This is a genomic window from Streptomyces cyaneochromogenes, from assembly GCF_003963535.1.
GTDB lineage: Bacteria > Actinomycetota > Actinomycetes > Streptomycetales > Streptomycetaceae > Streptomyces > Streptomyces shaanxiensis.
Window position 1 is genome coordinate 9,702,336 of the sequence record NZ_CP034539.1, and the last position, 56,967, is coordinate 9,759,302.

Genomic DNA, 56,967 nt, shown 5'->3' on the forward strand with positions numbered 1-56,967 from the left:
CAGCGACGGATCCACCAGCTTGGTCTTCGTCCTGGTGCCGTCGAGCGGGATACGGATGATCTGAGTGCCGCGCAGGGCCACCAACTTGCCGTAGTCGCCGTCCTTGACCGCGTCGACGGCGTGCAGGCCGAAGCGTGTGGCCAGCCACCGGTCGAAGGCGCTCGGCGTGCCGCCGCGCTGCACGTGGCCGAGGACGGTGGTACGGGCATCCGTGCCCGTGCGCTCCTCGATCTCCTGGGCGAGCCATTCGCCGATGCCCGACAGCCGTACGTGGCCGAACTCGTCCACTGTCCGGTCCTTGAGGACCATCTGCCCCTCAATGGGGACGGCTCCCTCGGCGGCGACGACGATCGGCGCATAGTGGATCTTGAACCGGTTCTTTACCCACGCGCAGACCTGATCGATGTCGAACGGCCGCTCCGGGATGAGGATCACGTTGGCGCCGCCCGCTACCCCCGCGTGCAGGGCGATCCACCCGGAGTGCCTCCCCATCACCTCCACCACCAGGGTGCGCATGTGCGACTCGGCGGTGGTGTGGAGGCGGTCGATGGCCTCCGTCGCGATACCTACGGCTGTGTCGAAGCCGAAGGTGTAGTCGGTGCCGGACACGTCGTTGTCGATGGTCTTCGGCACGCCGACCAGATCGACGCCCTGACGGCTCAGCTCGGTGGCCACACCGAGCGTGTCCTCGCCGCCGATCACGACGAGCGCGTCCACCTGATGTGCGGCAAGTGTGTCCCGGATGCGCTGCACTCCGTCCTCATGCTTGAACGGGTTGGTGCGGGATGAACCGAGGATGGTCCCGCCGCGTGGAAGGATGCCCCGCACGCTCGAGATGTCCAGCGGCACCACATTGCCCTGAAGCGCGCCGAGCCAGCCGTCCCGCAGACCGACGAACTCGAAGCCGTACTCCTGGACACCCTTGCGGACGACGCTGCGGATCACGGCGTTGAGGCCGGGGCAGTCGCCGCCACCGGTCAGCACTCCGACCTTCATGGCTTCCTCCCTTCCCTGCACGCACGTCATCGGCCTTCGCGTCGGCGGGCAGCAGCGAGCGGCCCAGGCCGGGAGGAGGCCCGCCCCAGCAGGCCTTGCAGCCTGTGCCGGACGTGCGGAGTCGTTCGGCTCACCTCCGCGGATGTGAACTCGAAGAGCCGTGTGACTCTCCTTCCAGCATGAGCGACAGCGGCCCCGTCGGCGACCCGCCTTGCCTGCCCCGCCGCCGATGTCCGACGTGACAACCATTGACCGGTACGAGGCCACGAGGGCGAAGCCGCACCGGTTCCGAAAGCGTTACCGGCCCTCGATCGCCACCGCGGCCTCACGCTCCGGTGGGCGAAGTCCGGGAGGCATCGATCCGGTACCCGATGTGGGCGGAGACCGAGACCACGCCGTCGACATTCCTGCACAGCCGTTCGATGATGGGGATCAGGCTGCTCACCTCGACGGATCCTCCGAGGGTCACCTGTCCCTCGTGCACCTCGACGGTCACACCCGAGGGTGCGAGACCCAAAGTCCGCCCCAACACGTCCCGGGTGATCTCATCGCGGATGGCGTCGTCCCCGCGCAGGAAGATCCGCAGCAGGTCACCGCGGCTGACGATGCCCCGGAGCCGGCCCGCCTCGTCCACGACGGGCAGCCGCTTGACGTTCTGGGCTGCCATGCTGCGGGCCGCCTCGACCACGCTCCACTCCGGACGCGCGCAGACGGCGGGCGCCGACATCAACTCCTCGGCCCTGACACCGGCCGCCTTGGCCCGCTCCCATGCCTCCGGATGAGGAAGTGGTGCGTGCCCGGACGGGTCGGCCTGGGCGGAGCACTTGCGCAGCAGGTCGGCCTCGGACACGACGCCCAGGGGGCGGTCCAGCTCGTCCACCACCGGTACGGCGGTGACGTCGTTCCGCGCCAGCAGCTCGACGATCTCCTTGAAGGGCGTGTCGCGCCGGGCCCGGACGACATCGCGGGTCATCAGGTCGGCGACGGTACGGTGCTGCATGTCGCTCCTCCCTTCCCCGGGTGACAGCCGACAGCCACCACATGTCCAGCGTGGCAGGGGGAAGTCCTCCGCAGGAGAGCCGTCCAGGACCTGTTCAGCACCGGACGGCCCTGAAACTGGGCCATCCGGTCCCCGCGGATCGGGTTGTCGAGCGCGCGCGGCGGGGCGCCTCGCGTGCCCAGGCTCACCCCGTCTTGTTCTGCCCCCACCGGGGCCCCACCAGGTCCCACTCCCGGCCCCACTGGTCGATGCGCCGCCGGTCGAGCCTCCACCGGACGAGGGCCCCGGCGCCGAACGCCGTTCCGGCCAGTCCGAGCGCGGCGGCCGTGCCCAGGATGCCGGCCTCGATGGCAGCCTCCGTGGGACTCGGCGGCTCGGTGGCGAGGTTGCCCCGGCCGTCCAGCCAGGCCACGACCTCGGCGCCGGCCTTCTGCCCTGTGTCCACCAGGGTCTTGTCGGTATGCGTCGTGCCGTCGGGCGCCGTCCAGCTGATCCGCGCCAGGGCACGTGTCCCACCTGTCTTGGTGGACGAGGCAGGGACGTCGTCGAGGACCACGGCCGGCACGGAGTGCCGTTCGGCCCGCTGCTGGGCGAACACCTCGTCGGCGGCGTGGGCCGTCACCAGGCCGACGAGCGTGCCACCGACCAGGACGACCGTCCAGACGGCCAGTACGATCCAGGCCTCCAGGATGTCGTCGCGACGTCGCAGCGGGTTGCCGCGCCACCGCCACAACCGCTTCTTCGTGTATGTGCCGTCGCTCATCGGTCCGCACCTCCTTGACGTCCTCGTTGCCCTGACCGTGCCACCCGACGTCCCGCGCCGACATGGGCCGGTCAGGCCGACTCCGGAGCCCGACCGGGACCAACTCGCGCCCTGGGGCGGGACGTTCAGCCCTGGTCAGTCCGAGGTCTCCGCGGAGGATGCATGGCCCGCCAGGTCCCCAGGAGGGACCATCGGCCCCTCACCGCCTCGCGGCCGGGGTTCGCACGCTCGAAGACAGCACCAGTCCGGCGAGAGGGGAGGACCCCATGCGCAGCACATCCTTCGATGTCGCGGTACTGGAGACATGCGTCTCGGCCGCGGTCGCCGCGCCCTCGATCCACAACTCGCAGCCGTGGCGCTTCCGGCTGGATCCGGAGACGGTCACTTTCGATGTGCGAGCCGCTCCCGGAGGCGGATTGCGGCACACAGACGCGGAAGGCCGGGCCCTGCACCTGTCGGTGGGCGCCTGCGTGCTCAACCTCCGCGTCGCGATGGTCCACTTCGGATGGGACCCGGTCACCCACCTGCTGCCCCGCCCCGAGGAACCGGACCTGCTCGCATCCGTCCGGCCGACAGCGCCTGGCCCCGGCGACCCACGCGGAGGCGACATCGACCTGTACGAGGCCGTCTGGCGTCGGCACAGCAGCCGCTTCCCGTTCTCCGACCGGCCGATCCCGTCGAGTCTGCGGTTCGAACTCGCCGCTGCGGCGGCTGCGGAGGGCGCATCGCTCTGCTTCCCCGAGCACGGCGAGACCGCACGCCTGCTGGCGCTCACCGCGGACGGCGAGCAGCGCAACCGGTTGGACGCCGACCGCAGCGCCGAGAGCCGCAGGTGGGTGCGCGGGGACCCGTACGCGGCGTCCGACACCGGCCTGCCTGGGGCGGCACTCGGCCCGCAGGACACCCGGGAGCGGCTCCCCATGCGCGACTTCACCGCCCAACGCCGTCCCGACCGGCTCCCCGCACGCGTCTACGAGACGACCCCCGTCATCGCCGTGCTCAGCACCGAGCACGACCGCCGCGCCGACTGGCTGCGCGCCGGGCAGGCCCTCGAACACGTCCTCTTGGTTGCCACGGCTCGTGGCCTGCGCGCGTCCCTCCTGCACCAGGCGATGGAGTGGTCCGACCTGCGTGACTCCGTGACCCCGGGGTCCGGCCACGCTCACATGCTCGTACGGCTTGGTTACGGCCCTGAGGGTCTCGCGACTCCGCGGCGCACGGCACATACGGTGCTCGACGCCGGGGCGGCGAGCAGGTAAGCGGTCGGGCCCGTCAGCCTGCCGGGACGGTGACCGGGTTCGCCTCCAGCGGTGCGGGCAGGTCGGGGTTGATCTCGAACGCGCCCGCCAGTCCGGTGATGCGCAGTACGCGCAGGAAGTACGCGTTGCGGCTGACCAGACGGAGTCGGCCCTGCCGGTCCAGGACGCGGTTGCGTGCGCGGCACAGGACGCCGAGCCCCGCGCAGTCGATGAAGGACACGGCACGCAGGTCGAGCACCAGGTCGGGGCACGTCCCGGCCGTCAGCGCGTCCAGCCGTACCGTCAGGGACGGTGTCGTGAGGAGGTCGATCTCGCCGCGCAGCTCCACCACGGTCGTACCATCGACGACGCGCGCCGGGAGGGACAGCGAGGACCAGGTGGGGTTCTCGTACATGGTCCAAGCGAATCCTGTGCGGCGGGGCGGGCGGAAGGGCCGGTCGGCCCTGCCTGTCCGTACCCGTGGGGCCGACCGGACCAACGGCGTGCGCCACCCCCTTCAGCCGGGCGATCGGGGCCGACCGGCCCAAGCCTGAGCGCACGGGCGCGGGACAAGCTGGACCTGCGGGGCATCACAGGCACCACCGTGGCCCGTTGCCCAGCCCCGGGGCAACCCACCAGGGGCGACCGAGGAAGGAAGGATCGTCATGAAGGGCTTCGTCTTCCACGGTCCCGGACACTCTTCCTGGGAGGACGTCCCGGACCCCGGCCTCAAGGATCCAACCGACGCCGTCGTGCGCGTCGACACCGTCACCATCTGCGGCACCGACCTGCACATCCTCAAGGGCGACGTGCCAGAGGTGCGCCCCGGCACGGTGCTCGGGCACGAGGCGGTCGGCGAGGTCGTGGAGACCGGAGCCGACGTGCGCACCGTACGGCCCGGCGACCGGGTCCTGATCTCCTGCATCACTGCCTGCGGTCGCTGCGCGTACTGCCGCAAGGCCATGTACGGCCAGTGCCGGGGCGGCGGAGGCTGGATCCTCGGCCATCTGATCGACGGCACCCAGGCCGAGTACGTGCGCGTGCCGCACGCCGACCTCTCCGTCCACGCGCTTTCCGGCACCCTGGGCGGCAAGGACGCCGTCCTGCTCGCCGACATCTTCCCGACCGCCTACGAAGTGGGCGTGCTCAACGGGCGCGTGCGGCCCGGCGACACCGTCGCCGTCGTCGGTGTCGGCCCCATCGGGCTCGCGGCCATCGCCACGGCCCGGCTGCTCGCGCCCGAGCGGATCGTCGCCGTGGACCTGGCCGCCGCCCGGCTGGAGGCGGCCAGGCAGCTCGGCGCCGATGCGGTGGCCGACGCCCGCGAGGCCCCCGAGCAGCTGATCGCCGACCTCACCGACGGAATGGGGGCCGACGTGGTCATCGAGGCCGTCGGCGTGCCCGAGAGCTTCGAGATGTGCACGCGCATGGTTCGGCCCGGCGGGCACGTCGCCAACGTCGGCGTGCACGGCAGGCCTGCGACCCTGCACCTCGAAGAGCTGTGGATCAAGAATGTGACCATCACCACCGGTCTCGTCGACACCCACTCGACACCGACCCTGCTGCGGATGGCGGCGGCCGGCCGCCTGTCCACCTCGCAGCTGGTCACCCACACCTTCCCGCTCGACCTCATGGAAGAGGCGTACGACGTCTTCGGCCAGGCCGCCGACACCGGCGCGCTCAAGGTCGTCCTCGGTGGGGAGCAGCACGATGTGGTCGCCCTCCCGGCGGCCTGAGGCTTCCGGACCGCCCCGGCACGACACCGTCGCAGGCTGCGGGCTGCCAGGTCGCCTTCGAGGTCGACCGCATCGACGATGGGTTCGGCCAGGGCCGGAGCGTGGTCGTACGGGGACACGCGCGCGGGGAGGGAGAGCAGTGGGTGCTTGGGTGCTTATCGATCCCCGCGGCCGACTGGGCAGCGGATTGTGACGTAATGGGGACTGTTGTCCGACACGTCCGGGACCGAATGGCCCTCGCCCGTGCCCGCTCACAGGGCGAACGATGGACTTGCCGACAGTGCACCGCCGCACCGTATGCCCCAGGCGAAAGACGGACTGACTCATGTACCGCAACGACGGATTCCGCGAACTCGAACGGCAGGAGTGCCTGCGCCTGCTGGCGAAGGTGCCGGTCGGCCGGATCGTGCACACGCGCCAGGCCCTGCCCGCGGTACTGCCCGTCAACTTCTGTCTGGACGCCGACGGCGCCGTGCTGCTGCGCACCGCGGCCGGCTCCGAACTCGTGCGAGCGGTCGACGGCACGGTGGTCGCCTTCGAGGCCGACGAGGTCGACGCGGCCACGCACTCGGGCTGGAGTGTCGTCGTCACCGGCTCCGCCACGGTGGTCACCGACCCGGCCGAGCATGAACGTCTGGTCCGCACCGGCCCGCGCTCCTGGGTTCCTTCGCCCCGTGAAGTCTTCATCCGTGTCGCCCCCGAGCTGGTGACCGGCCGCGAACTCGTCGGTGGACGCAGCATGTACGGGCTGGACCTCTCTTCCTGACACGGGGTGCGCCCACTCGCGCTCCGCCGGTCTTGGGCCGAACGGCCCCGCGGCGGGGGCCGTACGGCGTCCCACCGGGTTCGCGTGGCCCCTGCTCGTGGCGTTGCGGAAGGACGAGCATCGGGAGCACGGAGCCGAGCAGAAGGGAGAGGGAGATGACTCTCGACCATGTGGTCGTCGGAGTGGACGGTTCCCTGAACGCCGTACGCGCGTTGGACTGGGCCGCGGACGAGGCCGCGCGCCGCGACGCCGAGCTGCGCGTTGTGTACGCGGTGCCCGATCGCGACGAGGCCGAACCCGTTCTCGCGTCGGCCGCCGCACGTGTCCGGGAACGTCATCCGGCCTTGTCCGTGGTGACCAAGGCCGCGGCGGGCGGCGCCGTACGGGCCCTCGTACGCGAGAGCGAGGGGGCAGGCCTGACCGTAGTCGGCACCCGCGGCCTGGGCGGCGTCGCGGGGCTGCTGGTCGGCTCGGTGAGTCTGCGGCTGGCCGCGCATGTGCACGGCCCCCTGCTCGTCGTACGCGGTGACCACCCGTGCGACGGCGAGCGCAGCGTGCTGCTCGGCCTGGAGGACGATGCCGACGCCGGCGCGGCCTCCTACGCCTTCCACGAGGCGGAGCGGCGAGGTGTCCGGCTGCAGGTCCTGCACTCGATCCACCGGTACGTCACTCCCGAAATGCCCTCGCTGATCCCCGCGACGAGCCCCGGGCAACGGCGGCGCGCCCAGAACGACCTGGCCGAGGAGGCCGTGCCGCGCTTCACCGTGGCCGAGCTGCGAGAAGAGCATCCCAAGGTCGGCGTCGAGACCCACACGGTCCGCAGGGGGCCGGCCCCGGCCCTGCTGGACGCGACGCGGGAGGCCGCCGTGGTCGTCATCGGCACACACCGCCGTACGAGCGGGCCCGGACCACGACTCGGCCCTGTCGCGCACACACTCCTGCACCGCTCCCACTGCCCAGTGGTGCTGGTACCGGCCACCGGCTGACCGGCGAACACCCTGACGTTCGGGGACCGCCGGCTCCTCAGGCAGGTCCACGCCCGTCAGGACGGCCGCCACACGGGACCATCGGCTGCACTCAGGGACCTGTGGTCCCTCCTGCCGCGGGGCTCGGGACACAAGGGTGGGGTCACACACCGAAGGAGGCCCGCTCATGTCCCGTACCGTCACCGTCGGCCTCGACGGCTCCCCGGAGAGCCTCGCCGCTGCCGACTTGGCAGCCATCGAGGCACACCTGCGGGCGGTCCCGTTGCGTGTCGTGCATGCCGGGGAACAACAGCCGTACGCCTACGCGCCGTTCGCGGCCGAGGCCGTGGCGCTGCCGGGAGAGGACCGTTCCGCCCGCATGCTGCACGACGTCGAGGTATCCCTGACGCACCGTCACCCAGGTCTGAAGATCACCACGGAACAGCTCTCCGGACATCCCGTGACGGTCTTGTCGGTGGCCGCGCGCGAGGCCGAGGTGCTGGTGCTGGGGTCGCGCGGGCTCGGGCGGGCCGCCGGGCGGCTCTTCGGCTCCGTGGCACCCGCCGTGGTGGGCCGCGCCGAGGGGCCTGTACTCCTCGTCCGCGCCGGAGCCTGCGTCGCCGGCGAACACCGGGCGGACACCCGCGGCCCGGCCTCCTGGGCCAGGCCGTACCGCGATGTCGTACTCGGCCTGCGACTGCCGGGGGAGTGCGCCGAAGCGGTTCTTGAGTTCGCGTTCGACGCGGCCGCGCGTCGTGCCACTGGCCTGCGGGTCGTGCACGGGTGGAAGGCGATGCCCTCCCCATGGGTGGGGGAGGGGGACGAGTCGGCCATGCAGCCGGAAAGCATTCTGACCGAGACACTGCGGCCGTGGCGGGAGAAGTTTCCCGGAGTCGAGGTGACCGAGGAAGCCGTCATCGGCAGGCCGGGCTCGCATCTGGCGGATGCCTCCCGGGACGCCTTGCTGGTCGTCCTCGGACGCAGGCGCCACCACGTGTCGGTCGGTCCGCATCTCGGTCCCGTGACACACGAGGTGCTCCAAAGCGCGAGCGCGCCTGTCGCGGTGGTGCCACACGGCTGACCGGACAGACGGATCAGGCCTCGACGGGGATGAGCCGGATTCCGGTGACCAGGTCGGGGCGGATTCGGACCGCGTAGTCCATGGCCCGGCCCACCCAGGGCTGGAGCATGTCCTGATAGCGGGCCAGATCGCGGGCGTCGGTCACGAGGTGGGCGTAGCCGGTGACGACCACGCTCCAGCCGATGTGCGTGCCCGGGTCGATGGCGTCTGCCTCGTACGCCACTACCACCCCCGGTGCGCCCGCCTGCCGGGCCCGTGACGTCAGGGCCGCTCCCTCGTGGGTGCGGATGACGATGTCACCCTCGTCGAGGACATGGTTCACGGGGCGGACCGTCGGCAGAGCGTGCTGGGTGAAGACGATCCGCCCGAAGGACACGCTGCCCAGGAGCCGCAGCGCTTCGGCACTGTCGAGCTCGATGCTCCGGCGTGCTCCAGGGGTGATCGGCAGGGCGTTGTCGCAGGCCATGGCGGGATTCCGTAGCTGTTCGTCTCTCACTGCTTCATATCTCCGACCGGCTTACCGATTCCGTCACGCGGCGCGGGACTGTGGTGGCCGCAGGGCGGGTGGGGCGGCTTCGTGTGCGGCACTTCTCCGATCGGATCATTCGAACCACGGCGGCCCGGCCGGCGCTAGGGCCGTTCGGCCCTCACCGGTGACCGGACAGCCTGTTTGGGGGGAACACGGATGATGCGGGGCGGGCGCCAAGCGGGGGCGGGAGAATGCGATCGGGCCTGAGCAGCCTTTCCGGGGTCGACCACTCAGCCCGGCGAGCCTTACCCGTCCCAAAGGCGGTCCTGGAAGCGGTCGGCGAGTGCGTGGGCCGCCGCCTCACGGGCATACGCGACCAAGTCGTCAGCGGCACCCCCCGGCGTGGACCGCTTCCAACAGCAGGGCCGGTGAAAGGCAGTGCGACGGGGGCGGAATGGGGCCGGACGTCCCGTACCTCACCCCCGTACGGCCCCTCCCGCACCGGATCGGCGGATCGGAGGGTGGCAGCACCGGACATCACCTCGCACCCCGATCGGGAGGACGACGGACATGAGCGTGCGTGTGGGCATCAACGGATTCGGCCGGATCGGCCGCAACTACCTGCGCTGCGTACTGGAGCGGGCGGAGACCGCTGCAGCCACCCCGGTGGAGGTCGTGGCGGTCAACGACATCACCTCGCCGGCGGCGCTGGCCCATCTCCTGGCGTTCGACTCGACGTACGGACGAATCGGCCGTCCCGTCGAGCACGACGACGAGTCGATCACCGTGGACGGCCGCCGTGTCGCCGTCACCGCCGAGCGCGACCCGGCCGCCCTGGCCTGGGGCGAACTCGGCGTCGACATCGTCATCGAGTCGACCGGCCGCTTCCGCACCCGGGAACAGGCCGGAGCGCACCTCGGGGCGGGCGCACGCAAAGTGCTGCTCTCGGTGCCGGGCAAGGGCGTCGACGCCACCGTGGTGATGGGCGTCAACGAGGGAACGTACGACCCGGAGAGCGACCACGTCGTCTCCAACGCCTCCTGCACCACCAACTGCGTGGCCCCCATGGTGAAGGTCCTCGACGAACACTTCGGGCTCGTCAAGGGGCTCATGACCACCATCCACGGCTACACCAACGACCAGGTCGTCCTGGACGGCCCGCACAAGGACCTGCGGCGCGGCCGCAGCGCAGCCGTCAACATCATCCCCACCTCCACCGGAGCCGCCCGGGCCGTCGGCCTGGTCCTGCCGAAACTGGCCGGCACCCTGGACGGCATCGCCGTACGTGTTCCCGTCGAGGACGGTTCGCTGACCGACCTGAGCGTGGTCCTGGACCGCCCGGTGACCGTGGAGGAGATCAACGCAGCCTTCCGCGAGGCCGCCGACGGGCCGCTGAAGGGCGTACTGCGGGTGTCCGAGGCCCCGATCGTCTCCCGTGACGTCGTCGGCGACCCCGCTTCCTGCATCCTGGACGCGCCGCTGACCCAGGCGCACGGTGAGCTGGTCAAGGTCTTCGGCTGGTACGACAACGAGTGGGGCTACACCAACCGGCTGCTCGATCTCACCGAGTACGTTGCCGCACGGTTGCCCCGCCGCTGACCAGGGGTTCTGTCACGTTAATCGGGTGCGATTCCCGTACCGGCCCCTGCCCGGGACCGATACCGTGGCCCTTGACCGCAGCAATCGGCTTCGGGCGGGTCGAGGGGACGTGGAGGAGCACCGGTGGAAAGCCATGAGCAGGCTGGTCAGGCCCGCGTACGGCTGCCGCAGCTGAAGCTGGACGAACTGCTGGAGGAGCTGCAGGCCCGCCTCGACGCGGCCCGCGGCACGCGCGACCGGGTGCACAGCCTCCTGGAGGCGGTGCTCTCGGTCGGCAGGGAACTGGATCTGGAGCAGGCACTGCACAGCATCGTGGAGGCCGCCGCGGTGCTCGTGGACGCCGAGTACGCGGCCCTGGGCGTGATCGGGCCGGACGGCATGCGGCTGTCCGCCTTCCACACCGTCGGCGTCTCCGAGGAACGGATCGCCCGCATCGGCCCCTTTCCGGAGGGCCACGGCATCCTCGGCGAACTGATCCACCACCCCGAGCCGCTTCGGCTGACGAAGATCTCCGAACATTCCGCCTCGTACGGCTTCCCGGCGCACCATCCGCCGATGAACACGTTCCTCGGTGTCCCGATCCGCGTCCGCGACCAGGTCTTCGGCAACCTGTACCTGACCGAGAAGAGGGGCGGGGTCCAGTTCGACGAGGAGGACGAGTCCGTCCTGTCGACCCTGGCCGTCGCGGCGGGCGTCGCCATCGACAACGCCCGCCTGTACGAGGAGACCCGGCTGCGGGAGCGCTGGCTGCAGGCCAACGCCGAACTCACCCGCAGCTTGATGTCGGGTGGCGAGCGCGGCGAGGCCCTCCGCCTGATCGCCGAGTGCTCCAGGCAGATCACCGGCGCCGCCCTCGCCATGGTCGCCATGCCCCTGGAGGACACCGAAGCGCTGGAGGTGGAGCTGGCCGTCGGGCAGGGCTCCGAGGCCCATCGCGGGCTCGTCCTGCCCGTGAACGAGAGCCTGATCGGCCAGGCCTTCTCCACCGCCACCCCCGTCACCAGCCCGGACGTCACCCGTGACGAGCGGGTGTCGTCCGCCTCGCCCCGGTTCGACGGGCTCGGGGCGGCCGTGGCCGTGCCCATCGGGTCGGGCGACGGCGTACGCGGCGTCGTGCTGCTGGTACGCGAGGAAGGACGCGCGGTGTTCACCGAGAAGGAAATCGCGCCGCTCCAAGGATTCGCCGCACAGGCCGCGATCGCGATGGAGCTGGCCGAGCGGCGCGAGGACGCGGAGCAGATCGCTCTGCTCCAAGACCGCGACCGGATCGCCCGGGACCTGCACGACCTCGCGATCCAGCGGCTCTTCGCGACGGGCATGACGTTGCAGAGCGCCGGCCGTTTCATCGAGCACAAGGAGGCCTCGGAGCGCGTCGCGCGGGCGGTGGAGGACCTGGACGAGACCATCAAGATCATCCGGTCGACGATCTTCGGTCTGCGCGCCCGTGAGGGCGCCTCCGGGAGCGGGCTGCGGGCCCGCGTGGTCCGCGTGGCCGGCGAGGCGGCTCCCGTGCTGGGCTTCGCGCCGAGCGTGCGCATGGAGGGCCTGGTGGACACCGACGTGCCCCGGGAGGTCGCCGACCATGTGGAGGCCGTGCTGTCCGAGGCCCTGACCAACGTCGGCCGGCACGCTCGCGCCGACCGCGCCGAGGTCGCGCTGGAGACCGACGGGCGTGAGGTGCGGCTGACCGTGTCCGACGACGGCGTGGGCATCCCGGCCGAGGGGCGCCGCAGCGGCCTGGCCAACATGGCCGAGCGGGCTCAGCAGTTGGGCGGCGAGCTGACAGTGATCACTCCCGAGGGCGGCGGCAGCACACTGGTGTGGCGGGTGCCGCTGACGGCGGAAGAGCGGTAGGCGGCACGGGAGTTCGGGCCGGTCGGCCCATTTTTGTGGGCCCTTCGGTTCTGTCCTGCAGTGGTGTGCGGCGTCAGGCTGAGAAGCGGCTCACGAGGTGACATCGGCGGATGGGAACGCCTCGTGCGGCCTCTCGGGAAGGGCAGGGCGGGTCACCCTGCCCGTGCCGGGCCCGCGTCCGGCCGATGGCGGTCGCGCCGGGGACGCGCGAGCCGCGTCGTCGGAGCGCCCGGCACACCCCCTTCCCCGTCAAGTGGTGGCGCGGATCAGGGCCGTCCGGCAGGCTGCCACGGCTGCCCGGCCCATCCCGTCACTCCGGCGACCGGACGATGCTGAGGAGTGAGAAGCAGAGCCTCCAGCGAGGGAAGGCCGTCATGAACTTCCGGCGTCTGTTCCTGTTCACGGAGGAGACCGTGCTGTACGCGCTCGCCGTGGTGCTCGCCTTCCTGGGCCTCGCGGTGACCTTCTCGATGGTCGGGATCATCCTGGTGCCCCTCGCGGCATTGGGCGTCATCGGACTGACTGGTCGCGATCGCGCGGCACGTCGACCACAACCGTCGCACTCTCGTCTCCCGGCCCTGACCCGGTCCCGGCAGCGAGATGGGAACCGGGCTTCGCCCGGGACGGAAGTCCAACAGTCCCTGCCGCAGGGGCCGATCGGCCTCTGGGGTTCCTTGTCCTGCGCGGGTGAGGGTCGTGGGGCCGTACAGAACGAAGGCACGCAGGAGGTGCCATGGACGCTTACGACGCCCCCTCGGCGTCCGCGCTGCGCGCCGCGCACGAACGGTTCGTGACGTCGCCGCACCGCACACCGCCGCCAGGCGTGGGGCGCCTGGTGGCCGACTCGTGGCAGCGGTGCGCCGCCGGTGGTGTACGGCCGACGCAAGCGGTCTGCCGGAGTTCACCCGCAGCGCCGAGGAGTTGGCCTCCTACCGGCCAGGTCATCCGCTCGCCCCGGTGCTCCCGCTGTTCCGGGAACTGCTGGGGGCAGGCGCGTCACCGTCACCGAGGCGGCGCGCGAGGCCATCGCCGCCCTGCGCGCCGCCCACGGGGGACCGGTGATGTTCGTCCAGTCCGGACGCCGATCTGTACGACGCGCTCGGCTGCCCGGGTCGCCGAGCCGCCGCGCCTGGAGCAGGTCAACGGCTCCTTCGACGAGGTCCTCGGCGGACGGGCCGAGGCACGGCTCGTCTTCGAGTTCTGACGGCCCGGACACCCCAGGGCCACAGGGAGAGGCAGCAGACCATGCCAACCGCCACCGTGGGAGCCGTACGGGAACGGGCGCCCGGCGAACGCCGCGTCGCCCTCGTCCCCGAGGCCGTCACCCTTCTGCGCCGGGCCGGACTCGACGTCCTGATCGAGGCCGGAGCCGGATCCGGTGCCTGGTTCACCGACGCTGACTACACGGCCGTTGGCGCGAGTGTCGTGTCCCCCGACGAGCTGTACGCGCACGCGGACGCCGTCCTGTGCGTGGGCCCGCCCGACGAGGAGACCGCCACCGCACTGCGCTCCGGGCAGACGCTGATCGGCCTGCTCGAACCGATGCGTCACCCGGCGCTCGTCCGGGACCTGACCGAACGCGGCATCCGCACGGTGAGCCTGGATCTGCTGCCCCGCACCCTCAGCCGCGCACAGTCCATGGACGCGCTGACCTCCCAGGCCAACGTCGCCGGCTACAAGGCGGCACTGCTCGCGGCCGACTCCTACGACCGGTTCCTCCCGATGCTGACCACCGCGGCGGGCACCATGCGCCCGGCGCAGGTCCTCGTCCTCGGTGCCGGAGTGGCCGGGCTCCAGGCGATCGCCACCGCCCGCCGCCTCGGCGCCGTCGTCACGGCGTACGACGTACGGCCCGAGTCCCGAGGGGAGGTGGAGTCGCTCGGCGCCCGATTCCTGGACACGGCGCGCCCGCCGGACGGGGGATCGGGCGCCGGACAGGGCGGATACGCACGCGAGTTGACCGACGAGGAGCAGCGGGCCCAGCGCGAGGCTCTCGATACGCACATCGCCCGCAGCGACATCGTCATCACCACGGCCCAAGTACCGGGCCGCAAGCCGCCGTTGCTGGTCACCGCGGCCGTGATCGCGCGGATGATGCCCGGTTCGGTCGTCGTCGACCTCGCGGCGAGCGACCTGGGCGGCAACGTCGAGGGCACCGAACCCGACAAGACCGAAGTCCTCGACAACGGCGTCACCCTCATCGGCGCCGGACGCCTGCCGTCCGCCATGGCGACCGCCGCGTCCACCGCGTACGCCCGCAACCTCGTCGCCGTCCTGCGCCACCTCGTGCGCGACGGCGAGATCGTGCTCGACCCGGCCGACGAGATCACGGCCGCGCTCATGGGAGCAAATCCATGGAAGGGAGGAGAACCCTCATGAACAATCTCGATCTCCTCACCGCGATCACCGTGTTCGTCCTGAGCGTCCTCGTCGGAATCGAGGTCATCGGCAAGGTCCCGGCAACGCTGCACACCCCGCTGATGTCCGGCTCCAACTCGGTGCACGGGATCGTCGTCATCGGAGCCATGTTGATCGCCGCCGAGTCCCATACCTGGCTCGGCTACGTCCTCGCCTTCGTGGCCATGGTGTTCGGCGCGATGAACGTCGTCGGCGGCTACGTCGTCACCGACCGGATGCTGGAGATGTTCAAGGCCAGGCCGACCACCGAGAAGAAGGTGTGACTGCCATGGACAACGTCTCCGACGCCGTCCACTACGTCTTCCTCGCCGCATCAGCCTGCTTCGTGCTCGGCCTGCACCTGATGAACCACCCGCGCACCGCCCGCCGAGGCAACGCCCTCTCGGCCGGCGCGATGGCCGTCGCGCTCGGCGCCACAGTGTGGCTCGTGGCAGACGAGGGCGTGATCAGCGGCACCGGGTGGCTGGTGCTGGTGACGGGCGGTGTGATCGGTGCCGCACTCGGCCTGTGGGCCGCGCGTGAGGTGCAGATGACAGCGATGCCTCAACTGGTCAGTTTTTTCAACGCGGTCGGCGGTGGGGCAGCCGCTCTCATCGCGGTCGACGACTTGCTTCAAACCGAAGAGGCGGCGCTGCTGGGAGCACGGGTCTCGCTCCCGGGCGCACTCGACATCGTCATCGGTGCGGTCACCTTCTCCGGTTCGCTGATCGCGGCGGGCAAACTGCAGGGCGTGGTGTCCGGCGCGCCGGTGGTGTTCCCGGGGGCGCGGCTGCTCAATGTGCTGCTGCCGGTCTCGTTCGTCGCCGGCACTGTCTGGCTGGTCCTGTCACCCGACTCCCCTGTGGCGCTGTACGGGCTGGTGGGCGTGGCCCTGATCTTCGGCGTGACGATGGTGCTGCCGATCGGCGGCGCCGACATGCCGGTGGTCATCGCCCTGCTCAACGCCTTCACGGGGTCGGCGGTGGCGATGGCGGGCTTCGTCCTGGACGAGGCCGCGCTGATCATCGCGGGCATGCTGGTCAGCGCCTCGGGTGGCATCCTCACCAAGCTGATGGCCGACGCCATGAACCGCTCGATCGCCAACATCGTGATCGGCGGCTTCGGCACCGGCGACAGCGTGCCTGCGGCGACCGGCTCCGGGGCACCGGCGCAGGTGCGGTCGGTCTCCGCGGACGACGTGGCGATCCAGCTGGCCTACGCCGGAAAGGTCGTCTTCGTGCCGGGCTACGGCCTCGCCGCCGCCCAGGCCCAGCACGAACTCGGCGACCTGGCCAACCTGCTCACCGACCACGGCGTCGATGTCAGCTACGCCGTCCATCCGGTCGCGGGTCGGATGCCCGGGCACATGAATGTCCTGCTGGCCGAGGCCAACGTGCCGTACACCCAGCTGAAGGAGATGGACGACGTCAACCCCGAGTTCCCGCAGGCGGATGTCGCGCTCGTCATCGGCGCGAACGACGTGACCAATCCGATCGCCCGCAAGCCCGGCAACGCCATCTCGGGCATGCCGATCCTGGACGTCGACAAGGCCAGGAGCGTCGTCGTGATCAAGCGCTCGATGGGCCACGGTTACGCGGGCATCGACAACGAGCTCTACGCCGACCCGAAAACCGGGATGCTTTTCTCCGACGCGAAGAAGGGACTCGCTGAACTGAAGGCGGCCGTGGGCGAGTTCGTCGGCTGATCCGCCTGGTCGCGCCGGGGCCGTCCCGCCGGACGGCCCCGGCAGCCGTCTGCCCAGGTGGCATCGGGCGGCTCGGCCCGAGACGCGACGGACGTGGGCGCGGCCGTCGTCCTCGTTCACGGTGAGCACCTCGAGCAGCAGCGTGCCGAGGCCGACGTGGTTCAACACTCCGGCGACGGACCGGTTGCGGGGCGAGCGGGCACGGGGCGCGGAGGCGGGCTGGGCGTTCGGGCGAGCAGCACGGCGCGGTCACCTCGGCGTCGGACGTCTGCGCGGGATCGTGGTCGCCATGGGCTACTTCGCCGACCGGGCCGAGTACGACTGGATCGCCGACCGGCACACCCGCGCCTGCGCCGAACCGGGTACCCGGGGAATCCCGACGACGGCGGTTGTCGGATCGTCGCGTGGCCCGCCCTGTGGCGCAGGCGAGCTGATCGCCGGGCCGTTGGGAGCTCCCGGAGGGCCGACCGGCCCTCCGGGAGGTCCCAACGGCCCTCGCGGCGGCCGCCTCGTGCCTGGTATGCCGGTAGAGAACGACAGGCTCACGCAGAGGAGCGGTCGCCCGAAGTGCCGGTCGCCGGCTCCGAGAAGTCCCCGGTCGCCCGTATCGAGGATCGCCGCACCCCAGTACTTCGCCGGCCTCCGTACGACCACCGGTGCGCGGTCCGTCCATCCCCGCGCACCGGCCTCCGGCCGCACGCCTTCGAGACCCGTCGACACGAGGCCCGCTTCCGGCGACGAGGGAGGACACGATGTCCGAGCAGCAATCATGCCGACGGCGACCTGTATCTCGTCTGCTCCCCTTCATGGCGGCCTCCGCAGCGCTGGCGCTCTACGTGCTGAGGCTGCGGCCGAGGCTGCTGACCTGGGGGGCGGCACACGACGAGACCACCCGTGCCTACCCCGGCGACGAACTCTTCCCCAACGCCGACAGCATCTCGACCATGGCCACCACCCTCCCGGCACCACCCGAGAAGGTCTGGCCCTGGCTGGTGCAGATGGGATACGACCGCGCAGGCTGGTACAGCTGGGACCTCCTGGACCACTATGGGGAACCCAGTGCGGACCGCATCACGCCCGAGTGGCAGCAACTGGAGGAGGGACAACGCCTGAAGGCGACACGGGACGGCCAGGCCTGGTTCACCGTGGCCCGCCTGGAGCCGAACCGGACCCTGGTGCTGCGCTCGGACCTGCGCCTGCCCTCCGGCCACTCCTTCGATCCGCAGTGGGATGTTCAGCCGCAGGCGCGCATGGACGGGATCTGGGGCTTCCACCTGCTGCCGACCGCCGACGGCGGTACCCGCCTGGTGGTCCGCACACGCGGCCAGAGCCACCCACGTCCGCTCACCCGGCCCTTCGACCTGCTGCTGGGGGAGCCCGGGCACTTCATCATGCAGACCCGCCAGTTCCACAACCTGCGTACGCGAGTCGGCGCGGAAGCATGACGCGTGACGAGACCGCCGGAGTCAGCCCGCGGCTTCTGGGGGCGATGCCTCCCCAAGTCGCGGCGATCGGGAGAACAAGCCGATCAGGCCACCGAGATGGAGGACCACCGTAGTGAGCGGGTCCGGCGGAATGCGGGGTTGGCGTAGCGCGGACCCACAGGTACCCGCGGCGACGTGGCGTCACCGGCGCGGGTATCTCACCGGCGGTGTCCGGAGGTCAGATCATCCATACCTGAGACGACTCACGGTACCGACGGGGAGCTCGGCGGCTCCCTGGACTCGGTGCTCCGCTCGGCCAGGCCGGCGTGCAGCAGGAGCAGGCGGGCCAGATCGCGTGCCTCGTCGGTGGTGAGCGCCGCCCACACTCCCGGTTCGCCGCCTTGATCCCGGCCCACGTCCAGGGCGACCCGGCTGATGGGCGGATCAGCAGGTGCCAGTCGCAGGCACCGCACGGCGATCCGACGCCCGCAGGTTGTGACGAGAGAGGTGCCCCCGGCCGGTGGGGGCCGGTCACGTCCTGCCTTCTCCATCTTCCTCACGCTCCTGCGTCGGGTCGGTGACGGCCGCCCCGGCGGACGTCACCTCGGGCTCGAATACCCTGTGGGGTATAAGTGTCAGCGTTGCGCAGGCCTGAAATGTTCCCCGCTCGCGTGGGCATGGTGAGGCGGCCCTCGTGCCTTGCCGTCCGCCGTACCCGTCGCCACGGGGGGGACCAGGGATGATCCACTCCACTCCGTGTTCCGGCGGCACAGCATCCCCGTCCCCATCGCTACCGTGGCCCTCGCCCTCCCAGCGGGCCGGGCCCTCGGCAAGGACACCGACCGGCAAGGACATCGACAGCTATAGCGACCTCGACGGAGTCACACCCGGCTGCCCGGCGGGGCAGAGGCATAGCTGCCGCCACGTGCACTGCTGCTGTGGTTATGCGGATCCGGTCACTCCTCCGGCACCATCTCCATCGAACCGGACGGGCACTCGGCGACACACAGCCCGCACCCCTTGCAGTAGTCCAGGTCGATCGCGAACCCCTTGCCCGGCCCCAGCTTGGTGATCGCGTTGTCCGGGCAGACGCCGTAGCAGTTGTCGCACTCGAAGCAGTTCCCGCACGACATGCAGCGCCGGGCCTCGAACAGCGCGGTGGACTCGTCGAGCCCCTGCACCACCTCGTCGAACGTCGAGACGCGGCGGGCCAGTTCGAGCCGGGGCCGCACCGACGCCGGCGCGTCGGAGTAGTACCACGTGTTGAGCCGGTCGAAGGCGGCCGGAGCGTGCTTGGCCCCGGGCTCGTACGAAGTCCCCCGCAGATACGCGTCGATGTGCCGCGCCGCCCTCTTCCCGTGCCCCACGGCCACCGTGACCGTGCGCTCGGCAGGCACCATGTCGCCCCCGGCGAAAATCCCCGGATGCCCGGTCATCAGCCCGTCGGCGACCTGGACCACACCGCGGTCCACCGTCAGCTCCGGCAAGCCCTTCAGCAGCGTCAGATCGGAGTCCTGCCCCAGGGCCAGCACCACCGTGTCGGCGTCCAGTTCCTCGAACTCGCCCGTGGGCTGCGGAAATCCCGTCTCGTCGAGCCGCATCCGCTCGATCGTGAGACGGCCGCCGTCGGCATGCTTGATGGTGGACAGCCACTTCAGCCGCACGCCCTCCTCCAGCGCCTCCTCGACCTCCTCGTCGTGCGCGGGCATCCGGTCACGGGTGCGCCGGTAGACCACCACGGCGTCGGTCGCGCCCAGCCTGCGCGCGGTGCGTGCCGCGTCCATGGCCGTGTTGCCGCCACCGTAGACGGCGACCGTACGGCCCAGCAGCGGAGGACCCTCACCCTCCATGCTCCCCAGCAGCGCGACCGCGTCGAGGATGTGCGCGCTGTCGCCCGCGGGGATGTAGGTACGCCTGCCGATTCCGGCGCCCACGGCCAGGAACACGGCGTCGAAGCCGCCATGCTCCCGGGCGGCCGGCACGTCGTCGACGCGGGTGCCGCAGTTCAGCGTGACACCCATCGCCAGGATGCGGTCGATCTCCGCGTCCAGGACTTCCCGGGGCAGCCGGTAGCGCGGGATGCCGTAGCGCATCATGCCGCCCGGGCGCTCCTGTGCCTCATGGATCGTCACCTCGTGGCCGAGGCAACGGAGGTGGTACGCGGCCGACAGACCGGCGGGGCCACTGCCGACGACCAGTACATGCTTCCGGGAGGACACCCGCGGAGCGTCCACCCTCCAGCCGCGCTTGATCGCCTCGTCTCCCAGGAAGCGTTCGACGGCGTTGATCCCCACGGCGTTGTCGACCTGGACGCGGTTGCAGGCGGTCTCGCACGGGTGGTAGCAGACGCGGCCCATGACGGCGGGCAGCGGGTTGTCCCGCATCAACTGCCGCCAGGCGGACTCGTAGTCGCCGCTCTCCGCGTGGAACAGCCACTGCTGGATGTTCTCCCCGGCCGGGCACGCCTGGTTGCAGGGCGGCAGCCGGTGGACGTACTCGGGACGCTCGGTGCGCCAGGCTCCGGTCCGGTTGGCCAGACTGGAACCCACGTCCAGGGTGATCGCGAACGGCTTCTCCTTCACGGCACGGCCTCCTCGGCCTGCAGTCCGAAGCGGGCGATGTTGCGGTCGGCGGTCCGCTGGATGCGGGCGATGACGTCCGTGTGCGGTTCGGGCTCGAAGAGGTGCGCGTACCGCTTCTGCGGGCGCAGATACTCCTCGACCGGCACCCGGCGCCGGATCGGCGTGACGTCGGTGACCTCGCCGTGCTCGGCCTCGAACACCGGGAACAGACCGCTCTGTTCGGCGAGCCGCGCGATGCGCACCGTGTCGCAGGACGCCGTGCCCCAGCCCAGCGGGCAGGGCACGAGGACGTGCAGATAGCGGGCGCCACGCATGCCCATCGCCCGGTGCACCTTGGCCTCCAGGTCGCGCAGTCCGGCGACGGTGGCCGTGGCGACGTACGGGATCTCGTGCGCCATCGCGATCAGCGGGAGGCTCTTGCCCTGCCCGAAGGCCGCGCCGGGTTCCTCGCCGACCGCCTGGGTGGTGGCCGTGCGCGCGGCCGGGGGAGTGGCGCCGGAGCGCTGGACGCCGGTGTTCATGTACGCCTCGTTGTCGTAACAGACGTACAGGACGTCGTCGCCCCGCTCGAACATGCCCGACAGACAGCCGAAGCCGATGTCCACCGACCCGCCGTCGCCGCCCTGCCCCACCACCCGGACGTCTGTGCGTCCCTTGGCCCGCAGCGCCGCCGCGACCCCGGCCGCGACGGCGGGCGCGTTCCCGAACAGGGAGTGCAGCCACGGCAGTTGCCAGGACGTCTCCGGGTACGGTGTGGAGAACACCTCCAGGCAGCCAGTCGCGTTGACCGCGATCACCTTGCCGCCGGCCGCCCGCTGCGCCGCGTCCAGGACGTAACGGGCGCCGAGCGCCTCGCCACAGCCCTGGCAGGCGCGGTGGCCGCTGGTCAGTGCGTTCGCCCGCGCCGGGTCGGACTGGTCGGACTGCAACTCCGGGCCCAGCAGCCGGTTCCCGGCGGCGAAGGTGCCGACCTGGTAGAAATTCACCTGCTGTGCGGCACTCATCGGTTGCTCCCCACATCACGCAGGATGTTCTCGGCCGACGGCCCGGACCGTCGGGTCCGTGCCATCCGCGCCAACTCCCGCTCCACCAGCCCGGTGTCGAGGTCCAGGAAAGTCAGAGGCTCCAACCGCCCGGCGATCGCGTCGTCGAACAGCCGGTGCAGCGACGCCTTGGTGATTGCCCGCCCGCCGAGCCCGGCGATCACGGTGCGGCCGTCGAGCTGGATCCCGGACAGCGCGGTCCGCACGTTCGCCGAGACGATGCCGCCGATCCCGACGGCGAGCGCCCGCTCCAGCACCACGACCTGCCGCGCCCCGCCGAGCACCTTCCGTACCGCATCCAGCGGGAACGGCCGGAAGGACGTGATCCCCAGCGCTCCGATCCGTACCCCGCGCCCCCGCATCTCGTCGACGACGTCGCAGATCGTGCCGAGCACCGACCCGAGGGCCACGACGATCGTCTCGGCGTCCTCACAGAGGTACGGCTGGACCAGCCCGCCGGAGGCACGTCCGAAGACACGCCGGAAGTCCTCGGCGACGCGGGGGATCGCCTCCAGCGCCTGCATCTGCTTGGCATGGGCGAGGTAGCGCACCTCGGTGAACGCCTCCGGGCCGACCATCGCGCCGATCGACACCGGCTCGTCCGGGTCCAGGACCTGCCGCGGTTCGTACGGTGGCAGGAACGCGTCGACCTGCCGTTGCTCCGGCACCTCGATGCGCTCCCAGGCGTGCGTCAGCACGAAGCCGTCCATGCACACCATCACCGGCAGCGACAGCTCCTCGGCCAGCCGGAACGCCTGCGGATGCAGGTCGGCGGCCTCCTGATTGTCGCGCGCGTACAGCTGGATCCAGCCCGAGTCGCGCTGGGACATGGCGTCGCTGTGGTCGTTCCAGATGTTGATGGGCGCGCCGATCGCCCGGTTGGCCACCGTCATCACGATGGGCAGGCCGAGCCCGGAGGCGTTGTAGAGGGCCTCCACCATGTAGAGCAGGCCCTGGCTCGCGGTGGCCGTGTAGGCACGGGCGCCCGCCGCCGAGGCCCCGATGCACAGGGACATCGCGGCGAACTCCGACTCGACGTTGACGTACTCGCAGGGCTTCAGCGCGCCGGACTTCACCAGTCTGCTGAGCTCCTCGACGATGTGCGTCTGCGGGGAGATGGGGTAGGCGGCGATCACTTCGGGGCGGCAGTACGCGACGGTCTCCGCGACCGCGCGGGAGCCTTCAGTCTGCTTGAGCATGGGTGCGCTCCTGACGCTGAGCCTCGACGTGGTCGTAAGCCTCCCTGGCCGCTGCCGCGTTGGCGGCGCCCAGATCGCCCGCGAAGCGCTCCCGTACGGCGGCCGTCAGCGAGTCGATCGCGACGCATCCGGTGAGGGCGGCGAGGCCGCCGAGCAGGACGATGTTCGGGACCGGGCGGCCGAAGTGGCGTACGGCGAGGGCGGTGGCCGGGACGGTGAGGACCGGGCCGGTGAGTGCCGTGAGACCCAACTCGGCCGGTTCACTGGGTGAGTTGATCAGTACGGAGCCGGCGGGGCCGAGTCCCTCGAAGATGTTCACCTGATGCAGCAGCGTCGCGTCCTGGATCACCAGCGCATCGGGCCGGGTGACCGGCTCCCGGACGCGGATCGGCCGTTCGTCGATCCGGCAGAACGCCATGACCGGCGCCCCCGTCCGCTCCGAACCGAAACTCGGGAACGCCTGTGCGTACCGGCCCTCGAGGAAGGCCGCCACCGACAGCAACTCCGCTGCCGTGACGGCGCCCTGGCCGCCACGCCCGTGGATACGTACCTGGAACACGGCACCCTCCTCCCTTGCGGGTCTTGCCCCTGTCGTACCGCTGCGACGGGCGGGCGCCTCAGGGGCCGAACGTCCCGAGCGATGGGCCGACGGGCACGAATGCCGGCCGCCGGCGGTCCGGCCCCTGGCGCCGGTACCGGGACGGAAGACTCACTCGTGCGGCACGATCGCGACCGGGCACCGGACGTGGTGCATCACCGCGTGCGCGACGGGACCGGTGTGGATGCCGATCCTCGTCGGGCGGATCCTGCGGCCGACGGCCAGCAGACCGGCGTCCCGAGTGGCGTGCAGCAGGTGCTGTGCCGGACGGCCCTCCTCGACCAATTCGGTGACCTCCACCGCGGGGTACTTCTCCCGCCACGGTCCGAGAACGGAGTCCAGTACTCGCTCGGCACCCGCCTGTACGTCCCGGCGCGCCTTCGCCTCCAGCGCGTGAGGCACGTACGGCAGCTGCCACGTGTGCACCACTCGCAGGGGCGCGGCACGCAGCGTCGCGCTCTCGAAGGCGAAGGCGAGCAGTTCCTCGCACGGCTGAGCCGGGTCCACGCCGACCACGACAGGACGGTACGGCGTGTGCGCCGACGGCCTGCCCTCCGCGTCCGGCTCGTGCTCGTCCTCAAGGGTCTGATCCGCCCGGACAAGCACGGCGGGCCGCGTCGCACGGGCGACCGTCGCCAGCGCCACGGAACCGGCCAGGAAGCCGCCGAAGCCGCTGAACGCGCGGCTACCGAGGACCAGCAGCTCGGCCTCGTCACCTGCCGCGACCAGAGCGTCGGCCGCCTGCTTGGAGATCTGCTCCGCGCTCAAGTACACCTGCGGATAGCGCTCGTTGAGCCGGTCCATGGCACCGCGCAGGATCCGCCGCGCCCAGTAGCGAGGCGCCTCCAGCTCGGGCAGCTCCGATTCGTCGGGCGCCATGCCGCCCTCCCACGCGTGCACCAGGCGCACTGGCAGACCGCGCCTGAGCGCCTCCCTGGCCGCCCAGTCGGCGGCAGCGAGGCTTTCACGGGAACCGTCCAGTCCCACCACAACGGGGCGAAGCACGGCCAACACCTCCCCGGCTCGGCGCCCGCACGTAGGTGTGCGGTCTCTTCACTGCCAGGATCGCTGTGCGGGGACCCGCCCCGGCAGGGGCCGGTGCGGCCTCGTCCTGGGCCGAACGGCCCTTTGGCGCTGTCCGTGCGGTACGACGACCGGGGCGCGGTGAGTGACCGCCCGGTGCATGCCCGTGACGGTGAAGACCCTGACGAGCCTTCACCGAACAGTGCTGTGCCCGGCATGGGCGGCGGTACCGCTGCGCGAGCGCGCGAGCCGGTGCCGGCCGACGGCGAGGACGCGTCGTCCGCGCGTGCCCGCGGGCCCGGGGGTGGCGGTGCAACCCACTCCCGGCGCCGACGAATCGTGTGTCCGCGCACGGTCCCGCCGAGCGACGCGTGGCGACGCGTCCCGTGTCCACCGGGCTCACCAAGAACGTGCCGCAGATCCCGGCCGCGACTACGACCCGGTCGGCGACCGCACCTGGACGCCGGCGAACTGGTCGAAGAAGACGACCGGCCGACAGGGGCCGATCGGGTCTCCCACGGGGCCGGTCGGCCCAGGCGCGCCCCGCCTCGCCGCGGCACGCTGGAAGTGGGTGGAGAAAAGAGGAGGGCGACATGAGCGGCATGATCGAGCGGCTGCCCGGCTGGCCCACGCTCCCCGACCTGTTCGGCTGGGTAGAGGGCGGGCTCCCCACGGTCCACACCGTTCCGGGGACGCACGGCATCCGCATCGAGGAGCGCCTGACGGACGGGACGTACGTGCTGCGGGCCGAGCTTCCGGGCATCGACCCGGCCAAGGACGTCGAGATCACCATCACGGAAGGCGTGCTCACGCTGCGGGCCGAGCGCACCGAGGAGACCAAGGAGAAGCACCACACGGAGTTCCGTTACGGCACGTTCACCCGTTCCGTCCGGCTGCCGGCCGGAGCCAAGGGCGACGGGGCGACCGCGGACTACAAGGACGGTGTCCTGACCATCACGGTTCCGGTGCCGGAGGCGAAGGCGGGCACCAGGACCATCCCCGTGCGGCACGCCTGAGCGCCGTTGCGCGCGGAAGCCGCACAGCGTGTCCGTGGCCGGCTGGTCACCCGGCCACGGACACGCCTCTTTTCGCGCCCCCCCGGCGGGACGGTAACCGGCAGCAAGTTCTGTACGTCCCGGAGTCAGTCGGCTTCCAGGGGGACCGAGTGAGGGCGGATGCCGTCTTGGCAAGGGCCGCTCCAGCCCTCCGTTCGGGACACCCGGCTCATGCGCCAGGAGCCGTATCGGAGTTGGCTGGAAGTGAAGGGGAACGAAGCCGACCCGAGGGGGCGAGGACCGTGGGCACGAGTCTCACGCCGGAGTTCTGGGAGCGGTTCACGCTCCTGCTGTTCGTTGCGATGGGGGTGACCTTCGCTCTGGCCGCGCTGTTCGACGCGCTCGCGTTGCGTCGGCTGAACCGCCGGGCGCACCGGCCGGCGGCCTCGCCGACGCGGGCCCCGCACCGGACCGAGACTGCTGACCACCGCCCGTCCGTCCGCTGCTGAGGCACTAGGCCCGCAGGGGTAGCGGATAGGTCACGCCTCGACTCCTCGCCGCCCGCATGGCGGGGAGTCGTCATGGGTGAGCCGTCATGTGCGGAGCAGTTCTCCGGCGATCTCGGCAGCCCAGCTGTCGATGGCGTCCCAGTCGCGGAAGTCGCCGTACCGGCCGCCCAACAGACGGAACCGGATCCGTCCGCCGAGCGGCAGCTGGGAAGCGCGGATGACGCCGGAGAACAGCCGATGATCCCGGTACGACAGATCCGCGGGCAGGCTCCGGACGACCACCGGGGCCTCCATCGGGCCCAGTCGCTTCCACGGCCCGCGCAGCGCCCCCGGCATTCCGACGCTGAAGAGCCATACGGGGCGGGGGCCGAGCAGCTCCAGGTTGTCGCTCACGAACTCCTTGGCGGGGTCGAGCCAGCTCTGGTTGTGCACGGCGCTGCCGAGGACGAATGCGCCGTACGCGTCGGCGTCGTCGACGACGTCTAGGGGCCGCACGTCGGTCTGCAGCCCGGCGCGGCCGAGGCCGGCGGCCAGCCGCTCGGCGACACCACGGGTCGATCCGTGTGCGGTCGCGTAACCCACCAGAACATACATGGTGTTCACCTCGTCAGGGGCGGTCCCACAGGGCGGCCCCGCGCCGCCCCGTCACGCGGCTCCGGTCCGTACCTGGGCAGTGGCGCCGACCGGGCTGAGCCGTGCCGCCTGCCCGTCGGGTGCGGGCACCGTCACCACGGGGACCGTGGCGTGCCGCAGGCACTCGCGGCCGACCGTGCCGACCGCCGGGAGCTCCCACTGCCCGTGGGCCCTGCGCCCGAGGGCCAGTAGCAGAGCGCCGCGCGCGTACCGCAGAAGTACTTGTGCGGGCGGCCCCTCCGTCACGACGGCACGCAGGCCGGGGCCGACGCGGGGGCCGAAGGCCTGCCGTACGGCCGAGGCGAGGACCTCGGCGGCCCGCTCGCGCTGCTCCGCGATCGTCGGACGGGCCGATGTCGGCGCGTAGGGCGCGAACCCGGCCGTGCCCGTTTCCCAGGCGTGCACGGCGACGACCGGCGTGCCGAGGACCCGTGCCTGCTCCGCCGCCCAGCGCAGCGCGGCCACGGACGCCTCGGAGCCGTCGACGCCCACCACGATTCCGTCGGCGTGTTCGCTCATGGCTGCCTCCATGGATGGCCTCTGCTGCCACCCTCTCCCGAACCGGGCGGGCCACGCGTGGGCCGAGCGGCTCCGGGCCCGTGCCGAACGGTCCCTTGCCGATGACCGGCACAGCAGGGGCTCAGTACAGCGACCCCGGCCAGCTCGTCGCCACGGCGGCGATGACGCCCGCGTCGAGGAGCACGCCCAGCGACAGCCAGGGGTTGAACCACAGGGCCTTCAGTACCAGGCCCACGGAGGCCGCGAGGACCGCGGCGGCCGTCCAGCCGCTGCTCTGCGCCGCGGTGGCCGCGCCTGCGATGACGTAGAGCATGGCCGTGATGGAAGCGAGGGCGATGGCCGCTTGGCTCACGACCCGCGCCTGGGGCAGTCCCGCGGAGGCGAGGGCCCACGAGTGCCGGGGGTTGAACGGCTGCTCGGTGCTGTCATGGGGCAGCCAGACGGTCAGATGGATCAGGCCGTGCACGAACAGGAACGCCGAGACCAGAGCAGTGATCATGGCAGGGGCTCCGGTTCGTCGCCACCCTGGTCGAGCCGGAACGGCGGGTACACGTCGGTGAGAAGGGCCGCGTAGGCGGCCACCCGCAGGGCCCACCGGTTGAGGCCGATGACCAGATCGAAGATGCCGCGCGGGTAGCGGGCGGTAGCGGCCAGGCAGACGCCGGCGAACAGGGTGAGCAAGCCGATGAGCCCGCCCGAGAACCAGACCAGCCGGGCGCCGCCGAGGAAGAACCCCAGCACCAGGTAGTGGGGGATCGCCAGCAGCCACCACTTCACCAGGACCAGGCCTCGGGACAGCTGCTCGGGGTACGCCACGTCCCAGTGAGTCGGGTAGTCGGGCACGTCGGCGAGCGTGAACGGCGGGTACCGGTCGGTGCCGAGGGCACCGTACGCGTAGTACGCCAACCGCCAACTCCAGCGCAGCACGCCGGCGTTGAAGTCGAACAGCGCACGCGGATAGCGCCCGGTGAACAGGACGGCGAAGAACGCCACCACGCTCGCGACGACGAACGCCACCCACAGGAAGGCGAGGACGACGAAGTGGGGCAGGGCGAGCAGCCACTTCACCAGCCAGAGCCAACGCGACAGCTGCGGGTCGAGCGTCGCGGTCAGCCGGGCGGGGTGGACAGGGTGCAGTGCTTCCGTGGCCATGGTCGATCATCCCTTCCAGGCGGAGTGGTGATCACGAGCGGTGGCGCGCCGGTGATCGTCGCGGTCGCCGATGAAGTGAAGTGGGGAATCGTCGCTGCCCTCCTCGGGGTGTGCCCGGCCCCCCCGAGGGCCGGGTCGACGCGCGGTGGATCTCGGTCCTGACGACCCTCCAGGCGTTCACCTCCAGCGTTCACGCCACGTGCGTGCCGTCCCAGGGGCTGCTCGGGCAGGCCACCGGGGTCGATCGGCCCTCACCGCCGCGGGTTTGCGGGGCAGCCGGGCGTCTCTCCCGCACCGCTGCTCCCTCCGGCACCCGCGGGTTGGGCCCAATGGCCCCGGGCGGGGCCGACTCGCCCCTGCTGCCCCCGGGTCCGCAGTGCAAGGGTGGAGTGGGACCCGCGCCGCATCCCACTGCGGCCCGACGAAAGGCGGTGGGCGCCATGGAGTCGCCCCTGGTCGTAGGCGTGGACGGATCGGAGCCGAGTCTCAGCGCGGTCGACTGGGCCGTGGACGAGGCGGCCTGCCACGGTCTGCCGCTGCGCCTGTTGTACGCGTCTTTGTGGGAGCGGTACGAGGGCAATGTGCCCTCCGCCGGAGCGGAACGTCCGCCCGAGCGCGTCATGGCGGAGAACATCGTCGGCACCGCGGCCGAACGCGCCCGTCGACGCAACCCCGAGGTGAAGGTCTCGGCCGACGTGGTCCCCGACGAGGCGACGAACGCGCTGGTGGGCGAAGCCCATCACGCCTTCGCCGTGGTGACCGGATCACGCGGCCGCGGTGAGTTCGCCGGCCTGCTCCTGGGATCGGTCGGCCTGGCCGTGGCGGCTCGCGCCCACGGACCGGTGATCGTGGTCCGCGGCGACAAGGCGGGCCTGGCCGGCACCCACCAGCGGATCCTGCTCGGCGCGGCCGACCCCTCGACCGCCGGTGAGGCGACGCGATTCGCCTTCCGCGAAGCCGAGGCACGCCGATGCAAGGTCGACGTCGTGCGGGCCTGGCGTGTTCCCGCCCACGAGTCGGTCGACCACCACCTGAGCACCGGAGATCCCGCCCACCACCAGCAGGAACGGGCGTCCGCCCTGCTCGACGCGGTGCTCCACGACCCGATCGCGGCCCACCCGGGCGTGCCGGTGCGTCGCGACACGGTGGAGGGACCGGCCCACCGGGTGCTCCTGCGCCGGTCGGCGGCCGCCGACCTCGTCGTCATCGGAGCGCGACGCCGGTCCGGCCACTCCGGGCTTCAGCTGGGCCGGGTGGGGCACACGCTGCTGCACCATGCCTCCTGCCCCGTGGCCGTCGTACCACAACCGGAGTGACCATGGAGCACCCCCGCACCCCGACGACGTCCCCGAACGCACTCGCACCCGTCCTACGGGACATCCGAGCCGTCGTCTTCGACACCGACGGCGTGATCACCGACTCGGCCCGAGTCCACGCGGCCGCGTGGAAGACGGCGTTCGACGAGTTCCTTCGCGCGCATCCGCCGGCGGATCCTGAGCAGCGACGCCCGTTCGACGCCCGGGACGACTACCTCCGGTTCGTGGACGGCAAGTCCCGCCTCGACGGGGCCGCCGCCTTTCTCGCCTCGCGCGGTATCGATCCGTCGGACGAGAAGGTGCGCGACGTCGCCGCCGCCAAGGAGCGACTGTTCACCGAGCGGCTGCGTGAGCACGGTGTGGACGCGTACCCAGGAACGGTGCGGCTGGTGCGGGCGCTGTGCGGGGCGCGGGTCCCCCTGGCGGCGGCCTCGGCCTCCCGGCACGCCGGGGAATTGCTCACCCGGGCCGGGGTCCTGGACCTCTTCGACGTACTCGTGGACGGCGGCGAGGCCGCGCGGCTGGGGTTGGCGGGCAAGCCACGGCCCGACCTGTTCCTCACCGCGGTCGACCGGCTCGGCGTCCCGGCCGGCCGCGCCGCCGTCGTGGAGGACGCCCTGGCCGGCGTGGAGGCCGGACGGCACGGAGGGTTCGCCCTCGTCGTCGGCGTGGACCGGGCCGCCGCCGGGGACTCGCGGGAGAGGCTGCGGCGGCACGGCGCCGACATCGTCGTACGGGATCTGACGGAACTGCTGGTGTGAGGAGCGTCGAAGTGACGGGCTGGACCTGGGAGTACGAGGGCTACGAGCCCGCGCACCAGCGCCTGAGGGAATCTCTGTGCACCCTCGGCAACGGCTACTTCGCCACCCGGGGCGCGCTGCCGGAGTGCGCGGCCGACGAGATCCACTACCCGGGCACATACATCGCGGGCCTCTACAACCGGCTCAGCTCCGACGTGGCGGGCCGCCGGGTCGAGAACGAGGACATGGTGAACGTCCCGAACTGGCTGCCGCTGCGCTTCCGTCTGCGCGACGGCCAGTGGCTCACCCCCGACACCGCCCCGGTGCTCACCCACCGTCTGGATCTGCGTCTGGCCTCGGGCATGCTCGAACGGCGCACCCGCTACGACCTCGGCGAGGGACGGGTGCTGGCGGTGCGTCAGCAGCGGATCGTCCACATGTCCGACCCTCATCTGGCCGCGCTGCGCACCGAGTTCACCGCCGAGGGCTTCTCCGGCGAACTGGAGGTCGAGGCGTTGCTCGACGGCGCCGTCACCAATGCCGGTGTTCCGCGCTACCGCGACCTGGACGGCCATCACCTCACCCATGTCCATGCGGGGAGATCCGCCCCGGACACCGTCTGGCTGCGCTGCCGCACCCGTACCTCGGACGTCCGGATCGGCATGGCCGCCCGGCTGACCGCCGACCCGCCCGTCACGATCCGGAACAAGAGCCCGCGCACGACCCAGCACACCTGTCTGGACCTGGCGGAGGGCCGCACCGCCACCGTGGACAAGGTCGTCGCCCTGCACACCTCCCGCGACCCCGCGATCAGTGACCCGCTGTACGCCGCCGTGGACCGGGTGGGCAGGGCCCCCGGCTTCGACGACCTGCTCGAAACCCATCTCACGGCCTGGGACCAGCTCTGGCGTCGAGCCGAACTCGACGTCGCGGGCGAGTCGGGCCGCATCCTGCGGCTGCACCTCTTCCATGTGCTCCAGACCCTCTCGCCGCACACCGCCGACCTCGATGTCGGTGTGCCCGCCCGGGGACTGCACGGCGAGGCCTACCGCGGCCATGTCTTCTGGGACGAGCTGTTCGTCCTGCCCTTCCTCAACCTGCACTTCCCGGAGGTCTCCCGCGCCCTCCTGCGCTACCGCCACCGGCGCCTCGAACAGGCCCGAACCGCCGCGCTCGCTGCGGGGCACAGGGGCGCCCTCTACCCGTGGCAGAGCGGTAGCGACGGCCGTGAGGAGACCCAGCAGCTCCATCTCAACCCGCGCTCGGGACGTTGGCTGCCCGACCACTCCCGCCTCCAGTACCACGTCGGCTCGGCGATCGCGTACAACGTGTGGCAGTACTGCGAGGCGAGCGGCGACACGGAGTTCCTGCACACCAAGGGCGCCGAGATACTGCTGCAGATCGCCCGCTTCTGGGCGGACAAGGCCGTCTACGACGACACCCTGGGCCGTCACCGCATCAAGGGCGTGGTCGGCCCCGACGAGTACCACGACGCCTATCCCGGCGCGGCCACACCCGGCCTCGACGACAACGCGTATACCAACGTCACGGCCGCGTGGGTGCTCACCCGCACGCTGGAGCTGCTGGGCGGCCTGCCAGAGCCCCGCCGCCGTGAACTCGTCGAGCGCAATGGACTCGACGGGGGCGAACTCGAACTGTGGGAGGACGTTTCCCGCACCCTCCATGTGCCCTTCCACGACGGCGTCATCAGCCAGTTCGCGGGGTACGACGAGCTCGCCGAGCTTCCCTGGGAGGAGCACCGGCAGCGCTACGGCGACATCCGGCGGCTGGACCGGATCCTGGAGGCGGAGGGCGACACCGTCAACCGCTACAAGGCCTCCAAGCAGGCCGACGTCCTGATGCTCGGCTACCTTTTCTCGCCGACCGAACTGCGGGGCCTGTTCGACCGGTTGAGCCTCCGCCTGGACGAGGAGACCTGGCGGCGCACTGTCGACTACTACATGCACCGCACCAGCCACGGATCCACCCTCAGCGGCCTGGTGCACGGCTGGGTGCTGGCCCGGTGCCGGCGCAGCGAGGCCTGGAAGTTCTGCCAGGAGGCCCTCCAGGGCGACATCGCCGACGTGCAGGGCGGCACCACCGGCGAGGGCATCCACCTGGGCGCCATGGCCGGCACCCTCGACCTCGTCCAGCGCGGGCTGACCGGCCTGGAGACCCGGGGCGGCGCCCTGTGGCTCGACCCCGTGCCGCTGCCGGAACTGTCCTCGTACGGATTCTCCCTGCGCTACCAGGGGCACTGGGGCGTGCGGCTCCGTCTGGAGCGCGGGAAGCTGGAGATCGCCGTCCCATCGTCGGACGCGTCCGCGATCGACGTACGGCTGCGGGACCGCGCGGTCAGCGTCGAACCTGGGGAGACGGCTCGGCTGGAGCTCCCGGACTGACCGTCACCCGGGGGCGGCGGCCAGGAGACGAGGGACGGTGGCGTACGACTGGCTCCTGGCCGACGTGGCTGTGACGGACGCGCCGGACAGCCGACGCAACGCCAACAGGCCTAGGCGGCCTTGATGCCCGAGATGAGCCGCGTCGCCAGGTCGGACTGCACCATCAAGTGCGTGCGGTGCACCTGGTTCCCGGTGTCCTGCCAGGTGAGGGTGACCCGGGTCCAGCAGTGCCCCATCCCGCTGTCGTTGTAGACCACCTTCCAGGCGATCGGCACGCCCTTGGCGCGCAGCACGCCGTCCCTGTGGTGGGCGGCCTCCCAGCGAGCCAGGCTGCTGCGCAGCTGCTCGGTGAGGTAGTGGCCGCGCAGGGAGTTGGCCAGCCGGCCGCGGCCGGAGTCGAACAGGACGTCGATGTAGGCGCCGTAGAAGTCGGCGACCCGGTCGACCGTGCTCGTCGGGCTCCCGCTGCGGGCCGGGGTGCCGGCGAGCGAGGTGACGGTGGCCGGAGTGTCCGCCCGGACGCCGCCGCTCGCGGCCGCCGGCATCGAGGCTCCGAGGGCCGCCACCGCGCCGACGAGCGCGACACGACGGAACGTGCGTGACGTAGCCATGCCATGACTCCTCTCGCGAAGGAGGAACGAATCAGTCCCTCGACCCCAGTACAGCGCACATGAGTTGTCCGAAGCTCGGGCCGACCGGCCCCACGTGAGGGCCGATCGGCCGCCGTTGACGGATAACGGCTACGCCCCGGCGCTGGTCGTCAGCCGGTGTCGCAGCGACAGGGACGCGAGGGTGAGGAGCGCGGTGGCGAAGGCGGCCAGGACCCCCAGGTCGCGCAGGATCGCGGCCAGGTCACCGTCCCGCGACAGCAGCGTCGTCCACGCGTCGACGGCCCAGGCGTGCGGCACCGCGTGTCCGGCGCTGCGCAGCCAGTCGGGGACCAGGGCCAGGGGCCACATGCAGCCGCCCAGCATGCCGAGCCCGATGCCGAGGGCGGGGCCGATCGCGTGCACCTGCTCCGGCGTCCGGAACAGGGCCCCGGCCAGCACACCGGCGCCGGTGCCCACCAGCGCCCATACGGTGACCAGCGCGCCCGCGGCGAGCGGATCGCCCCAGGCGACGTCGAAGGCCAGGGCCCCGATGCCGACGATCAGCAGGGACTGCAGGACCGCCAGCAGCAGATAGGCGATCGTCTCGCCGAACACCAGGGTGCGGGCGGCGACCGGTGCCGCGAGCGCGCGGGCGTACACCCCCGTCCGGCGCGTCTGCACGATGGCCGCGCCGCCCGCCAGGGCGTTGATGAACACGAACAGCACCAGCATGGTCGGTGTGCTGTAGCTGTAGCCGAGGGGCAGGAAGTCGCTCTGGCCGTTGACGGTTTCGCTGCGGACGACGATGGGGGACGCGGTCCGTTCGGCGGTGCGGGCGAGCGCGAGGGTGTCGTCGAAGGGTCCGCCGGTCTCGTCACTGGCGAACCGGGCGGCCTGCAGACGTGCCGCGTGCTCGGCCACGACGGCCGACACCGAGGACACGGCCCCGTGTCCGGCGCTGCCGGAGGGCTCCACCAGCACCGGCACGCTCACGGATCGCCCGGCCCGTACGTCCGCATCGAGGCCGTTCGGCACCATGACCACCGCGTCCAGTTCGGCGCGCCGCAGCGCTGTGCGCGCGTCGTCCGGGGTGTCGTACGTGCGGGTCCGAAGCCCGGGTGCCTCCTGAAGGTCCGAGGTCAACTCCCGTGCCACCGGTCCGGCTTGTGCGGCCGGGACGAGTCCGATCCGAAACTGGTCGAAGCCGCTGACGGTGACCCCGATGACGACGATGATGGCGACCGGCAGCAGAACCATGAAGAACAGTGCCGTGCGGTCGCGCAGTACTCGCGCAAGGGTCGCGCCGGTCACGGCGAGCGCTGTCATGGCGTCCTCCTCACCCGCAGGAGCAGTGCCGTCACCGCGACCACGACCAGCGAGAACGCGGCGATGCCGAGCAGCGGGGCACCCACGGCCTCCCAGCCGCGCACTCCGGTGCCCAGGTCGGTGAAGCCGCGCAGGGCCCAGCCGTTGGGCGTGAACAGGGCGAGGGTGCGGATCGCCGGTGTGGTGCCGGAGGCGAAGACGAAGTTGCCGCCGAGCAGGACGAGCGCGAAGACCAGGATCGAGGCGAGCCCCTGGGCCTGCTGCTCGGTCCGCACGAGCGCGATGACCAGCGCGGTCAGACACACCACGCACACCGCCATCGCCACGCTGAGCGCCGCGACCCCGACCGGGTCGGCCCAACTCGCGTCGAAGGCGAGCCAGGACACGACCGTCACGGTGGCGAGCCCGGCCAGGCTGTAGACGAACGTCGACACCGACTTGCCGATCAGCAGTGCACCGCGCCCGACCGGTGCGGCGGCGATCCGGTCGAGGGTGCCCTGCTGCTGCTCGATGAAGTAGCCGCGTGCCCCGAAGCCGACGGTGAACAGCACGAAGAACATGCCCATGCTGGGCCCGAAGTAGCTGATGACCTTCAGCGGGTCGTCGGGCAGCCCTTGTGCCCGGACGTCCTCCGGCAGCCTCAACAGGGCGGCCTTCGCGGCGAGTTCGGGTACGTCCGTCTCCTGGGCGCCCGCGGCCACCGCCGTCGCGACCGACAGCCGGTCGGCGTTGACCTGGGCGACGTACGACTCGGTGACCGCCTCGGCGAGCTGCGCCTGGAGCCCGTAGTCGACGCTGTCCAGGACCCTGACCGGCTCGGCCCCGCCGCCGTGCAGCGATTCGGTGAACCCCTTCGGCACGACGATCGCGGCGTGCACGTCACCCGCGTCCACCGCCCGCCGTGCCGCCACTTCGGAGTCGTACGACCGTACGTGGACCGTGCCTTCGAGCTCCGGGCTCTTCAGCACCCGGGTGAGACCGGCGGCGGCCGGACCCCGGTCCAGGTCGACGACGCCGAGGTTCGCGCGGAACTCGTCGTTGTTGTTGAACGCCAGGGCCATCAGGGCGGAGATCAGCACCGGCGCGAGGAACACGATCACCCAGGCCGACCGGTCGCGCAGCCGCTGCCTGAGGTCCTTGGCCGCGATGGCGAGTACGACACGCACCGGGACTCACTCCCTCAGCGCGGTGCCGGTCAGATGGAGGAACACCGCCTCCAGGTCGGGCTCGTCGATCTCCACGCTGCGGATGCCGACGTCCAGCGCGTGGGCCAGATCGAGCAGGTCCGGCAGCAGGCTGCGGGCGTCCTTGACGACCAGCTCGACCACATCGCCCTTGTCGCCCGAACGCGCCGCGCCCTCGACCCGGGCGAGGCGGCGGCACGCGTCCGCGTAGGCCGTGAGGCCGCCGACGGCGGTCAGCCGCACCCGGTCCCGCTCGGCCACCAGCGCCACCAGCTCTCGCGGGGTCCCCTCGGCGACGAGACCGCCCCGGTCGATGATGCCGACGCGGTCGCAGAGCCGCTCGGCCTCCTCCATGTAGTGCGTGGTGTAGAGGACGGCCATGCCCTCCTCTCCGAACCGGGTGACGCTCTCCAGGATCGCGTGCCGGCTCTGCGGATCGACTCCGACGGTCGGCTCGTCCAGCACCAGCAGCGTCGGCGAATGCACCAGCCCGGCGCCGATGTTGAGACGCCGGCGCATACCGCCCGACAGGGAGTCGACGCGGTCGCGGGCCCGGCCGCCGAGGTCGATGAGGTGCAGCACCTCGTCGACCCGACGTTCCAACCGGCGGCGGGGCAGCCGGTAGAGGCGGCCGAAGAACCGGAGGTTCTCGCGGACGCTCAGGTCCGGATAGAGCGCCACGTCCTGCGGGACGAAGCCGATGAGCTGCTTGGCCGGCCCGGCGGCGGTGTTCACCGGCAGGCCCGCCACGTGCACGGTCCCGGCGTCGGGGCGCAGCAGCCCGCACACCATCCTGATCGTCGTCGTCTTGCCCGCTCCGTTCGGCCCGAGCAGGCCGTACGTCTCGCCCGGGGCGATGCTCAGGCTCACGTCGTCGACGGCGGTGCGCTCGCCGAACCGCCGTACGAGGTGGGAGCATTCGAGGACGTTCTTCATTTGGCGCCACCTCATGGTGCGAGGGAGAAGTAGTTCTCTTCTTCTTGCGTGAAGTGCAGCCGCAGCACCGTGTGCAGCCCGTACAGGCAGGCCCGCAGGTCGTCGAGTTGCTCCGGGGCCAGGCTCCCGTCGGGGCCGACCAGGGTGAGGTGCGTGGCGATGCGGTGGGCGAGGCGGTCGATCTCGACGTGGGCGCGGCTCATCGTGGCGGTGGCCTCGGGGCCGCCGAGCGTGGGGGCGAGGGCCGGGTAGAGCTGGTGCTCCTCGGCGTACTCGTGCGGCAGGAGCCGTTCGGTGAGCAGACGGTGCACGTTGCGCACGGCCGCGAGGGCCTGTGGTCCGGGGCTGTCCGAGAGCTGGTCGGCGGCGGAGCGCACGGCCTCCAGGACGTCCTGAAGGTCGTCGTGCTCGGCCGCGAAGCGGTGGATGAGGGCCTGAGTGGAAGGCTGGAGCGCCGGGCGTGCCCCGCGGTCGTCGCCCAGCGCGCGCAGGGCGTTGAGGATCACCGCGACGTCGATACCCTCCTGGAGCAGGGCGCCGACGGCGGGCGGGAGCAGGCCGAGGGCGGCCGCGGCCATCGCGATCAGCGACAGCGCCATGCCGCCGAGCGCGCTCTGCACGGCGATGCGCCGGGACCGTACGGCGATGGCGACGGCGTCGGCCAGGCGGTCCACCCGGTCGGTGGTCAGCACGATGTCGGCGGCCTCGGAGGACGCCGTGGAACCCCGTGAGCCCATCGCGACACCGACGTCGGCAGCGGCGAGGGCGGGCGCGTCGTTCACGCCGTCGCCCACCATCACGGTGACGGCGCCCTCGCGTTCGGCCCGCACCGCGGTGACCTTGTCGGCCGGGGACAGGCTCGCCCGCACGTCGTCGAGTCCGAGCACGGCGCCGACCTCGTGGGCGGGTTCGGCGCGGTCGCCGGTGAGCATGACGAGCCGTTCGATGCCCGCCGAGCGCAGCCGGCGCAGCGTGCGTGGCGCGTCGTGGCGCAGCGGGTCGCGCAGCAGGACGGCACCGACCGGGCGACTGTCCACGGTGAGCCAGACGACGGTCGCCCCGTCCAGGACGGCCCGGTTGTCCGCCGAGCGGGCCCAGGCGGGCTTCTCCGTACCGGCGTCGAGGCCGCCTACGCCCATGCGACGCCCCGCGATGGTGCCCCGCGCGCCACGGCCCGGCTCCTCGGACACGTCCGTGGGCATGGACAACCGCAGTCCCCGCTCCCGGGCGGCGTCGACAAGGGCGCGCGCGAGGACGTGCGGCGAGTACTGGTCGAGCGAGGCGGCCAGCCGCAGCACCTGGGACGGCTGCCAGCCGTGGGCGGCGATCACGTCGAGCACCCGGGGATGGCCGCCGGTGAGGGTGCCGGTCTTGTCCAGCAGCAGTGTGCGGGCCCGGCCGAGGTTCTCCAGCGCTCCGCCGTCCCGGATCACCACGCCCAGGCGCGAGGCCCGCGACAGCCCGGAGACCACGGCCACCGGTGCCGCCAGCAGCAGCGGGCACGGCGTGGCGACCACCAGAACCGCCACCGCCCGCACGGCGGAACCGCTGATCAGCCAGGTCAGCCCTGCCACGGCCACGGTGAGCGGCAGGAACCAGGCCGCGTACCGGTCGGCGAGCCGCACCACGGGCGCCGACTCCGCGGAGGCCTGCCGGGCCAGCCGCACGATCCCGGCGTACGTGCTGTCCTGCGCCGTCGCGGTGGCACGCAGTTCGAAGGCACCGCCCGCGTTGACCGCACCACTGCGCACCGACTCGCCCGGCGCGTGCCGCACGGCCAGCGGTTCTCCGGTGAGAACGGACTCGTCGAGCTCGGCCGGGTCGTCCGCCACGCTCCCGTCGACGGGGACGACCTCGCCGGGCCCGACGACCAGCAGGTCACCGACGGCGACTTCGGTCAGGGGCACCGTACGCACGTCGGTGCCGGTGCGGCGCCGGGCGGTGCGGGGCGCGTGCTCCAGCAGGGCGCGCAGATCGCGCGAGGCCCGCTGCCGCGCGGACGCCTCCAGCGCCCGTCCGGTGGCGAGCATCAGCGCGATCAGGGATCCGGCCAGGTACTCGCCCACGGCAAGGGTGCCGCCCAGCGCCAGGACCGCGATCAGGTCCACGCCCGCCTGGCCGCGGCGCAACGCGCCCAGCACCCAGCCGACCGCCGGCCCCACCGCGACGACCGTGCCCAGGGCCCAGCACAGGTCGGCGAGGCCGGTGGCGCCCGCGAGCCAGAAGACCCCGCCCACGGTCAGGGCGACGACGGTGTCGGCCAGCAGGAGCGATTCCAGCGGCGGCATACGGGAGAAGGCCGTCAGCAGCCGGTGCGACGGCCTCTCCTGAAGGAAGCGGTTCATGACGGTCCTCGCCCCGGGCGGCTCAGTCGTGCGGGACGACGGCCACGGGGCACGGCACATGGTGCAGGGCCGCGTGGGCGACCGGCCCGAGCTTCCAGGTCAGGTGCGACGGATGGCGCCTGCGCCCGACGACGGTGAGGCAGCCATGGGCGGACGCGGTCAGCAGCACCTGCGTGGCGGGGCCCACGGCCACATGCTTGGTGACGGGGACGTCGGGGAACTTCTCCCGCCACGGTGCCAGCGCGCCGGCGAGCCGCGCGCGCTCCTCGGCCTCGGGGTCCTCGTCGAGCCGGGCGGCGAGCGAGGTCAGGGGCAGCGCCCGCACGGCCCGCAGCCGCGCGCCGCGCGCCGCGGCCGCGGTGAACGCGAACTCCAGCAGCGGGTCGGCCACCCCTCCCGGCTCCTGCACCCCGACCACGACCTCGTCGCGGTCCGCCGCCGCGGGGTGGCCCCAGCCCGCCTCGACGGCCGGATCGCCCGCCCGCACGGCGACGGTCGGACAGGGCGTGAGCCCCAGCACATGCAGGCTGATGGAGCCGAGCAGGAAGCTCGCCACGGAGCCGTGCCCGCGCGAGCCGAGCACGAGCATCGACGCGCTCTCGCCGCGCTCCAACAGGGCGTGTGCGGCAGGAGCCGACACCAGTTCCGTGGTCAGGGCCAGGTCACCGTGGTGATGCAACAACTCCGCAGAGGCTCGCTCCAGGAGCTCCCGGCCGTAGCGCTGCTTGCTGTGCGCCTCCTGGACGATGGGCACGTCCAAGGGCTGCGTGGTCCAGGAGTGGAGCAGTACCAAGGGCAGATGACGGTCCACGGCCTCACGGGCGGCCCACCACGCGGCCGTCACGCTCGCGGGCGAACCGTCGAGTCCGACGACGACAGGTCCGGTCATGACGCACCTCCGGTGTAGGCGCCGCAAACGGTTCCCCGCCGCCGCGCGTGTCTTCCCTCGCCGCTTCCAGCGTGGGAGTCCGGCCGTTGCCGGGACGAGGGCCGGATGGGGGCGTTCCCGGGCCCGTACGGCCCTGTGCGGGGTCCGACCGGCGGGGCGAGTCTGGGAGGACAGGAGTGGGGCGAGGACGGCCCGGTGGAGATCGCCGGGTCAGGGGCCCGGCCGCATGGTGCTGCCCTCGCCCCGTCGTAGGGAGCCTGACGGGCCCGGCACGGGGACGTCGTACGCGTCCGTGGATCCCGTCGGGAAAGGGGAGCGAGATGAACGGCCCGGTAGTGGTGGGGGTGGACGGCTCGCCGTCGAGCATGGCGGCCGTGGAGGTCGCTGCGCGCGAGGCCGGGCTGCGGGGGGTGGGGCTGCGGCTGGTGCATGCCTTCAGCTGGCCGGCCGCGCACGTGCCGCCCGGCCGGCCCTGGGAGCCGAGCGGAGCCGGGCTGCGTGAACTGATCGACGGCACGCTCGCCAAGGCCCAGCGGCGCGCGCACGAGGCCGCGCCCGGGATCGATGTCATGCGCGAGGTCCTGGTCGGTGAACCGGTGATGGTGCTGGAGATCGAGTCCCGCTCGGCGTCCCTGGCCGTCGTCGGCAGCCGGGGCCTGAGCCGTTTCGGCGCTCTGTTGCTCGGCTCCACCGCCGGTCATCTGGCCGCCCACGCCGCATGCCCGGTGCTGGTGGTGCGCGGCAGGCCCGACCCGGCCGGGCCCGTCCTCCTCGCCGTCGACGGCTCGCCCGCCGCCCGCGGGGCCGCCGAGTTCGCCTTCGCGCAAGCCTCTCTGCACGGCACGGACCTGGTGGCCCTGCACGCCTGGAACACCCAGTCCGAGCGCGCCTACGACGGACCGTCCGACCCGCCCTTCGTGACGTACGACGAGGACCGGCTGCGCGACGAGGCGGAGCGGGTGCTCGCCGAGGCGCTGGGCGGACTGGGGGAGAAGTACCCGGACGTCGCCGTGCACCGCACCCTGGTGCGCGGCCGGATCCGGCACTCGCTCATAGAGGCGAGCGCCGAGGCCGGGCTCGTCGTGGTCGGGGCGCGCGGACGGGGCGGTTTCGCCGGGCTGCTGCTGGGATCGGTCAGTCAGGCGGTGCTGCACCACGCGCACTGCCCGGTCGCCGTGGTCCGGACGGGCGAGGTGTGACCGTGGGCGAGCGACTGGCGGCAGAGGTCGCGCCGGAGCCGGTTGCGGGGGCGGACGTCCATCGGCTCGCCCCCGAGCAGGCGGCGGCTCGTCTCGGCGTCGACCCGGCGACGGGTCTGAGCACGCGCGAGGCCCATGAGCGCGCCACGGCCTTCGGACCGAACCTGCTGGCCGAACCGGCCCGGCGGCCCGAATGGCTCAAGTTCCTGGACCAGTTCCGCAACTGGCTGATCGGCATCCTGCTGATCGCCGCCGTGGTGGCCGGTGCCATCGGCGACATCAAGGATGCCGTCGTCATCACCGTCGTCCTCCAGATCAACGCCGTCCTCGGTTACCTCCAGGAGCGGCGCGCCGAGCGCAGCCTGGAGGCGCTGCACCGGATGCTCGTGCCCACCGCCCGCGTACGCCGCGACGGCACGGAACGAGTGGTCGAGGCCCATACCCTCGTACCCGGCGACGTGGTTGTGCTGGAGGCCGGCGACCGCGTCCCCGCCGACGGGCGGCTCACCGTCGCGGAGTCGGTGGAGGTCGCCGAGGCGGCCCTGACCGGAGAGTCCCAGCCGGTCACCAAGAGCACCACAGCCGTCGAACCCACGGCGACCGGCCCGGTGCCGCTCGCCGAACGCAGCAGCATGCTGTTCATGAACACGGCGGTGACCCGGGGCCGTGCCGAGATGATCGTCACGGCCACCGGTATGCGCACCGAACTCGGCGCGATCGCCGAGGCGTTGCGCACCGGCCCCGAGCCGGCCAGCCCGCTCCAGATCCAGCTGGACAGCCTCGGCCGCCGGCTCGCGCTGCTGAGCGGCGTCGCGGTCGTCGCCTACGCGCTCGTCGCCCTGGTCGAGGGGGAGAGCCTGGCGGACATCGGCCTGCGGGCGGTGGCCCTCGCGGTCGCTGCGATCCCCGAAGGGCTGCCCGCCGTCCTGGCCCTGACGCTCGCGCTCGGCGTCTACCGCATGGCCGGGCGTGGCGCCATCGTCAAACGCCTGGCCTCGGTCGAGTCCCTCGGCTCGGCGACCGTCGTGTGCAGTGACAAGACGGGCACGCTGACCCTCAACGAGATGACCGTACGGTCCCTTTGGACCGCCGGAAGGCTCTACGAGGTGACCGGCGAGGGCTACGGCACCCGGGGCACCGTCCGCGGCGGCGAGGGACACGAAGACCAACTCCTGTGCGCGGTCCTGCCCTTCGCCCTCTGCAACGACGCCCACTTGACCGACGAGGGTTTCGTGGGCGATCCCACGGAGGCCGCGCTGGTCGTCCTCGCCGCCAAGACCGGTGTCGATGCCGACGGGCTACGGGCCGAGCTGCCGCGCACCGGCGAGCTGCCCTTCGACGCGGCCACCAAGTACATGGCGACCTTCCACCCCGAGACCGACGGCCGCACCCGCGTCCACGTCAAGGGCGCGGTGGACGTCCTGCTGGGCCTGTGCACCGACGTAGAGACGGACGACGGCGTACGCACCCTGGACGACGGGCAGCGGGGCGAGATCGAGGCCGTGGCCACACGGCTCGGCGGCTCGGGACTGCGCGTCCTCGGCGCCGCCACCGCCCTGGTGGACGGCACGCCGGACCCCACCACGCTTGCGGGTCTCACCCTCGTCTCCATCGCCGGGATCGCCGATCCGCCGCGGCCCCAGGCCAGGGACGCGATGGCGCTGTGCCGCTCGGCGGGCGTCGCGGTGAAGATGATCACCGGTGACCACGCCGACACCGCCACGGCCATCGCCCGCGAGCTCGACATCGACGGCCAGGTGGTGACCGGTGCCGAGCTGGACCGGATGGGCGAGGACGAACTCGCCGCGCGCATCGACGACATCGGTGTGTTCGCGCGGGTCGCCCCGGAGCACAAGGTGCTGATCGTGCGGGGCCTGACGGCCCGGGGACACATCGTCGCCATGACCGGCGACGGCGTGAACGACGCGGCGGCGCTGCGGGCCGCCCACATCGGCGTGGCGATGGGCCGCACCGGCACGGACGTGGCCAAGGAGGCCTCCGACGTCGTCCTCACCGACGACGACTTCTCCACGATCGTGCGGGCCGTGCGCGAGGGACGCGCGATCTACGACAACATCGTCAAGTTCGTCCGCTTCCAGCTGGCGACCAACGTCGGCGCCATCCTGACCCTGCTGGCCGCCTCCCTCGCAGGCCTGCCCGCCCCGCTGACCGCGGCCCAACTGCTCTGGGTCAACATCATCATGGACGGCCCGCCCGCCATGGCGCTGGCCGTCGACCCCGCCCGCGACGACGTGATGCGCCATCCGCCGCGCGACCCGGCGGAGCGGATCCTGGACGCCCGCCGACTGCTGGCCATCACCCGGGCCGGCGCGGTCATGGCGCTGGGCACGGTGGCAGTGCTGGCCCTCGCCCGCGAACAGGTCGACACCGACACCGCGCTGACCATGGCGTTCACCACGTTCGTCCTCTTCCAGCTGTTCAACGCCCTGAGTGCCCGCGCGGACAACGGTCCTCTGCTCGGCCGCCACCAGTTCCGCAACAGGACGCTGTGGCTGTGTCTGGCCGGTGTGCTGGCGGTGCAGGTCCTCGCCGTCCATCTGCCGTGGGCGCGCACGGTGTTCGGCACGGTGCCGCTCGACGCGGGGCAGTGGGCGGTGTGCCTGGGGACGGCATCCACGGTCCTGCTGGTGGAGCTGGCCGTACGTGGGGTGCGGCGGCTCGCACGGTCGGGGCAGCGATGAGCGGTAGGCAGCGCCTTCTGCCCCCGCCTACGGCTCATCGCCCCCTGCTCAGCGGGGAATCGGCAGTACGCCGCCCTCCAGCGTCTGCGACACCGTACGCCGCGGGGATGGCGGACCCTTCGGGCCGTAGCCCAGGCGGATCATCATCTGGGCGTGGCCCCGCCGGTCGTCGTGCGGCGTGGGTCCGAGCTGCTCGCGCAGGTCGGGCCATTCGAGCGCCTGGTGCAGCAGCGATGTCCGGATGCCGTGGGCGGTGGCTACCAGCAGGACGCGTTCCAGGGCCTGCCCGGCCCGCAGCCAGTCTGCACGCCGGTCGTGCGCGGTGGACAGCACCGCGATCGTCGGCCGGGCCTCGAACGGGCGGGCGGTCAGGGCCGCAGGGTGGCGGTGGGCGCCGAAGTCCCGCATGGGGATGCGGTCGCGGTAATCCTGCGCTCCGACGGCCGACGGCGGGATGCCGAGCCCCGTGTGGTCCGGCTCCTGGGCCCAGCGGCGGCTCTCCGCGGACCGGTCCGGGTCGGCCGTGGTGCGCTGCTCCCCCTCGCGCGTAAGGCGCAGCACCCGGTCGGTTGCGTCTGGGTCGTGCCGGCCGAGCACGGCACCCTCGGTGTGAGCGGCTTCGGCGAGTTCGGCCAGGACAGCGCCGGGGAGCGGCAGGTCGGCGAAGGGCAGCCGACTGCTGTGCCGGTGCCACAGGGCGTCGTACAGCCGAGGGGCTGTCGAGAAGCGGGCCGGACCGCCCAGCCGTACGGTCGCGAGCAGGCCGGGTTCGTCGGGGCGGGGCAGCAGCCGGGTCACCGGCACCCGGCCGAAGTGGGCCACGGCGACGCGGAGATTGAACAGCGCGCAGCCCACGGAGATGTGCAGGGCGCGCGCCGACGGGTCGGTATGACGCAGGCCGCGCTCGGCCGCCGCACGGATCTCCAGCGCGTCGTCGTCCGGGTCGAGGCGGAACCGCCAGGGCTGGGTGTTGTGGATCGAGGGAGCGGCCGACGCCGCCGAGACGAACGTCTCCAGGGTCGGAACGCCAGGAAGCGCGGTGGGCATGGTGGGCACGGAGGGCTCCTCCCCGCCGCCCCGCACAGAGAGGGCGGTGGGGCGGCTCGATGACCCTTCCCAGGGTGGCCCGCATGCCACCGTCAGGGCATGGGCCGTACGGCCCGACAGCGTGCCGGAGGGCCCAACGGCCTGTCGGGCGGCTTCGGTTCGGATCAGCTTGGGCGCAGGACGCTCCAACGGTGCGCCGAGCGGCGTCGGTTCGGCTCGGCGTGCGGTACAGCCGTGGCTCGCGTCAGCGTGCCGGACGGTCACCCGTCGTCTCGGGCTGCTCCAGGTGCGTGGCGAGAACGGCGGCCTGGACGCGGCGTTGGACACCCAGCTTGGCCAGCAGCCGGGAGATGTGGTTCTTGACGGTCTTCTCCGACAGGTACAGCCTCTTGCCGATCTCTCGGTTGGTGAGTCCGTCCCCGATGAGCGCGAGGATCTCCCGCTCACGCGGTGACAGCCCCGCGAGCTCCGGCGCCTCGGCCGGCGCCTCGGCGGGTTCGGCGCGCAGCGAGCGCATCAGCCGGGCTGTCGTCGCCGGGTCGAGCATGGACTGCCCCGAGGCGACCGTCCGCACCGCCGACACCAGGTCCGACCCGCGGATCTGTTTGAGCACATAGCCGGACGCCCCGGCCATGATCGCGTCGAGCAGGGCGTCCTCGTCGTCGAACGACGTCAGCATCAGACAGGCCAGCTCCGGCATCTGGCTGCGCAGCTCACGGCAGACGGTGATGCCGTCGCCGTCCGGGAGGCGTACGTCGAGCACGGCCACGTCCGGGCGTACGGCGGGGGCCCGGACCAGGGCATGCTCGACGTTCGCGGCGTCACCGACGACGGAGATGTCCGGCTCGGCGTCCAGCAGGTCGCAGAGCCCGCGACGGACCACCTCATGGTCGTCCAGCAGGAAGACGCGGATCGGGACCTGCGCGGTGAAGGTGCGTGCCTCGGTCATGTGGACCCCTTGTTCCCCGGGTGCGTGACGGACCTGCGAGCCGTCCTGACGACGATCATCACGCGCCCGGGCCTCCGCGACTAGGGCCGACCGGCCCAACCCGTTCCCTCGGCGCGCCCCGACCGGGACCCTGCGCACTGGTCCGTCGGCGCCTGACGGTGGTGCGTGCGCTGAGCGTTCTGCCGGTGTTCGGCTTCCATTCTGCCCCTCAGGCGGCGCGCGGGATGGACTGTCCGGCGCGGAAATGGCGGAGTCGCCCCCAGAGCGTGGGTGAGGCAAGGGCAGGCCGCTGCCTCACGCCGCCGGGGTGTCCCGCCCGTCCAGCTCGAACACCACGTCCACAACCCCCTCTACCGCCCGCACCAGCCGCGCCGCCACCGGTACCAGCGACGTGTCCCGGATCCGGCCGCCCAGGCGCACGACGCCGTCGAGGACGTCGATGCGTACCGCCGATCCGGGGACCGGGAAGAGATAGGCCACGACCTCTCGCCGTACCTCCTCCGCGATCTCCTCGTCGCTCCGCAGGAACACTTTCAGCAGGTCGGTCCGGCTGACGACACCCTCCAGGCGTCCGTCCGCGTCGACCACGGGCAGGCGCTTGACCCTGGCGCGTGCCATGGTCCGGGCGGCCTGCGCGAGCGTCGTGTCGGCCGTGACGGTGAGGGCGGGACGGGTCATCAGCTCGCCCGCGGTCACCGAACCAGCTTTCGCCAGGTCGGACAGCCGGCGCAGCTGCGTGTACCGGTCGGGGTCGCTGTCGCGGAACTCCTCCTTGGGCAGCAGATCGGCTTCGGAGACAACGCCGACGACCCGGCCCTCGCCGTCGACCACGGGCAGGGCGCTGACCTTGCGGTCCTGCAGGGTCCGTACGATGTCCTTGAACGCGGCGTCGCGGTCGGCGACGGCGACGTCACGGGTCATCACGTCACGCACGATGTGCGGTGATCCGGGCACGATGACTCCTTCAACTCCTTGATGGGTTTCGGCCGGGGCGCCGAGCGTGATCAGTGCACGGTCCCGCTGCCGTACGGGGCGTACAGGTCCAGCAGCCGGACACGGGCCGCCTGCAGGCGGTGGGCCACGACCTCGCCCACCCACCGGGCGATGCTCCGGCCGAACTCGGGGTCGCTCTGGCACATCGCGCGAACGGGCCTGGCGTCGAACTCGTACGCCCGCAGCAGCGAGGTCGCCTCCGCGCCCAGATGCCAGACGTGCGGCGGGTACAGCCAGGACCAGCCCAGGAGCTCGTTGTGGCCGAGCGACTCGATGACGGCGGCCCGGCGGCCGGGCACGCGCATGTCCAGGTCGACCGTGCCGGTCCGGATGATCCAGAACCGGTCGGCCTGCCCGCCCTCCTCGAAGAGCCGGGCGCCCAGCGGGAAGGACACCTCGCGGGCGACCCCCAGCAGCCGTTCCCGGTGGTCGGCGGGCAGCGCCCGAGGCATGCTCGTCGATGCGGGTGCGTTCATGGGATGCCTCCAGGTCGTGCGCACGGAGCTACCACCTCCAGCGTGAGTACGCACAACCGCCAGGGCCATGGGCCACCCGGCCCCAGGACCGGGCCACCTGGCGGCCCGCGCGAGCCCTTCGGCACCCTGTGCGGACGGGCGGGTCCGTCGTTCGATGGTGAGGGAGGGAGCGCCACTCGGCGCGGATACCACGGAGCGAGGCGGGGAGAGGGGCGGAAGTCATGCGTATCGTCGTCGCCCTCGGCGGCAACGCGCTGCTGCACCGCGGTGAGCGCCCCGACGCGGACGTCCAGACCACCAACATCGTCCGCGTCGCCACCGCGATCGCCGCCTTGGCCCACGACCACGAACTCGTCGTCACTCACGGCAACGCACCCCAGCTCGACCTCCTCGCGGCCCAGAGCACGGCCGACGCGGCCCTCACCGCCCCTTACCCGCTGGATCTGCTCGGCGCCCAGACGCAGGGCATGATCGGCACCCTCCTGGCCCGCACCCTGCACGACGTGCTCCCCGGACGCAGGGTCGTCACGCTCCTCACCCACACCCGGGTACGTGCCGACGACCCCGCCTTCGAGTACCCCACCCAGTTGGTCGGCCCGATCTACCCCGAGAAGCCGGCCCGCTTCCTGACGGCGAAGTACGGCTGGCACATGGCCGAGGACCGGCATGGCTGGCGTCGTGTGGTCCCCGCGCCCTCGCCCGAGCGGATCGTGGAGGGCGACACCGTCCGGGTGCTGCTGGAGACGGGGACCCTGGTGGTGTGCGCCGGCGGCGGAGGCGTTCCCGTCGTGGCCGACCGGGCCACCGGAGCGCTGCACGGCGTGGACGCCGTCGTGGACAAGGACCTCGCGGCCGCCCGGCTGGCCGAGGACCTGAAGGCGGACTTCCTGCTCGTGCTCACCGACGTACCGAACGTCTACGCCGACTACGGCACCCCCGACCAGCGGCCCGTCCTCGACACCACGCCGGCCGAACTGCGCGACGCTCTCCCCCACTGCCTCGAAGGCGTGGGAGGTACCCCCATCGCGCACCAGTCGATGGGTCCCAAGGCCGAGGCCGCGGCCCGTTTCGTCGAGAACACCGGCCAACTGGCCGCGATCGGGGCGCTGGACGCGGCGTACGAGATCGTGCACGGCCGTTCCGGGACTCTCGTACGGCCCGATCTGCCGGGCGCCTGACGCCCGGTCACTGCTCGCCGCTCCACTTCCGGTACGCGGCCACGGCCGACGGCAACGTCGGGAAGATCAGCCCCCGGCCCACCGATTCCGCCAGCCCGTACGCCTCCAGATCGTCCAGCAGGTCCTGCTTCACCCGGGCCAGCGCGAAGACGATGCCGCGCCGGGTCAGCTCACGGCGCAGGCCGTCCACCGCGTCCAGAGCGGTGATGTCGACCTCCACGTTCGCCTCGGTGTTGAGGACGAACCAGCGGACGGGGCCGGTCTGTTCGTCGACGGCGGCCAGGGCGCGGCGGTGGAAGTCCTGCGCGTTGGCGAAGAACAGCGGCGAGTCGTAGCGGTAGACGAGCAGCCCGGGGATGGTGCGGGCCTGCGGGTAGTCGTCCACGTCGTGCATACCGGCCACTCCGGGGACCAGCCCCTCGACGGCGTCGTGCGGCCGGGCCACCCGGCTCAGCAGCTCGGCCACGGACAGGCCGACGGCGACCAGCACGCCGTACAGCAGGTCCAGGGTGAGCACGCCGATCAGGCAGCCGACTGACAGGAGCAGTTCCCGCCGCCGGAAGGCGGCCAGCCGGGTGAAGCCCGCGAGGTCCATCATGCGGACCGCCGCGTACACCACCAGCGCGCCCAGCACAGCCGACGGAGTGCGGGTCAGCAGCGGGCTGAGGAACAGCAGCACCGCGAGCACCGCCACGCCCGCCACCAAGGAGTACGCCTGGCTGCGGGCGCCCGCCGAGGACGCGAGCGCGGTACGGCTGGCACTGCTGCTCACCGGGAAGCCCTGCAACCAGCCGGCGCCGAGATTGGTGACGCCCAGCGCCAGGAACTCCTGGTCGGCGTCGAGGCGGCCGTCCTCGTCGTCGCGACCCGCGAACGCGCGGGCGGTGAGGATGAAGTCCGTGTAGGCGACGAGCAGGACACCCAGGGCGGGCAGCACCAGCTGCGGCAGCTCGCTCAGGTCGGGCGCCGCCACGAAGGGCAGCCGGCCGGAACTTCGCCGATGACCTTGATCCCGTACCTGTCGTCGAGATCGAACACGGCCACGGCCGCTGTGCCCAGCACCGCCGCCAGCAAGGGGCCCGGCACGGCCCGCAGCAGCCACGCCGAGGTGAACAAGAACGCGATCGTGACGGCGGAGAAGACCACCGTCGCCGGATGCGCCTGCCCCAGGTGCCGTACGAATGACCACAGTTGCAGGAAGAACCCCGAACCCTCCGTGTCCACGCCGGTGAGCTTGGGCAGCTGGTCCACGATCATGATCAGGGCCACGCCCGCCAGATAGCCGATCAGGACCGGGCGGGACAACAGGTCGGCGACGAAGCCCAGACGCAGCACCCGGGCCGCCAGGCACAGCAGGCCGACCGTCACGGCGAGGGCGGCAGCCAGTGCGGCATAACGCTCGGGGTCCGCGCCGGCCAGAGGGGCCACCACGGTCGCCGTCATCAGCGCGGTCGTCGACTCGGGACCGACCGACAGCAGCCGGGACGAACCCAGCAGGGCGTACAGGCCGAGGGCGGGCAGGATCGCCCACAGCCCGGCGACCGGCGGCAGCCCGGCCACGCCCGCGTACGCCATCACCTGCGGCACGAGATACGCGGCCACGGTGACACCGGCGAGCAGGTCGCCGCGCAGCCACGAGCGGCGGTAACCGGCGAGGGCGGTGACCCCGGGGGCCAGACGGCGGATCGTGGGCATCAGGCGGTGCCACCCCGAGACGTGCCCGCCCGAGCCATGGGACATGGAGTTCCTTTCGCCGACTGCCTTCAGGATCCGTCGCGACCGCCCTGGCCGGCACGTCCGCGCGTTCAGGTTCGGTGGCCGACAGTCCCTGAGGAAGGGGCCGTTCAGCCCCACGAATGCTGACTTTCGGCACCGGGCGACGGCATGTCCGCGCCACGACAGTGGACGGTGTCAACAACGGATCCGTCCCGAGGGGGATGAAGGTCATGGCAGTTCACGATCAACCGCACCGGCACGTGGGATTCCGTCTCCCGTCCCTGCGCAGGGCCCGGACGGCCGAGGCGGCGGCCGATGCCACGGCGACGAGCGCCTATGTCTTCGCCGGGCTGCGGCTGCTGACCGGGTTCATCTTCCTGTGGGCGTTCCTCGACAAGACGTTCGGCTTCGGTTACGCCACCCAGTCCGGCAACGGCTGGATCGACGGCGGCTCGCCCACCAAGGGCTTCCTCAGCGGGGTCGCGGCCGGTCCGATGGAGTCGACGTTCCACGACTGGGCCGGGGACACCTGGGCGGACTGGCTGTTCATGCTCGGTCTGCTCGGCATCGGTGTCGCCCTGATCCTCGGTATCGGCCTTCGCCTGGCCGCCTTCGCGGGCACGCTGATGATGGCGCTGATGTGGATCGCGGAGTGGCCGCCCGCCAAGCACCTCTCCGACGGGTCGCCGAGCATGTCGACCAACCCGTTCGCCGAGTACCACGTCGTGTACGCCGTCGTTCTGATCGCTCTGGCCGCCGTTGGCGCTGGCGCGGTCTGGGGACTCGGCAAGGCATGGGCCCGGCTGTCGTTCGTCAGCCGCAACCCCTGGCTGCGGTGAACCCAGGGGCCGTTGGGCCGGTCGGGTCCCGGCCGGGGACCAAGCGGCCCCTGCAGCAGCGACACCCAAGATCCGACGCTGGTAACAGATCCCCGATCAGGAGGCAGAACCATGGTCCGCACTGTTGTCGCAGGTCTCGACGGCTCGTCCGAAAGCCGGGCCGCGGCCGAGTGGGCGGCCCGCGAGGCGAAACTGCGCGGCCTGCCGTTGAAGATCGTCCATGTCTGGGAGCCCGTTCCGGAACCCATGGCCCAGGCCCCGCTCCTCGGTGCCGAAACCCAGCAGCACTGGAGCGAGCGGGTGCCGCGCGAGGCAGCCGAGGGGATCAGGCTGCGCCACCCCGGGGTCGAGGTGACCACCGAGCACCTGACCGGAGGGTCGGCCGACACCTTGGTCAAGGCGGCCGCCGACGCGGAATTGCTGGTCCTAGGCTCGCGGGGACTCAGTGGGTTCGGCGGGTTCATGGTCGGCTCGGCCGGTCTCTCCGCTGTGGCGCACGCCGAGCGGCCCGTCGTCCTCGTCCGAGCCGGAGAACAGGCCGCGGACGAGCACGAGCCGGACTCGGTGGGCATCCCGTCCGCAGCCACGCCCTACCGGCCCGTCGTTCTCGGCCTCGACGCGGCGACCCCCGACGACGCGGTGATCGAGTTCGCCTTCGAGGAGGCCGCCCGCCGTGAGACAGGCCTGCGGGTGATCCACGGCTGGAACCTGCCCCCGTACTACGTCTACGGCCTCTCCGCCGACACCCAGCTGCACGACGAAATCGCCCGGCAACAGGCCGCCGTCCTGGCGGAAGCCCTGCGGCCCTGGCGCCAGAAGCACCCGAACGTCGAGGTCACCGAGCAGACCCCGTCCGGTAGCCCCGGCATCCGGTTGGTGGATGCCTCCCGCGAGGCCTCCCTGGTCGTCGTCGGCCGTCGCATCCGCCGCAGCCCGATCGGCGCCCACATCGGCCCCGTCGGCCACGCCGTCCTGCACCACGCCGCGGCCCCCGTCGCGGTCGTTGCCCACAACTGACCTCTATCTCTCATCCCGTTGTGAGGAGTTGACCCAATGAAGGCAGCGGTCGTCCGAGCCTTCGGCGAGCCCCTGGTCATCGAGGATCGCCCCGACCCCGAGCCCGGCCCCGGCCAGGTCCGCATTCGCGTCGAGGCCTCCGGGCTCTGCCACACCGACATCCATGCCGCCCACGGCGACTGGCCCGTCAAGCCCAACCCGCCGTTCATACCCGGCCACGAGGGCGTCGGCCTCGTCGAGAAGCTCGGCGATGGCGTCACCCACCTCAGCGTCGGCCAGCGGGTCGCCGTGCCGTGGCTCGGGAAGGCCTGCGGGCGGTGCGAGCACTGCCTGTCCGGCTGGGAGACGCTGTGCGAGCAGCAGATCAACACCGGGTACGGCTGCGACGGAGGGTACGCCGAGAAGATGCTGGCGTGGGCCGACTTCGCCCAGCCGGTACCGCAGGGTGTCACCGCCGTCGACGCCGCCCCACTGACCTGCGCCGGTGTGACCACGTACAAGGCGCTCAAGGTAGCCGACGTGCGGCCGACCCAGCTTGTCGCGATCTCCGGGGTCGGCGGGCTCGGTCACCTGGCCGTGCAGTACGCGAAGATCGCCGGGGCCACCGTCGCGGCCATCGACGTGACCGACGAGAAGCTCGAACTCGCCGCCGAGCTCGGCGCCGACCTCGTGGTCGACGCCCGCAAGCACGACGTCGGCGAGGTGCTCAAGCGGTACGGCGGCGCCCACGCGGCCATCGCCCTCGCCGTGAACGAGGACGCGTTCACAGCCGTCAACTCGGGGCTGCGACGCGGCGGCAAGCTCGTCATGGTCGCCCTGCCCGCTCACGGCACCGTGCACGTCCCGATCTTCGACACCGTCCTGAACGGGACAAGCGTGATCGGCTCGATCGTCGGCACCCGGCAGGACCTCGCCGAGGTCTTCCAACTGCACGCGGCCGGACGCACCAGGGTCATCTGCGAGACCCGTCCGTTGACCTCTGTCAACGAGTCCATCGAGGACGTTCTGCGCGGCCAGGTCAAGGCTCGCATCGTGTTCGACCTAGGCGTGGGGCGGTGAGGGCGATGGACCTGTCGATCGTGGTCGGCGTGGACGGCTCCGAGCCCAGCCTGCGCGCCACGGACTGGGCGTCCGACGAGGCCGCGCTGCGAGGCGTGCCCCTACGGGTGGTGTACGCCTGCCTCTGGGAGCGCTATGAAGGGGCCGCGCTGGCCAAGGACCTCGGCAAGCCCTCCGCGCAGGCACTGCCCCAGGAGATCACCGGTGCCGCTGTCCGACGGGCGCAAGCCCGGCACCCCGATCTGAAGGTGACGGCCGATGTCGTGTTCGAAGAGCCTGAGTACGCCCTGGTGAGGGAGAGCCGGAACGCCTCCGCGCTGGTAGTCGGCAACCGCGGCCGCAGTGGCCTCGCCGCGGCGCTGCTCGGCTCCGTCAGCCTGACGGTCGCCGCGCACGCCCACTGCCCGGTGATCGTGCTGCGCGGCAGCCACGACAACCAGGCCACGCCCCCGGTCCACGGACGCGTTGTCGTGGGCGTCGGCGAGGAGGCCGAGGACCCGGCCGCCGTGCGCTTCGCCTACGAGGAGGCCCGACGTCGCGGGGTCCCCCTGGAGGCCTTACGGGCCTGGCGGTGCCCCGCGCACGAGACGACCGACCACCCCCTGCTGGCCGACGCACCCGCCCGGCTGCACGAGCAGCACGCCGAGGAGACCCTCTCGGCGGCACTGCGCGATGCCCCAGCGGACGTGGAGCTGCACCGTCGTACCGTCGAGGGCCACGCCCGCCGCGTGCTGGTGGACGCCTCGCACGGCGCCGACCTGCTGATCGTCGGCGCCAAGCGCCGCACCGGACACCTCGGCCTCCAACTCGGCCGCGTAGCCCACGCGGCACTGCACCACTCGGCCTGCCCAGTCGCTGTCGTGCCGCAGCCGACGTGAGCGCCGTGCCCGTCTCGGAGACACGGTCGGCTTCGGCGGGGCCGCGATGCGTGCCACCCGCGGGTTGAGGTGTTCGGTGACCCCTTTGGTGGTGCCGCCCTTGCCCACCATGTCCCGCCCCCCACTCGACGACTTACGGAGTCACCGATGCCCGAGCTCGAACACCAGGACAGCAGCGTTCTGACCGACGACGAGCTGCGCACCCTGGACGCCCACTGGCGGGCCGCCAACTATCTGGCCGCCGGACAGATCTATCTGCTGGCCAACCCGCTGTTGCGGGAGCCGCTGCGGGCGGAGCACATCAAGCCGCGGCTGCTCGGCCACTGGGGCACGTCGCCCGGCCTGAACCTCGTGTATACCCACCTCAACCGCGTGATCAAGAAGCGCGAACTGGACGCCCTGTGCGTGTGGGGCCCGGGGCACGGCGGGCCGTCCGTGCTTGGAGGTGCCTGGCTGGAGGGGTCGTACAGCGAGACCTACCCGGACGTCGGCCGGGACGCGGCCGGCATGGGACGGCTGTTCCGGCAGTTCTCGTTCCCCGGTGGCGTGCCCAGCCACGTGGCGCCGGAGACACCGGGGTCGATCCATGAGGGCGGCGAGCTCGGTTACTCCCTCGCGCACGCCTAGGGCGCCGCCTTCGACAGTCCGAACCTGTTGGTCACCTGTGTGATCGGTGATGGTGAGGCGGAGACCGGCCCGCTTGCCGCCTCCTGGCACTCCGACAAGTTCCTGGACCCGGTCCACGACGGGGCCGTCCTGCCGATCCTGCACCTCAACGGTTACAAGATCGCCAACCCGACCGTGCTGTCCCGCCTGCCCCAGCACGAACTCGACGCCCTGCTGCGCGGCTACGGCCACGAACCCCTCTACGTCACTGGCGACGACCCGGCCACCGTCCACCGCGCCATGGCCCGTGCCATCGACGACGCCCTCGACCGGATCGCCCTGCTCCAGCGCACGGCCCGCGAGGAAGGCATCGGCGAGCGCGCGCACTGGCCCATGAGCGTCCTGCGCACTCCCAAGGGCTGGACCGGCCCCGCCGAGGTCGACGGCGTGCCCGTCGAGGGCACGTGGCGCGCGCACCAGGTCCCGCTTGCAGGGGTACGGGAAAACCCGGAGCACCTGCGGCAGCTGGAGGCATGGCTGCGCTCGTACCGTCCCGAGGAACTGTTCGACGCCGACGGCCGGCCCGTCGCCGACGTCCTCGCCTGCGTCCCCGAGGGCGCGAGGAGGCTCGGTGCCACCGCTCACGCCAACGGCGGCCTGCTCGTGCGCGAGCTGCCGCTGCCGTCCCTCGACCGCTTCGCGGTGCCGGTCGACAAGCCGGGCACGACCCTGCACGAGCCGACCCGGGTCCTCGGCGACTTCCTGGAACAGGTCATGAAGGACACCCGTTCCCGGAGGGACTTCCGGGTCGTAGGCCCGGACGAGACTGCCTCCAACCGACTTCAGGCCGTCTTCGACGCCAGCGGCAAGGCCTGGCAGGCCGGGACACTGCCGGTCGACGAGCACCCGGACCGGCACGGCCGGGTGATGGAGATCCTCTCCGAGCATCTCTGCCAGGGCTGGCTGGAGGGCTACCTTCTGACCGGCCGGCACGGGCTGTTCTCCTGCTACGAGGCCTTCGTCCACATCGTCGACTCCATGGTCAACCAGCACATCAAGTGGCTGAAGACGTCGAGGGAGCTGCCGTGGCGCGCCCCGATCGCCTCCTTGAACTACCTGCTCACGTCGCACGTCTGGCGCCAGGACCACAACGGCTTCTCCCACCAGGACCCCGGCTTCGTCGACCACGTCCTCAACAAGAGCCCGGAAGTCGTACGGGTCTATCTGCCGCCGGACGCCAACACGCTCCTGTCCGTCGCCGACCATGCCCTGCGCAGCCGCGACTACGTCAACGTGATCGTGGCCGGCAAGCAGCCCTGCTTCGACTGGTTGTCCATGGATGCTGCCCGCGCCCACTGCGCGCGCGGGGCCGGCATCTAGGACTGGGCCGGCACGGAGAACGGCGGCGAACCGGACGTGGTGCTCGCCTGCGCCGGCGACGTGCCCACCCAGGAGGTTCTGGCCGCCGCCCAACTGCTGCGCCGCCACCTGCCAGGCCTGGCCGTGCGCGTGGTGAACGTGGTCGACATGACCCGCTTGATGCCGCGTGAGGAGCATCCGCACGGGATGAGCGACTTCGAGTACGACGGCCTGTTCACCGCGGACAAGCCGGTGATCTTCGCCTACCACGGCTATCCGTGGCTGATCCATCGCCTCGCCTACCGCCGCACCGGCCACCCGAATCTGCACGTACGCGGCTACAAGGAGTCCGGCACCACGACGACACCGTTCGACATGGTCGTCCGCAACGACCTCGACCGCTACCGCCTGGTCATGGACGTCATCGACCGGGTCCCCCGCCTCGCGGTGCGCGCCGCCGCCGTACGGCAGTCGATGGCCGACGCCCGCACCCGCCACCACGCCTGGATCCGGGAGCACGGCACCGACCTGCCGGAGGTCGCGGAGTGGGCCTGGACCGCCTGACCGGGCTCTGCTGCCGACGAGCCTGGCATGCCTGATGCCCCTGCGCCGAGAGGGGCCGGACCGCCTGATCCCCGGCCTTCCCATGAGGGCCGACCGGCCCACCCGGACCGCCCGGTCAGCCCCTGTGGCCGCCGTCAATTCCGCTGGACGCTCGAAGTGAACCAGAAGACCCGAAGGAGTTCCGCGATGACGGACGACGCGCTCAGCCGGCCCACGGTCCACGCCCTGCTCGCGGACGGCACCACCGTGTGCATCCGCCCCGTACGGCAGGGCGACCACGATCAGGTGCATGGGCTGTACGAGGAGATGTCCCCGGAGAATCTGCGCCTGAGGTTCTTCGCAGCGAGCCGCCGCTCCGCAGCGATGGCCGCCGACCGGGCCTGCGCCCAGCCACACCCGGGGCACCGGGCC

The 56,967-nt window shown here is 71.9% G+C and carries 50 protein-coding genes and 3 pseudogenes (2 of these 53 running past the window's edge); 26 read left to right on the top strand and 27 right to left on the bottom strand.

All coding sequences use genetic code 11. From position 1 onward, the window contains the following. The 3 genes from EJ357_RS43535 to EJ357_RS43545 form a co-directional block, all read right to left on the bottom strand. On the bottom strand, nt 1–996 hold the 5' portion of the coding sequence (locus EJ357_RS43535) for a 6-phosphofructokinase (protein ID WP_126397744.1). 30 nt of this gene lie to the left of the window's left edge; only the first 996 of its 1,026 coding nucleotides appear in the window; the start codon lies at nt 994–996; its stop codon lies beyond the left edge, outside the window. 325 nt (nt 997–1,321) lie between these two features. Further along, a complete protein-coding gene (locus EJ357_RS43540) occupies nt 1,322–1,996 on the bottom strand; it encodes a CBS domain-containing protein (protein WP_126397746.1) in 675 nt (224 codons plus the stop codon). 184 nt (nt 1,997–2,180) lie between these two features. After that, entirely contained in the window at nt 2,181–2,759 is a 579-nt protein-coding gene (locus EJ357_RS43545) for an Rv1733c family protein (protein WP_126397748.1), read from the bottom strand. Nucleotides 2,760–3,025: 266 nt separating this feature from the next. Between EJ357_RS43545 and EJ357_RS43550 the strand changes: the two genes are divergently transcribed. Further along, on the top strand, nt 3,026–4,018 hold the full coding sequence (locus tag EJ357_RS43550; protein WP_126397750.1) for an Acg family FMN-binding oxidoreductase: 993 nt from the start codon (nt 3,026–3,028) through the stop codon (nt 4,016–4,018). A 13-nt stretch (nt 4,019–4,031) separates the two neighbouring features. On the opposite strand, the gene EJ357_RS43555 is transcribed toward EJ357_RS43550, so the two are convergent. After that, nucleotides 4,032–4,412 (bottom strand): STAS domain-containing protein, encoded by a 381-nt coding sequence (locus tag EJ357_RS43555; RefSeq protein WP_126397752.1) that lies wholly within the window; start codon nt 4,410–4,412, stop codon nt 4,032–4,034. Between the two features lie 250 nt (nt 4,413–4,662). Here EJ357_RS43555 and EJ357_RS43560 point away from each other — a divergent pair, with 250 nt between their 5' ends. The 4 genes from EJ357_RS43560 to EJ357_RS43575 all read left to right on the top strand — a co-directional run bounded on the left by EJ357_RS43560 (nt 4,663) and on the right by EJ357_RS43575 (nt 8,545). Further along, a complete protein-coding gene (locus EJ357_RS43560; RefSeq protein ID WP_126397754.1) occupies nt 4,663–5,733 on the top strand; it encodes a zinc-dependent alcohol dehydrogenase family protein in 1,071 nt (356 codons plus the stop codon). 325 nt (nt 5,734–6,058) lie between these two features. Next, nucleotides 6,059–6,499, top strand: a complete 441-nt coding sequence (locus tag EJ357_RS43565) for a pyridoxamine 5'-phosphate oxidase family protein (RefSeq protein WP_126397757.1) — start codon at nt 6,059–6,061, stop codon at nt 6,497–6,499. Between the two features lie 155 nt (nt 6,500–6,654). After that, complete coding sequence (locus tag EJ357_RS43570) at nt 6,655–7,485, top strand: universal stress protein (protein ID WP_175647742.1); 831 nt, start codon at nt 6,655–6,657, stop codon at nt 7,483–7,485. Between the two features lie 166 nt (nt 7,486–7,651). After that, a complete protein-coding gene (locus EJ357_RS43575) occupies nt 7,652–8,545 on the top strand; it encodes a universal stress protein (protein WP_126397759.1) in 894 nt (297 codons plus the stop codon). A 13-nt stretch (nt 8,546–8,558) separates the two neighbouring features. On the opposite strand, the gene EJ357_RS43580 is transcribed toward EJ357_RS43575, so the two are convergent. Then, nucleotides 8,559–9,011 (bottom strand): pyridoxamine 5'-phosphate oxidase family protein, encoded by a 453-nt coding sequence (locus tag EJ357_RS43580; protein WP_175647743.1) that lies wholly within the window; start codon nt 9,009–9,011, stop codon nt 8,559–8,561. A gap of 573 nt (nt 9,012–9,584) precedes the next feature. On the opposite strand from EJ357_RS43580, the gene gap reads away from it, so the two are divergent. The 7 genes from gap (at nt 9,585) to EJ357_RS43620 (ending at nt 18,014) form a co-directional block, all read left to right on the top strand. Then, on the top strand, nt 9,585–10,613 hold the full coding sequence (gene gap / locus EJ357_RS43585) for a type I glyceraldehyde-3-phosphate dehydrogenase (RefSeq protein ID WP_126397763.1): 1,029 nt from the start codon (nt 9,585–9,587) through the stop codon (nt 10,611–10,613). 123 nt (nt 10,614–10,736) lie between these two features. Next, nucleotides 10,737–12,467, top strand: coding sequence for a GAF domain-containing sensor histidine kinase (locus tag EJ357_RS43590; protein ID WP_126397765.1), 1,731 nt, complete (start codon nt 10,737–10,739; stop codon nt 12,465–12,467). A 374-nt stretch (nt 12,468–12,841) separates the two neighbouring features. Continuing rightward, entirely contained in the window at nt 12,842–13,261 is a 420-nt protein-coding gene (locus tag EJ357_RS48705) for a hypothetical protein (protein WP_175647744.1), read from the top strand. A 451-nt stretch (nt 13,262–13,712) separates the two neighbouring features. Next, entirely contained in the window at nt 13,713–14,846 is a 1,134-nt protein-coding gene (locus tag EJ357_RS43605) for an NAD(P) transhydrogenase subunit alpha (protein ID WP_126397767.1), read from the top strand. Beyond that, nucleotides 14,843–15,148 carry an NAD(P) transhydrogenase subunit alpha gene (locus EJ357_RS43610; protein ID WP_126397769.1) on the top strand — a complete coding sequence of 102 codons (306 nt, stop codon included), beginning with the start codon at nt 14,843–14,845 and terminating at the stop codon, nt 15,146–15,148. The genes EJ357_RS43605 and EJ357_RS43610 overlap by 4 nt, the downstream gene beginning before the upstream one ends. Before the next feature lie 5 nt (nt 15,149–15,153). After that, the gene (locus tag EJ357_RS43615; RefSeq protein WP_126397771.1) at nt 15,154–16,569 is read left to right on the top strand and encodes an NAD(P)(+) transhydrogenase (Re/Si-specific) subunit beta; all 1,416 of its coding nucleotides are present in this window, start codon (nt 15,154–15,156) and stop codon (nt 16,567–16,569) included. Nucleotides 16,570–17,375: 806 nt separating this feature from the next. Then, a complete protein-coding gene (locus EJ357_RS43620) occupies nt 17,376–18,014 on the top strand; it encodes a hypothetical protein (protein ID WP_126397773.1) in 639 nt (212 codons plus the stop codon). 242 nt (nt 18,015–18,256) lie between these two features. Here the strand turns inward: EJ357_RS43620 and EJ357_RS43625 are convergent, their stop codons facing one another. The 6 genes from EJ357_RS43625 to EJ357_RS43650 form a co-directional block, all read right to left on the bottom strand. Further along, complete coding sequence (locus EJ357_RS43625) at nt 18,257–18,544, bottom strand: hypothetical protein (protein WP_126397775.1); 288 nt, start codon at nt 18,542–18,544, stop codon at nt 18,257–18,259. Nucleotides 18,545–18,949: 405 nt separating this feature from the next. Then, nucleotides 18,950–20,575 (bottom strand): NAD(P)-binding protein, encoded by a 1,626-nt coding sequence (locus EJ357_RS43630; protein WP_126397777.1) that lies wholly within the window; start codon nt 20,573–20,575, stop codon nt 18,950–18,952. After that, entirely contained in the window at nt 20,572–21,579 is a 1,008-nt protein-coding gene (locus EJ357_RS43635; RefSeq protein ID WP_126397779.1) for a thiamine pyrophosphate-dependent enzyme, read from the bottom strand. Before EJ357_RS43635 ends, EJ357_RS43630 begins: the two co-directional genes overlap by 4 nt. Beyond that, nucleotides 21,576–22,817, bottom strand: coding sequence for a pyruvate ferredoxin oxidoreductase (gene porA / locus EJ357_RS43640; protein WP_126397781.1), 1,242 nt, complete (start codon nt 22,815–22,817; stop codon nt 21,576–21,578). The genes EJ357_RS43635 and porA overlap by 4 nt, the downstream gene beginning before the upstream one ends. Then, nucleotides 22,801–23,376 (bottom strand): 2-oxoacid:acceptor oxidoreductase family protein, encoded by a 576-nt coding sequence (locus EJ357_RS43645; protein WP_126397783.1) that lies wholly within the window; start codon nt 23,374–23,376, stop codon nt 22,801–22,803. The genes porA and EJ357_RS43645 overlap by 17 nt, the downstream gene beginning before the upstream one ends. Before the next feature lie 150 nt (nt 23,377–23,526). Further along, nucleotides 23,527–24,420, bottom strand: coding sequence for a universal stress protein (locus EJ357_RS43650; RefSeq protein ID WP_126397785.1), 894 nt, complete (start codon nt 24,418–24,420; stop codon nt 23,527–23,529). 611 nt (nt 24,421–25,031) lie between these two features. Here EJ357_RS43650 and EJ357_RS43655 point away from each other — a divergent pair. Beyond that, complete coding sequence (locus EJ357_RS43655; protein WP_126397787.1) at nt 25,032–25,454, top strand: Hsp20/alpha crystallin family protein; 423 nt, start codon at nt 25,032–25,034, stop codon at nt 25,452–25,454. Nucleotides 25,455–25,735: 281 nt separating this feature from the next. Next, nucleotides 25,736–25,942, top strand: coding sequence for a hypothetical protein (locus EJ357_RS43660; protein ID WP_126397789.1), 207 nt, complete (start codon nt 25,736–25,738; stop codon nt 25,940–25,942). A gap of 84 nt (nt 25,943–26,026) precedes the next feature. Here the strand turns inward: EJ357_RS43660 and EJ357_RS43665 are convergent, their stop codons facing one another. The 4 genes from EJ357_RS43665 to EJ357_RS43680 form a co-directional block, all read right to left on the bottom strand. Beyond that, a complete protein-coding gene (locus EJ357_RS43665; RefSeq protein ID WP_126397791.1) occupies nt 26,027–26,536 on the bottom strand; it encodes a flavodoxin domain-containing protein in 510 nt (169 codons plus the stop codon). A 51-nt stretch (nt 26,537–26,587) separates the two neighbouring features. Then, nucleotides 26,588–27,094 carry a universal stress protein gene (locus EJ357_RS43670; protein ID WP_175647745.1) on the bottom strand — a complete coding sequence of 169 codons (507 nt, stop codon included), beginning with the start codon at nt 27,092–27,094 and terminating at the stop codon, nt 26,588–26,590. A 121-nt stretch (nt 27,095–27,215) separates the two neighbouring features. Beyond that, nucleotides 27,216–27,593 (bottom strand): hypothetical protein, encoded by a 378-nt coding sequence (locus EJ357_RS43675; protein WP_126397796.1) that lies wholly within the window; start codon nt 27,591–27,593, stop codon nt 27,216–27,218. After that, entirely contained in the window at nt 27,590–28,246 is a 657-nt protein-coding gene (locus EJ357_RS43680) for a DUF4389 domain-containing protein (RefSeq protein WP_126397798.1), read from the bottom strand. The genes EJ357_RS43675 and EJ357_RS43680 overlap by 4 nt, the downstream gene beginning before the upstream one ends. Nucleotides 28,247–28,686: 440 nt before the next feature. Between EJ357_RS43680 and EJ357_RS43685 the strand changes: the two genes are divergently transcribed. The 3 genes from EJ357_RS43685 to EJ357_RS43695 are packed head-to-tail and all read left to right on the top strand — an operon-like array spanning nt 28,687 to nt 32,704. Continuing rightward, entirely contained in the window at nt 28,687–29,562 is an 876-nt protein-coding gene (locus EJ357_RS43685) for a universal stress protein (protein ID WP_126397800.1), read from the top strand. A 2-nt stretch (nt 29,563–29,564) separates the two neighbouring features. Continuing rightward, nucleotides 29,565–30,323: an HAD family hydrolase gene (locus EJ357_RS43690; protein WP_126397802.1), complete on the top strand. Its 759-nt coding sequence runs from the start codon at nt 29,565–29,567 to the stop codon at nt 30,321–30,323. Nucleotides 30,324–30,334: 11 nt separating this feature from the next. After that, on the top strand, nt 30,335–32,704 hold the full coding sequence (locus tag EJ357_RS43695; protein ID WP_126397804.1) for a glycoside hydrolase family 65 protein: 2,370 nt from the start codon (nt 30,335–30,337) through the stop codon (nt 32,702–32,704). 110 nt (nt 32,705–32,814) lie between these two features. On the opposite strand, the gene EJ357_RS43700 is transcribed toward EJ357_RS43695, so the two are convergent. The 6 genes from EJ357_RS43700 to EJ357_RS43725 all read right to left on the bottom strand — a co-directional run bounded on the left by EJ357_RS43700 (nt 32,815) and on the right by EJ357_RS43725 (nt 39,974). Continuing rightward, nucleotides 32,815–33,315: a hypothetical protein gene (locus EJ357_RS43700; RefSeq protein WP_228472792.1), complete on the bottom strand. Its 501-nt coding sequence runs from the start codon at nt 33,313–33,315 to the stop codon at nt 32,815–32,817. Between the two features lie 129 nt (nt 33,316–33,444). Next, nucleotides 33,445–34,620, bottom strand: coding sequence for an ABC transporter permease (locus EJ357_RS43705; protein ID WP_126397806.1), 1,176 nt, complete (start codon nt 34,618–34,620; stop codon nt 33,445–33,447). Next, nucleotides 34,617–35,786: an ABC transporter permease gene (locus tag EJ357_RS43710; RefSeq protein WP_126397808.1), complete on the bottom strand. Its 1,170-nt coding sequence runs from the start codon at nt 35,784–35,786 to the stop codon at nt 34,617–34,619. Before EJ357_RS43710 ends, EJ357_RS43705 begins: the two co-directional genes overlap by 4 nt. Nucleotides 35,787–35,792: 6 nt before the next feature. Then, on the bottom strand, nt 35,793–36,740 hold the full coding sequence (locus EJ357_RS43715; protein ID WP_126397810.1) for an ABC transporter ATP-binding protein: 948 nt from the start codon (nt 36,738–36,740) through the stop codon (nt 35,793–35,795). A gap of 11 nt (nt 36,741–36,751) precedes the next feature. After that, nucleotides 36,752–39,085 (bottom strand): heavy metal translocating P-type ATPase, encoded by a 2,334-nt coding sequence (locus tag EJ357_RS43720; protein ID WP_407698450.1) that lies wholly within the window; start codon nt 39,083–39,085, stop codon nt 36,752–36,754. Between the two features lie 22 nt (nt 39,086–39,107). Then, on the bottom strand, nt 39,108–39,974 hold the full coding sequence (locus tag EJ357_RS43725) for a universal stress protein (RefSeq protein WP_126397812.1): 867 nt from the start codon (nt 39,972–39,974) through the stop codon (nt 39,108–39,110). A gap of 320 nt (nt 39,975–40,294) precedes the next feature. Here EJ357_RS43725 and EJ357_RS43730 point away from each other — a divergent pair, with 320 nt between their 5' ends. Then, the gene (locus EJ357_RS43730) at nt 40,295–41,173 is read left to right on the top strand and encodes a universal stress protein (RefSeq protein ID WP_126397814.1); all 879 of its coding nucleotides are present in this window, start codon (nt 40,295–40,297) and stop codon (nt 41,171–41,173) included. A 2-nt stretch (nt 41,174–41,175) separates the two neighbouring features. Next, nucleotides 41,176–43,875: a cation-translocating P-type ATPase gene (locus tag EJ357_RS43735; protein WP_228472793.1), complete on the top strand. Its 2,700-nt coding sequence runs from the start codon at nt 41,176–41,178 to the stop codon at nt 43,873–43,875. Between the two features lie 48 nt (nt 43,876–43,923). On the opposite strand, the gene EJ357_RS43740 is transcribed toward EJ357_RS43735, so the two are convergent. The 4 genes from EJ357_RS43740 to EJ357_RS43755 all read right to left on the bottom strand — a co-directional run bounded on the left by EJ357_RS43740 (nt 43,924) and on the right by EJ357_RS43755 (nt 47,340). Beyond that, nucleotides 43,924–44,922, bottom strand: a complete 999-nt coding sequence (locus tag EJ357_RS43740) for an Acg family FMN-binding oxidoreductase (protein WP_126400850.1) — start codon at nt 44,920–44,922, stop codon at nt 43,924–43,926. 244 nt (nt 44,923–45,166) lie between these two features. Further along, nucleotides 45,167–45,871: a response regulator gene (locus EJ357_RS43745; protein ID WP_126397816.1), complete on the bottom strand. Its 705-nt coding sequence runs from the start codon at nt 45,869–45,871 to the stop codon at nt 45,167–45,169. A 294-nt stretch (nt 45,872–46,165) separates the two neighbouring features. Then, the gene (locus EJ357_RS43750) at nt 46,166–46,825 is read right to left on the bottom strand and encodes a CBS domain-containing protein (RefSeq protein ID WP_126397818.1); all 660 of its coding nucleotides are present in this window, start codon (nt 46,823–46,825) and stop codon (nt 46,166–46,168) included. Nucleotides 46,826–46,875: 50 nt separating this feature from the next. Further along, nucleotides 46,876–47,340, bottom strand: coding sequence for a cyclic nucleotide-binding domain-containing protein (locus EJ357_RS43755; RefSeq protein WP_126397820.1), 465 nt, complete (start codon nt 47,338–47,340; stop codon nt 46,876–46,878). A gap of 221 nt (nt 47,341–47,561) precedes the next feature. Here EJ357_RS43755 and EJ357_RS43760 point away from each other — a divergent pair, with 221 nt between their 5' ends. After that, nucleotides 47,562–48,518 carry a carbamate kinase gene (locus EJ357_RS43760; RefSeq protein WP_126397822.1) on the top strand — a complete coding sequence of 319 codons (957 nt, stop codon included), beginning with the start codon at nt 47,562–47,564 and terminating at the stop codon, nt 48,516–48,518. Nucleotides 48,519–48,525: 7 nt separating this feature from the next. Here EJ357_RS43760 and EJ357_RS43765 read toward each other — a convergent pair. Further along, nucleotides 48,526–50,213 (bottom strand): annotated as a pseudogene (locus EJ357_RS43765) (SulP family inorganic anion transporter). 251 nt (nt 50,214–50,464) lie between these two features. Between EJ357_RS43765 and EJ357_RS43770 the strand changes: the two are divergent. From EJ357_RS43770 to EJ357_RS43785, 4 genes are all read left to right on the top strand, one after another. Next, entirely contained in the window at nt 50,465–51,073 is a 609-nt protein-coding gene (locus EJ357_RS43770; protein ID WP_126397823.1) for a DoxX family membrane protein, read from the top strand. Nucleotides 51,074–51,184: 111 nt separating this feature from the next. Next, nucleotides 51,185–52,090 (top strand): universal stress protein, encoded by a 906-nt coding sequence (locus EJ357_RS43775; RefSeq protein ID WP_126397828.1) that lies wholly within the window; start codon nt 51,185–51,187, stop codon nt 52,088–52,090. 36 nt (nt 52,091–52,126) lie between these two features. Beyond that, nucleotides 52,127–53,149, top strand: coding sequence for a zinc-dependent alcohol dehydrogenase (locus EJ357_RS43780; RefSeq protein WP_126397830.1), 1,023 nt, complete (start codon nt 52,127–52,129; stop codon nt 53,147–53,149). 5 nt (nt 53,150–53,154) lie between these two features. After that, nucleotides 53,155–54,027, top strand: a complete 873-nt coding sequence (locus EJ357_RS43785) for a universal stress protein (protein WP_126397832.1) — start codon at nt 53,155–53,157, stop codon at nt 54,025–54,027. 17 nt (nt 54,028–54,044) lie between these two features. On the opposite strand, the pseudogene EJ357_RS43790 reads toward EJ357_RS43785, so the two are convergent. Continuing rightward, nucleotides 54,045–54,147: pseudogene (locus EJ357_RS43790) on the bottom strand (polyphosphate kinase 2); the annotation flags it as partial. 27 nt (nt 54,148–54,174) lie between these two features. Here EJ357_RS43790 and EJ357_RS43795 point away from each other — a divergent pair. Further along, a pseudogene (locus EJ357_RS43795) lies at nt 54,175–56,556 on the top strand (phosphoketolase family protein). Between the two features lie 186 nt (nt 56,557–56,742). Next, nucleotides 56,743–56,967, top strand: the 5' portion of a protein-coding gene (locus EJ357_RS43800) for a bifunctional acetate--CoA ligase family protein/GNAT family N-acetyltransferase (protein ID WP_126397834.1). The gene runs 2,487 nt beyond the window's last position; the window shows 225 of its 2,712 coding nt (coding positions 1–225); it begins with the start codon at nt 56,743–56,745; the stop codon falls past the right edge of the window.

Coding starts and splice junctions, on each gene's coding strand:
- EJ357_RS43690 (WP_126397802.1), top strand. CDS start 29,565: ATGGAGCACCCCCGCACCCCGACGACGTCCCCGAACGCACTCGCACCC.
- EJ357_RS43575 (WP_126397759.1), top strand. CDS start 7,652: ATGTCCCGTACCGTCACCGTCGGCCTCGACGGCTCCCCGGAGAGCCTC.
- EJ357_RS43775 (WP_126397828.1), top strand. CDS start 51,185: ATGGTCCGCACTGTTGTCGCAGGTCTCGACGGCTCGTCCGAAAGCCGG.
- EJ357_RS43705 (WP_126397806.1), bottom strand. CDS start 34,620: ATGACAGCGCTCGCCGTGACCGGCGCGACCCTTGCGCGAGTACTGCGC.
- EJ357_RS43655 (WP_126397787.1), top strand. CDS start 25,032: ATGAGCGGCATGATCGAGCGGCTGCCCGGCTGGCCCACGCTCCCCGAC.
- EJ357_RS43745 (WP_126397816.1), bottom strand. CDS start 45,871: ATGACCGAGGCACGCACCTTCACCGCGCAGGTCCCGATCCGCGTCTTC.
- EJ357_RS43770 (WP_126397823.1), top strand. CDS start 50,465: ATGGCAGTTCACGATCAACCGCACCGGCACGTGGGATTCCGTCTCCCG.
- EJ357_RS43550 (WP_126397750.1), top strand. CDS start 3,026: ATGCGCAGCACATCCTTCGATGTCGCGGTACTGGAGACATGCGTCTCG.
- EJ357_RS43730 (WP_126397814.1), top strand. CDS start 40,295: ATGAACGGCCCGGTAGTGGTGGGGGTGGACGGCTCGCCGTCGAGCATG.
- EJ357_RS43570 (WP_175647742.1), top strand. CDS start 6,655: ATGACTCTCGACCATGTGGTCGTCGGAGTGGACGGTTCCCTGAACGCC.
- porA (WP_126397781.1), bottom strand. CDS start 22,817: ATGCTCAAGCAGACTGAAGGCTCCCGCGCGGTCGCGGAGACCGTCGCG.
- EJ357_RS43580 (WP_175647743.1), bottom strand. CDS start 9,011: ATGGCCTGCGACAACGCCCTGCCGATCACCCCTGGAGCACGCCGGAGC.
- EJ357_RS43785 (WP_126397832.1), top strand. CDS start 53,155: ATGGACCTGTCGATCGTGGTCGGCGTGGACGGCTCCGAGCCCAGCCTG.
- EJ357_RS43675 (WP_126397796.1), bottom strand. CDS start 27,593: ATGATCACTGCTCTGGTCTCGGCGTTCCTGTTCGTGCACGGCCTGATC.
- EJ357_RS43610 (WP_126397769.1), top strand. CDS start 14,843: ATGAACAATCTCGATCTCCTCACCGCGATCACCGTGTTCGTCCTGAGC.
- EJ357_RS43665 (WP_126397791.1), bottom strand. CDS start 26,536: ATGTATGTTCTGGTGGGTTACGCGACCGCACACGGATCGACCCGTGGT.
- EJ357_RS43700 (WP_228472792.1), bottom strand. CDS start 33,315: ATGGCTACGTCACGCACGTTCCGTCGTGTCGCGCTCGTCGGCGCGGTG.
- EJ357_RS43605 (WP_126397767.1), top strand. CDS start 13,713: ATGCCAACCGCCACCGTGGGAGCCGTACGGGAACGGGCGCCCGGCGAA.
- EJ357_RS43540 (WP_126397746.1), bottom strand. CDS start 1,996: ATGCAGCACCGTACCGTCGCCGACCTGATGACCCGCGATGTCGTCCGG.
- EJ357_RS43555 (WP_126397752.1), bottom strand. CDS start 4,412: ATGTACGAGAACCCCACCTGGTCCTCGCTGTCCCTCCCGGCGCGCGTC.
- EJ357_RS43720 (WP_407698450.1), bottom strand. CDS start 39,085: ATGAACCGCTTCCTTCAGGAGAGGCCGTCGCACCGGCTGCTGACGGCC.
- EJ357_RS43680 (WP_126397798.1), bottom strand. CDS start 28,246: ATGGCCACGGAAGCACTGCACCCTGTCCACCCCGCCCGGCTGACCGCG.
- EJ357_RS43545 (WP_126397748.1), bottom strand. CDS start 2,759: ATGAGCGACGGCACATACACGAAGAAGCGGTTGTGGCGGTGGCGCGGC.
- EJ357_RS43625 (WP_126397775.1), bottom strand. CDS start 18,544: ATGGAGAAGGCAGGACGTGACCGGCCCCCACCGGCCGGGGGCACCTCT.
- EJ357_RS43780 (WP_126397830.1), top strand. CDS start 52,127: ATGAAGGCAGCGGTCGTCCGAGCCTTCGGCGAGCCCCTGGTCATCGAG.
- EJ357_RS43755 (WP_126397820.1), bottom strand. CDS start 47,340: ATGAACGCACCCGCATCGACGAGCATGCCTCGGGCGCTGCCCGCCGAC.
- EJ357_RS43620 (WP_126397773.1), top strand. CDS start 17,376: ATGGCGGCCTCCGCAGCGCTGGCGCTCTACGTGCTGAGGCTGCGGCCG.
- EJ357_RS43760 (WP_126397822.1), top strand. CDS start 47,562: ATGCGTATCGTCGTCGCCCTCGGCGGCAACGCGCTGCTGCACCGCGGT.
- EJ357_RS43670 (WP_175647745.1), bottom strand. CDS start 27,094: ATGAGCGAACACGCCGACGGAATCGTGGTGGGCGTCGACGGCTCCGAG.
- EJ357_RS43560 (WP_126397754.1), top strand. CDS start 4,663: ATGAAGGGCTTCGTCTTCCACGGTCCCGGACACTCTTCCTGGGAGGAC.
- EJ357_RS43615 (WP_126397771.1), top strand. CDS start 15,154: ATGGACAACGTCTCCGACGCCGTCCACTACGTCTTCCTCGCCGCATCA.
- EJ357_RS43685 (WP_126397800.1), top strand. CDS start 28,687: ATGGAGTCGCCCCTGGTCGTAGGCGTGGACGGATCGGAGCCGAGTCTC.
- EJ357_RS43565 (WP_126397757.1), top strand. CDS start 6,059: ATGTACCGCAACGACGGATTCCGCGAACTCGAACGGCAGGAGTGCCTG.
- gap (WP_126397763.1), top strand. CDS start 9,585: ATGAGCGTGCGTGTGGGCATCAACGGATTCGGCCGGATCGGCCGCAAC.
- EJ357_RS43725 (WP_126397812.1), bottom strand. CDS start 39,974: ATGACCGGACCTGTCGTCGTCGGACTCGACGGTTCGCCCGCGAGCGTG.
- EJ357_RS43715 (WP_126397810.1), bottom strand. CDS start 36,740: ATGAAGAACGTCCTCGAATGCTCCCACCTCGTACGGCGGTTCGGCGAG.
- EJ357_RS43740 (WP_126400850.1), bottom strand. CDS start 44,922: ATGCCCACCGCGCTTCCTGGCGTTCCGACCCTGGAGACGTTCGTCTCG.
- EJ357_RS48705 (WP_175647744.1), top strand. CDS start 12,842: ATGAACTTCCGGCGTCTGTTCCTGTTCACGGAGGAGACCGTGCTGTAC.
- EJ357_RS43635 (WP_126397779.1), bottom strand. CDS start 21,579: ATGAGTGCCGCACAGCAGGTGAATTTCTACCAGGTCGGCACCTTCGCC.